The sequence below is a fragment of the Protofrankia sp. Cas4 genome (assembly GCF_963555915.1).
Lineage (GTDB): Bacteria > Actinomycetota > Actinomycetes > Frankiales > Frankiaceae > Protofrankia.
In genome coordinates this window covers 1196-58866 of sequence record NZ_CAUVXL010000270.1, presented here as the reverse complement: position 1 = coordinate 58866, position 57671 = coordinate 1196, and the positions used below count along the sequence as shown (strand labels likewise).

45 protein-coding genes and 1 pseudogene (1 of these 46 cut by a window edge) are annotated in these 57671 nt (G+C 68.8%); 19 read left to right on the top strand and 27 right to left on the bottom strand.

Features of this window, described 5'->3' with window-relative positions:
- Positions 1 to 1596 carry the 5' portion of a hypothetical protein gene (locus U9979_RS24605; protein WP_322781157.1) on the bottom strand. The gene continues 420 nt to the left of window position 1, outside the view, so the window shows 1596 of its 2016 coding nt (coding positions 1-1596); the start codon lies at positions 1594 to 1596; its stop codon lies off the left edge, out of view.
- 200 nt (positions 1597 to 1796) lie between these two features.
- Here U9979_RS24605 and U9979_RS24600 point away from each other — a divergent pair, with 200 nt between their 5' ends.
- From U9979_RS24600 to U9979_RS24590, 3 genes are read left to right on the top strand one after another with little or no spacing between them, the layout of a single operon-like run.
- Positions 1797 to 2015, top strand: a complete 219-nt coding sequence (locus tag U9979_RS24600; RefSeq protein WP_322749537.1) for a helix-turn-helix domain-containing protein — start codon at positions 1797 to 1799, stop codon at positions 2013 to 2015.
- Between the two features lie 50 nt (positions 2016 to 2065).
- Entirely contained in the window at positions 2066 to 2692 is a 627-nt protein-coding gene (locus U9979_RS24595) for a hypothetical protein (RefSeq protein WP_322781156.1), read from the top strand.
- A gap of 3 nt (positions 2693 to 2695) precedes the next feature.
- The gene (locus U9979_RS24590; protein WP_322749539.1) at positions 2696 to 3691 is read left to right on the top strand and encodes a bifunctional lytic transglycosylase/C40 family peptidase; all 996 of its coding nucleotides are present in this window, start codon (positions 2696 to 2698) and stop codon (positions 3689 to 3691) included.
- Between the two features lie 14 nt (positions 3692 to 3705).
- Here U9979_RS24590 and U9979_RS24585 read toward each other — a convergent pair whose 3' ends face one another.
- From U9979_RS24585 to U9979_RS24575, 3 genes are all read right to left on the bottom strand, one after another.
- Positions 3706 to 3858, bottom strand: a complete 153-nt coding sequence (locus U9979_RS24585) for a hypothetical protein (protein WP_322749540.1) — start codon at positions 3856 to 3858, stop codon at positions 3706 to 3708.
- A gap of 206 nt (positions 3859 to 4064) precedes the next feature.
- A complete protein-coding gene (locus tag U9979_RS24580) occupies positions 4065 to 6374 on the bottom strand; it encodes a serine/threonine-protein kinase (protein ID WP_322781155.1) in 2310 nt (769 codons plus the stop codon).
- Between the two features lie 36 nt (positions 6375 to 6410).
- Positions 6411 to 8846: a protein kinase domain-containing protein gene (locus U9979_RS24575; RefSeq protein WP_322781154.1), complete on the bottom strand. Its 2436-nt coding sequence runs from the start codon at positions 8844 to 8846 to the stop codon at positions 6411 to 6413.
- A 608-nt stretch (positions 8847 to 9454) separates the two neighbouring features.
- Between U9979_RS24575 and pgi the strand changes: the two genes are divergently transcribed.
- Both pgi and U9979_RS24565 read left to right on the top strand, forming a co-directional pair.
- Complete coding sequence (gene pgi, locus U9979_RS24570) at positions 9455 to 11128, top strand: glucose-6-phosphate isomerase (RefSeq protein WP_322781153.1); 1674 nt, start codon at positions 9455 to 9457, stop codon at positions 11126 to 11128.
- A gap of 313 nt (positions 11129 to 11441) precedes the next feature.
- Positions 11442 to 11822: an STAS domain-containing protein gene (locus U9979_RS24565; protein WP_322781152.1), complete on the top strand. Its 381-nt coding sequence runs from the start codon at positions 11442 to 11444 to the stop codon at positions 11820 to 11822.
- Between the two features lie 20 nt (positions 11823 to 11842).
- Here the strand turns inward: U9979_RS24565 and U9979_RS24560 are convergent, their stop codons facing one another.
- Complete coding sequence (locus U9979_RS24560; protein WP_322781151.1) at positions 11843 to 12070, bottom strand: hypothetical protein; 228 nt, start codon at positions 12068 to 12070, stop codon at positions 11843 to 11845.
- A gap of 347 nt (positions 12071 to 12417) precedes the next feature.
- Between U9979_RS24560 and U9979_RS24555 the strand changes: the two genes are divergently transcribed.
- Positions 12418 to 12834 carry a hypothetical protein gene (locus U9979_RS24555; protein ID WP_322751636.1) on the top strand — a complete coding sequence of 139 codons (417 nt, stop codon included), beginning with the start codon at positions 12418 to 12420 and terminating at the stop codon, positions 12832 to 12834.
- Between the two features lie 18 nt (positions 12835 to 12852).
- On the opposite strand, the gene U9979_RS24550 is transcribed toward U9979_RS24555, so the two are convergent.
- Together U9979_RS24550 and U9979_RS24545 are read right to left on the bottom strand one after the other, a co-directional pair.
- The gene (locus U9979_RS24550) at positions 12853 to 16077 is read right to left on the bottom strand and encodes an AAA family ATPase (RefSeq protein WP_322751637.1); all 3225 of its coding nucleotides are present in this window, start codon (positions 16075 to 16077) and stop codon (positions 12853 to 12855) included.
- Between the two features lie 99 nt (positions 16078 to 16176).
- A complete protein-coding gene (locus U9979_RS24545) occupies positions 16177 to 16704 on the bottom strand; it encodes a MarR family winged helix-turn-helix transcriptional regulator (protein ID WP_322781150.1) in 528 nt (175 codons plus the stop codon).
- Positions 16705 to 16821: 117 nt separating this feature from the next.
- On the opposite strand from U9979_RS24545, the gene U9979_RS24540 reads away from it, so the two are divergent.
- From U9979_RS24540 to U9979_RS24530, 3 genes are all read left to right on the top strand, one after another.
- Entirely contained in the window at positions 16822 to 18333 is a 1512-nt protein-coding gene (locus U9979_RS24540; protein ID WP_322781149.1) for a DHA2 family efflux MFS transporter permease subunit, read from the top strand.
- 255 nt (positions 18334 to 18588) lie between these two features.
- Positions 18589 to 19161 carry a hypothetical protein gene (locus tag U9979_RS24535; RefSeq protein WP_322781148.1) on the top strand — a complete coding sequence of 191 codons (573 nt, stop codon included), beginning with the start codon at positions 18589 to 18591 and terminating at the stop codon, positions 19159 to 19161.
- 258 nt (positions 19162 to 19419) lie between these two features.
- Positions 19420 to 21258, top strand: coding sequence for an acyl-CoA dehydrogenase (locus U9979_RS24530; protein WP_322781147.1), 1839 nt, complete (start codon positions 19420 to 19422; stop codon positions 21256 to 21258).
- A gap of 163 nt (positions 21259 to 21421) precedes the next feature.
- Here U9979_RS24530 and U9979_RS24525 read toward each other — a convergent pair whose 3' ends face one another.
- The 4 genes from U9979_RS24525 to U9979_RS24510 all read right to left on the bottom strand — a co-directional run bounded on the left by U9979_RS24525 (position 21422) and on the right by U9979_RS24510 (position 25616).
- On the bottom strand, positions 21422 to 21658 hold the full coding sequence (locus U9979_RS24525; RefSeq protein WP_322750716.1) for a hypothetical protein: 237 nt from the start codon (positions 21656 to 21658) through the stop codon (positions 21422 to 21424).
- A gap of 250 nt (positions 21659 to 21908) precedes the next feature.
- Positions 21909 to 23255: a dihydrolipoamide acetyltransferase family protein gene (locus U9979_RS24520; RefSeq protein ID WP_322781146.1), complete on the bottom strand. Its 1347-nt coding sequence runs from the start codon at positions 23253 to 23255 to the stop codon at positions 21909 to 21911.
- A 40-nt stretch (positions 23256 to 23295) separates the two neighbouring features.
- Positions 23296 to 24282 carry an alpha-ketoacid dehydrogenase subunit beta gene (locus U9979_RS24515; RefSeq protein ID WP_416210698.1) on the bottom strand — a complete coding sequence of 329 codons (987 nt, stop codon included), beginning with the start codon at positions 24280 to 24282 and terminating at the stop codon, positions 23296 to 23298.
- Positions 24283 to 24284: 2 nt separating this feature from the next.
- Positions 24285 to 25616 (bottom strand): thiamine pyrophosphate-dependent enzyme, encoded by a 1332-nt coding sequence (locus tag U9979_RS24510; RefSeq protein WP_322781145.1) that lies wholly within the window; start codon positions 25614 to 25616, stop codon positions 24285 to 24287.
- Between the two features lie 305 nt (positions 25617 to 25921).
- On the opposite strand from U9979_RS24510, the gene U9979_RS24505 reads away from it, so the two are divergent.
- Together U9979_RS24505 and U9979_RS24500 are read left to right on the top strand one after the other, a co-directional pair.
- Positions 25922 to 26830 carry an LLM class F420-dependent oxidoreductase gene (locus tag U9979_RS24505; RefSeq protein ID WP_322750720.1) on the top strand — a complete coding sequence of 303 codons (909 nt, stop codon included), beginning with the start codon at positions 25922 to 25924 and terminating at the stop codon, positions 26828 to 26830.
- Between the two features lie 31 nt (positions 26831 to 26861).
- Positions 26862 to 28073, top strand: coding sequence for a CapA family protein (locus tag U9979_RS24500; RefSeq protein WP_416220306.1), 1212 nt, complete (start codon positions 26862 to 26864; stop codon positions 28071 to 28073).
- Positions 28074 to 28130: 57 nt separating this feature from the next.
- Here U9979_RS24500 and U9979_RS24495 read toward each other — a convergent pair whose 3' ends face one another.
- The 6 genes from U9979_RS24495 to U9979_RS24470 form a co-directional block, all read right to left on the bottom strand.
- Complete coding sequence (locus U9979_RS24495; protein ID WP_416220305.1) at positions 28131 to 28640, bottom strand: Fur family transcriptional regulator; 510 nt, start codon at positions 28638 to 28640, stop codon at positions 28131 to 28133.
- A gap of 69 nt (positions 28641 to 28709) precedes the next feature.
- Complete coding sequence (locus U9979_RS24490; protein ID WP_322750711.1) at positions 28710 to 29924, bottom strand: pyridoxal phosphate-dependent aminotransferase; 1215 nt, start codon at positions 29922 to 29924, stop codon at positions 28710 to 28712.
- A 95-nt stretch (positions 29925 to 30019) separates the two neighbouring features.
- Positions 30020 to 31072: a DUF2637 domain-containing protein gene (locus U9979_RS24485; RefSeq protein ID WP_322781142.1), complete on the bottom strand. Its 1053-nt coding sequence runs from the start codon at positions 31070 to 31072 to the stop codon at positions 30020 to 30022.
- Between the two features lie 243 nt (positions 31073 to 31315).
- Positions 31316 to 32257 (bottom strand): metal ABC transporter ATP-binding protein, encoded by a 942-nt coding sequence (locus U9979_RS24480; protein ID WP_322781141.1) that lies wholly within the window; start codon positions 32255 to 32257, stop codon positions 31316 to 31318.
- A 277-nt stretch (positions 32258 to 32534) separates the two neighbouring features.
- On the bottom strand, positions 32535 to 33266 hold the full coding sequence (locus U9979_RS24475; protein ID WP_322781140.1) for an OmpA family protein: 732 nt from the start codon (positions 33264 to 33266) through the stop codon (positions 32535 to 32537).
- Positions 33263 to 33859: a hypothetical protein gene (locus tag U9979_RS24470; RefSeq protein WP_322781139.1), complete on the bottom strand. Its 597-nt coding sequence runs from the start codon at positions 33857 to 33859 to the stop codon at positions 33263 to 33265. Before U9979_RS24470 ends, U9979_RS24475 begins: the two co-directional genes overlap by 4 nt.
- A gap of 56 nt (positions 33860 to 33915) precedes the next feature.
- Here U9979_RS24470 and U9979_RS24465 point away from each other — a divergent pair, with 56 nt between their 5' ends.
- The gene (locus tag U9979_RS24465) at positions 33916 to 34089 is read left to right on the top strand and encodes a hypothetical protein (protein ID WP_322781138.1); all 174 of its coding nucleotides are present in this window, start codon (positions 33916 to 33918) and stop codon (positions 34087 to 34089) included.
- Positions 34090 to 34642: 553 nt separating this feature from the next.
- Positions 34643 to 34987, top strand: a pseudogene (locus U9979_RS24460) (type II toxin-antitoxin system VapB family antitoxin); the annotation flags it as partial.
- A 64-nt stretch (positions 34988 to 35051) separates the two neighbouring features.
- Here the strand turns inward: U9979_RS24460 and U9979_RS24455 are convergent.
- From U9979_RS24455 to U9979_RS24435, 5 genes are all read right to left on the bottom strand, one after another.
- A complete protein-coding gene (locus tag U9979_RS24455; RefSeq protein ID WP_322750542.1) occupies positions 35052 to 35408 on the bottom strand; it encodes a hypothetical protein in 357 nt (118 codons plus the stop codon).
- A 225-nt stretch (positions 35409 to 35633) separates the two neighbouring features.
- Positions 35634 to 36956, bottom strand: a complete 1323-nt coding sequence (locus U9979_RS24450) for a YibE/F family protein (protein WP_322781137.1) — start codon at positions 36954 to 36956, stop codon at positions 35634 to 35636.
- Between the two features lie 191 nt (positions 36957 to 37147).
- Positions 37148 to 37930, bottom strand: a complete 783-nt coding sequence (locus U9979_RS24445; RefSeq protein WP_322781136.1) for a YcnI family protein — start codon at positions 37928 to 37930, stop codon at positions 37148 to 37150.
- A gap of 223 nt (positions 37931 to 38153) precedes the next feature.
- Entirely contained in the window at positions 38154 to 38837 is a 684-nt protein-coding gene (locus U9979_RS24440; RefSeq protein WP_322781135.1) for a hypothetical protein, read from the bottom strand.
- A gap of 5 nt (positions 38838 to 38842) precedes the next feature.
- Entirely contained in the window at positions 38843 to 39985 is a 1143-nt protein-coding gene (locus tag U9979_RS24435; RefSeq protein WP_322781134.1) for a hypothetical protein, read from the bottom strand.
- A gap of 93 nt (positions 39986 to 40078) precedes the next feature.
- On the opposite strand from U9979_RS24435, the gene U9979_RS24430 reads away from it, so the two are divergent.
- Positions 40079 to 41935: a copper resistance protein CopC gene (locus U9979_RS24430; protein ID WP_322781133.1), complete on the top strand. Its 1857-nt coding sequence runs from the start codon at positions 40079 to 40081 to the stop codon at positions 41933 to 41935.
- A gap of 14 nt (positions 41936 to 41949) precedes the next feature.
- Here the strand turns inward: U9979_RS24430 and U9979_RS24425 are convergent, their stop codons facing one another.
- Together U9979_RS24425 and U9979_RS24420 are read right to left on the bottom strand one after the other, a co-directional pair.
- Entirely contained in the window at positions 41950 to 43290 is a 1341-nt protein-coding gene (locus U9979_RS24425; protein ID WP_322781132.1) for an RNA polymerase subunit sigma-24, read from the bottom strand.
- Positions 43291 to 43502: 212 nt separating this feature from the next.
- Entirely contained in the window at positions 43503 to 45188 is a 1686-nt protein-coding gene (locus U9979_RS24420; RefSeq protein ID WP_322781131.1) for a S1C family serine protease, read from the bottom strand.
- Positions 45189 to 45820: 632 nt separating this feature from the next.
- Between U9979_RS24420 and U9979_RS24415 the strand changes: the two genes are divergently transcribed.
- From U9979_RS24415 to U9979_RS24395, 5 genes are all read left to right on the top strand, one after another.
- Entirely contained in the window at positions 45821 to 47260 is a 1440-nt protein-coding gene (locus tag U9979_RS24415; RefSeq protein ID WP_322781130.1) for a bifunctional glycosyltransferase family 2/GtrA family protein, read from the top strand.
- A gap of 1261 nt (positions 47261 to 48521) precedes the next feature.
- Positions 48522 to 48689 (top strand): hypothetical protein, encoded by a 168-nt coding sequence (locus U9979_RS24410; protein ID WP_322781129.1) that lies wholly within the window; start codon positions 48522 to 48524, stop codon positions 48687 to 48689.
- A gap of 262 nt (positions 48690 to 48951) precedes the next feature.
- Complete coding sequence (locus U9979_RS24405; protein ID WP_322781128.1) at positions 48952 to 49479, top strand: hypothetical protein; 528 nt, start codon at positions 48952 to 48954, stop codon at positions 49477 to 49479.
- A gap of 47 nt (positions 49480 to 49526) precedes the next feature.
- The gene (locus tag U9979_RS24400; protein ID WP_322781127.1) at positions 49527 to 52133 is read left to right on the top strand and encodes a helicase-associated domain-containing protein; all 2607 of its coding nucleotides are present in this window, start codon (positions 49527 to 49529) and stop codon (positions 52131 to 52133) included.
- A 235-nt stretch (positions 52134 to 52368) separates the two neighbouring features.
- Entirely contained in the window at positions 52369 to 54015 is a 1647-nt protein-coding gene (locus U9979_RS24395; RefSeq protein ID WP_322751775.1) for a DNA repair helicase XPB, read from the top strand.
- Positions 54016 to 54070: 55 nt separating this feature from the next.
- On the opposite strand, the gene U9979_RS24390 is transcribed toward U9979_RS24395, so the two are convergent.
- The 3 genes from U9979_RS24390 to groL all read right to left on the bottom strand — a co-directional run bounded on the left by U9979_RS24390 (position 54071) and on the right by groL (position 57311).
- The gene (locus U9979_RS24390; RefSeq protein WP_322781126.1) at positions 54071 to 54709 is read right to left on the bottom strand and encodes a Uma2 family endonuclease; all 639 of its coding nucleotides are present in this window, start codon (positions 54707 to 54709) and stop codon (positions 54071 to 54073) included.
- Between the two features lie 36 nt (positions 54710 to 54745).
- Positions 54746 to 55558 (bottom strand): phospholipid scramblase-related protein, encoded by an 813-nt coding sequence (locus U9979_RS24385; protein WP_322781125.1) that lies wholly within the window; start codon positions 55556 to 55558, stop codon positions 54746 to 54748.
- A gap of 130 nt (positions 55559 to 55688) precedes the next feature.
- Positions 55689 to 57311, bottom strand: a complete 1623-nt coding sequence (groL, locus tag U9979_RS24380) for a chaperonin GroEL (protein WP_322781124.1) — start codon at positions 57309 to 57311, stop codon at positions 55689 to 55691.
- Positions 57312 to 57671 lie beyond the last annotated feature (360 nt).

The window sequence follows — 57671 nt, the reverse complement described above, 5'->3', positions numbered from 1 at the left end:
TATTGCGGCGACGATCACGGTTGGCGGCGGGCCGCCAGGGTGCGTCCGAGGACCGCCTGAGCCGCGCAACGCGGCTGCCGCCTCGGCGAGATCGCCGGGGAGCGCCGGCACGACCAGCACGACGACGCCGGCTCCGCCGAGCGTGACCGACGCCAGCGGCGAGGTCGGGTCGAGCGGGGCGTCGACGAGCACGAGCGGGTAGACCGACTCCAGCGTGCTGAAGGCTGAGGCGAGTACCTGGGGGGTGAGCGGGCCGGGTACCCCGGCCGGCACCAGCGCGGGCGGGCCCGTTGCGGTGTGACCGGCCGGACCCGGTGCGCCAGCGCGTGGCCGGCCCGACGGGGGAGTTGCCGGCACGACGGGTTCGCTCGGCCGGCAGCCAGGCAGGACGTCCAGGCCTGCGCAGTCTTCACTCGGGTATGCGCCGTCGGTGCCACCGTTGATCAGCCAGCGGAGTTCACCGACCGGTCGTGCCGCTCCACCCCGGCGGGCCCGATAGGAGATCGCGTCCGCGACGAGGTCGCTGACGGTCGCCGACGGGCATGCGCCGGCGCGCTCCGCAAGCGGGATACCGAACGCGGTGTCCATGGCGTGGTCCGTCGCGTCCGCGGTGCGCTCCAGATCACCGGAGAGGTCGACGGCGACCACGGGTTCAGCGCGGACACCTGCGAGCGTCATGCCGATCATTGCGGTGACGGTGGTGCGTCCCGAACCGCCGGCCAGCCCGGTGACCGCCACTCGCCAGGAGCCTTGCAGCGGTGCGGCGGCCCGGTCCGCGAGCGACTCCCGGATGGGGATCTCCTCCCACGGCTCCAGCGCGGCGACGTCATCCCACGGTTCCTGCCAGGGCCACAGCTCCTGGCTGCTCCGGTGTTGGGACACCACCGCGGGTAGACGTGCGGACTCCGCCGGCTCCGCGGGCTCAACCGGCTCCGCGGGCTCAACCGGCTCCGCGGGCTCCGCTGACGGTGCCGGCTCAACCGCCTGTGCCCGCGTTGGCGGCGCAGCCGCGGAAGCGGCATGAGTGCGTCGCCTTCTGCCGTCCAGGCGCACGACTGTGGGCCGGCCTTCGGTGGCATCCGGCGGGCCACTGACGGCCGGCCCTGGGTTGACGGCCGGTCCCGGGTCGACGGCCGGGCGTGCGTTGACGGCCGGTGGGGGCGGCGGGGCCGGTGCCGGCGCTGCGGTCTGTTCGGGGATTTCGGTCTGTTCGGGGGTCACGGTCTGTTCGGCGATCACGGCCATGGGGCTGTCGGCGGCCAGCAGGCCTGCCGTGTCATGGAGGAGGAAGGTCTCGGCCTGGCGGGGGTCGTCGACCGCGGCGCGGTCCTCGTCGTTCGGGCCACCGCGCAACCGGCGGCGCAGGCGACCGCCCGCCCGTCCTGCGCCCGCTGGGTCCTCACCGCCGGCGCCGGCGCTGGCACTGCCGGTCCCTGAGCCGGTAGCGGACCTGGGTGTCGGGATCGGGTCGGTGGGGGCCGCGCCACGGGTCGTCGAGGCCGGACGTGGGGTCGGCGCGGGTATGCGGGCACCGATCAGCGAGACGGGACGTGCGTCACCGTCCTCACCGTACGGTTCCTGCGATACATCGGTCACGCGCTGTCGACCTCCGTGGTAGTCTCCGGCTGGTTGATGCCTATTGCCGTTACTTGTGGTTAGTTGGTTCGAGCTTTGGACGGATCGATGTAACACGAGTAGTTCAAGTATGACAAGGCCCCTTCGGGGCTCGTCACGGTGCCTTGTATGGGTGTAACTTCCGGCGCCAGCGACGATGTGCTCGGGAAGGGGGTCGTCGCGTGGCACAGGAAGGCGTCCCGGTGGCGGCGTTGGCGACAGGCAGAGATCCTGCGGACGATGACGTGCTGACGGTCGACGAGCTTGTCGCGTGGTTGCGGCTCTCGGAGAGCACGGTGCTCAAGCTCCTGTCCGAACGGGAGATCCCGGCCCGAAAGGTGGGGCACCAGTGGCGCGTCCGCCGTGGCCGGGTCCGGGACTGGCTGGACGGCAGGGAGTGATCTGTCCTGGCTCGTCCGTTGAGTCGACGCCATCCCGGCGGGCGTCCAGGATGATCGTGCTCGTGATCGCGTTGCTGCTGCTGGCGGGTGGCGGGTCCGCCTGCTCGGCGATTCGTGACGTCGCGGCTCGGGCGAGCGCCGTCCCGTCCACGACCGGACCGCCGCCGGCCGCGAACGTGCCGTCCGGCCCTCCCCTCGCCACCGCCTCACCGCCCGCCTCCACTCCGCTGGACACCCATGATCCTGCAAGTGTCGCCGCGGACTGCTTCGTGCGCTGGCAATCCTTTGACGCGCGGGCCGACAGCGGGCCGAACGCCGGCCTGCCGCGTGCCCGCGACTGCATGACCCCGGACTTCTTTGCCCAGCTCAGTGGGCAGGGCCTCGGTGACGACTCCGCGCAGGGACCGACCAGGGCATGGCTCGAACTGCAGGCGGCCGGCACCCGGTCCACCGTCGTCGTCCTGGCGACATCCCCGCTGGGCGGTATAGACACCAGGGCGACCGGTCGGGTGGTGCTGCTGCTCAACGTGCGGCGCACGACAGTGAGCGACCACACCGGCGGCCGGGTGGAGACGGTGTCCAACCCGCTCCTGACATTGCTGCGCCAGACCGACGGCACCTGGCTCGTGGCCGCGGCGGATCTCGCGAACTCCTACGGCGACGCGCCGGGCCGGTAAGCCATGGCGTCGGGAGCCGGCCGGGTGCATCGGCGGCAGTGGTTGCTCTGGACCGGTGTGGGCCTCATGGGCTCCATCATCGCGTTCGTCTTCGTGGTCATGGCAGTAGTTGTGATCATTGCCGGCCCCTTCATCGGCAGCAACGGCTCCGGCCGGAGCAGGGTCATCACCAATGGGGACGGGATCCCGCCCGAGTACCTGCCAATGATCGTCGATGCGGCGGCCAACGCCGGCTGCGGCGAGGTCACCCCGGCTGTGCTGGCCGCCCAGCTGCATCAGGAGTCCGGCTTCAACCCGACCGCCCAGTCCGGTGTCGGTGCGATGGGTATCGCCCAGTTCATGCCAGGGACGTGGGCGCTGCACGGCCATGGGGATGTGTGGAATCCGGCCGATGCCATCCCGGCCGCGGCCCGTTACGACTGCGCGGTGGCCGCGTCCGTGGCGTCGGTTCCCGGTGATGCGCAGGAGAACATGCTCGCGGCCTACAACGCGGGGCCCGGGGCCGTACTGGCCTACGCGGGTCTCCCGCCGTATCCGGAGACCCGCAATTACGTGCGGACCATCCTCGCGCGGGCGCAGGTCTACGGCGATTCCGTTGCGACCGGTGCCCCGGTGTCGGCCGCCGCGGTCGCTCCGGTGGTGGCATTCATGCGCTCCCAGCTCGGCAAGGCCTATGTGTGGGGCGCGACCGGGCCGGACACCTGGGACTGCTCGTCGCTGGTCCAGGCGGCCTACGCCCAGATCGGGGTGTCGCTCCCGCGGGTCACCGTCGATCAGATGCGGGCTGGCCCGGTCGTCTCCGGCGTCGATCCGCAGCCCGGTGACCTGCTGTTCATTCCGGGTGCGGACGGCACGCCCGCGGCCCCCGGCCATGTCGGGATGTACGTCGGTGACGGGCGGGTGATCGCCGCGAAGGGCGCCCGCTGGGGCGTCGTCGAATCGGACCTGTCGGACTGGACGTCGATCGTCGCGGTGACGCGTCCGCTCGCCGGTCCGTGAGTGTGCGGGCGTCGTCATGCGACAGCGGTGACAAAGTGGGAGATTCCGTCCGCAATGCTTGCGAGCAGACTGACCGCCGACTGGACCAGACCGGCCGCGTCGGCGGGTGTGTTCGCAACGTAGAAGATCACAAACGCGATTGCGCACACCGGTGCGAGCTTCTTCATGTCAGACCTCGCGGGGAAGACGGGGTGGACAGGCGCCGTCCACGATGACCGGAGCCTGTCGCTACTCACGCTGATCCGACACGCCGACAACTCATTTGAGTAACCAGATGGCTACGGGTGGTGCCTTCTGTCCCGGCCGCCGGGTGACCTCAGTGACTGATTCACCGAGTTCGCCGAGTTCACCGGGTTCATCGTTTTCATCGTTTTCATTGGTTGTGCTTCAGCACGGTCGAAATGGACCCGTCGCCGGCGATTCGTCTGACCAGGCCGTCGTACTGCGCGACGTAGACCGCGCCGGTAGCGTCCACGGCCACACCGGTCGGGCCGTAGACGCGGGCTTCGCGGGCGTCACCTCCGTCGCCGAGCACTGTCGCCGCATGTGCCCCGGCGACGGTGCTGATGCGGCCGGTGGCTGCGCTCACCAGGCGGATGGCGTTGGTCCCGTACTCGGCGATGTAGAGGTCACCGTTGGGCGCCAGCGTGATCCCGTCAGGCTCGTCGAGCGCGACATCAGTCGCCGGGGAACCGTCTCCGATGCTGCCGATCGCCGGCGGCGAAGGTGTGGCTGACGGCGTGGACGGCGTGGACGGCGTGGAGGCTCCCGTCGGTGGTGCCTTACCCGCGACGCGGGTGATGATCCCTTTCGGGTCGATCTTTCTGACTGTCCTGGTGCCGGTGTCGAGGATGTAGATGCTGCCGTCCCCGGCGACGGCGATGTCCGTCGGTCGGGTCAGCAGAGCCTGGGTGGCCGGGCCGCCGTCGCCGGAGCTTCCGCCTCTGCCGGTCGGGCCGCCGGTCCCGGCGATTGTGTCAATCTTGCCGTCGGCGCTGACCCGACGCACGCGGGTGCCCTCGGTAATGAGAATGTTGCCGTCCCTGTCGACCGCAACACCCTGCGGGTAGGACAGTTCCGCGCTGGTCGCGTTACCCCGGTTGTTTCCCGTGAATCCCTGTTTTTTCGGACCAGTGCCCGCGACCACGGTGATGGCGCCACTGCGTTCGATTGCGAAAACCTGGCCGTCAGAGGCACCGGAGACGACGTAGACCGATCCGTCCGGGCCGACCGCCACGGCGACCGGCTGATCGATCACCTCCTTTTGAGCCGCTGTCGGGCTGACCGGCTCCGTGCCGTTGGGCGGCCTGGTTGTCGACGGCGCGGTGCTTGTCGGCGTCGTCGTCGTGGACTGTGGCGGTGACCCCGCCAGCCAGGTGGCGTGCCCGGCCGGGTCGATGGTGATGACCCGGCCGAGGATCGCGTTCGCGATGATGATGTTCCCGTTCCGGTCGATCGCGAGACCCGCTGCCAGCGGCAGTTCGTAGACCAGGGTGTCGCCCGCGTATGCGCCTGTGCCCGGCCTGGGGCCGGAATCGGCGAAGGTGAGCGCGAGCGCGAGCGCGGCACCGGTGGCGACCAGCGCCGCGGCGAGTGCGGCAGCCATGATCCGGTTGCGCCGTACACCGAGCAGGCGGCGTGGGCCGGGCTGTCGCCGCGTCGGATTCGGCCCTGCGTCGAGCCTCGCCGCCAGCACTGCATTCGGCCCTGCATTCGGCACCGGCACCGGCACCGGATCGGCCGCCGCCCTGACGGTGAACGGGCCGGAGTTGGTGGTGTTCGCGGACACGCCGTCGCGGGCCGCAGCGGTGATGACGTCGGGCAGGGTTGTCGGCACCTCGCCAGCGGTGAGCCACCCCGGGCCGAAGGCCCCCGCCGCGGCCACGGCGAGGTCGACGGCGAACTCCTGGGCGGATGCCTGCCGCGCCAGGGGGTTCTTCGCCAGGGCACGCCCGATCACGGCGGCGATCGCCGCCGGTGCCTCGATGAGCGGCGCCGGCGCTACGTTGAGGTGGTGGTGCAGGATCGCCGCGACCGTCAGGTTCTTCTCGAACGGCGGCCGCCCCGCGAGTAGCTCGTAGACGACCAGACCGAGCGCGTACAGGTCCGTTGCGGGGCTGAGGCGGTCGCCTGCGATCTGCTCGGGTGCCATGTAACGGGGCGTACCGACAAGCCCGGTGGTCGTTGTCGCCGTGGCTTCGAGAATCTTGGCGATGCCGAAGTCGGCCACCTTGAGCAGGCCGGTGTCGGTGAACAACAGGTTGTCCGGCTTGACGTCCCGGTGCAGCACGCCTTTCGCGTGCGCCGCGGCAAGCGCGGTGGCGGCGGCCAGCCCGATGGCGCAGGCCCCTGGTTGGCTGAGCCCGGATGCGAACCGTTGGCGCAGGCTGCCGCCGGTCAGCTTCTCCATCACCAGCAGGCACAGGCCGTCGCGTTCCACGTAGTCGTAGACGCGGACGACGTGGGGATGGTCGAGTCCGGCCAGAACCCGCGCCTCCGCCACGAAGCGTTCCCGGATGTCCTCGGCCCCGCTTGTGTGCTCGTGCAGGACTTTGATCGCGACATCCCGGCGGATCAGCCGGTGGCGGCCGGCGAGCACGGCGCCGAAGCCCCCGCGGCCGAGTTCGTCGCCGACGTCGTAGTCCGGCAACGCGGCCGCCACTCGCTCCCGATCGACTGGCATGTCGTACTTCCGCCTGTTCTGCTTGACCCTCTGGGACTATCCGGTCCTGGCGATGGTCGTGATGACACCTGTGGAGTCGACCCTGCGGACCCGGTCGTTCTTGTCGTCGGCGATGTAGAGGTTGCCCGCGCCGTCGACAGCGGTGCCGGTCGGGCTTGACAGCTGCGCCCGGGTGGCCGGGCCGCCGTCGCCTGCGTAGCCTTCGGTCCCATTGCCGGCCACGGTCGCGATCCGTCCGTCGGCACCTACTCGCCGGATGCGCTGGTTGCCGTAATCGGCTATGTAGAGGACGCCGTCGGGGCTGACCGCGACGCTCGGGATGCGCAGTTCCGCGGCGGTCGCCAGGCCGCCGTCCCCGCCGTAGCCGTAGGACCCGTTGCCGGCCACGGTGCTGATCATTCCGTTCGGGTCGATCTTGCGGACGCGTTCGTTGCCGAGATCCGCCACGTACAGCGTGCCGTCGGCGGCGATCGCCAGCCCGTTCAGGTTGTTGAACTCGGCCGCTGTGGCTGGGCCGCCGTCGCCGGCGAAGCCCTTGGTTCCGTTACCGGCCACTGTTGTGATCACACCGTCCGGGCTGATCCGTCGGATGCGCTGGTTGTTGTAGTCGGCGACGTACAGGGTGCCGTCGGCGGCCAGCGCCAGCCCGTTCGGTTCGTTTAGCTGGGCCGACGTGGCCAGGCCGCCGTCCCCGGTGAAGCCGGCCGTCCCGGTACCCGCGATCGTCCTGATGATCCCATTTGTATCAATCTTCTGGATGTGGTTGTTACCGGAGTCGCTGAGGTAGATGTTCCCCGCCGCGTCCAGGAGCGTCGCGGCCGGGCTGTGTAACTGTGCCTGGTTCGCGGGTCCGCCGTCCGGGGTGGAGCCACTGGTCCCGGTGCCGGCGACGGTGACCACGGTCCCGTTTTTACTGATCTTGTGGATCTGGTGGCTCGTCCAGTCGGTGATGTAGAGCGCGCCCGCCTTGTCGATGGTGACGTCATAGGCGTCCAGCCCCGCCACGGTCAGCGTCGGGCCGGCATAGGCCACGCCGGGGGAGTACGTCGCGGACAGCGCGGCTGACCTGGTGCGGTGGTTTCTGGCTGTGACCAGTGCGACACCGGTGATCAACGCGAGTACCACGGCGCAGGAGACACCCACGACGAGCCAGGTCCGGCGCGACGGCCGGGCTGATTGCGTAGGGTAGTTTTTCCATTCCGGCGGATAGCCGGATGTCGGTTGCGGTCCGGACGGTCCGGACGGCCCGGACGGCCCGGGACCCCGACCGGCCGGTGGGACGAACGGGTTCGCCTGCCACCAGCCGGAGCCGGCCTGCGCCGGCTGCGGCCGAGGTTGGCGGGCCGCCGCGGGATCGGGATGGGCCGGCGGGAACTGCCCCGGGGCGAGCCGGGTCGGCGGCGTGACCGCTGCCGGCGGTACCCACGGGTCGGCATTCAGACGCTGTCCGCGTGGATCGCCGGGCGCAGCGGTCGCCGGCGGCCGGAGACCGGACCGGCCCGGCCACGGGTCCTGGCCGCCAGGTACCTGGCCGCCCGGTATCCGGCTGCCCGGCGGGTGTGGGTTCGACCGGGCCGGCGGCCGCTGCGCCGCGTGTCGGATCTCGTCGTCGAGGCGGACCTTGATGCCGGACTCGGCGAGCCAGTCCGGGCTGAACGTGTGCGCGGCAGCCCCGGCCAGTTCGAGCGCGAACTGGGTCGCGCTCGGGAACCGGGCGGCCGGGTCCTTGGCGAGCGTGCGCATGATCATCGCGCTGATGGCGTCGGGCACGCCGTCCAGCGGCGGTGGCGTCACGTTGAGGTGATGGTTGACCAGCGCGCCCACGGACAGGGTCCGACCGAAAAGTGGCCGACGGGCCAGTAGCTCGTAGAGCACCCCGCCGAGTGCGTAGAGATCGGTGGAGGTGTACAGGCGACCTCCGGTGATCTGCTCGGGGGCCATGTATCGAGGCGTCCCGAGAACACCGCTCGCCGTCGTCTCGGTGCCTTCGAAAATCTTGGCCACGCCGAAGTCCGTGACTTTGAGAAGCCCGTCCGAGGCGAACATCATGTTGTCGGGCTTGATGTCGCGGTGCAGGACGTTGTGGGCGTGCGCGGCATCCAGTGCGGCCGCCGCGGCGAGGCCTAACGCGCAGACGGCCTCGGGCGACATCGGGCCGACCGCCACGCGCTGACGCAGTGTGCCGCCGGGAAGCAGCTCCATGACCAACAGGCAGGTGCCCTGATGTTCGACGTAGTCGTGGATACGCACGACATGCGGATGGTCGAGTTCGGCGAGTACCCGCGCCTCGGCAAGGAAGCGACCGCGCAGGTTCGCGTCGTCGGCGGTGTCGAGCAGGATTTTGATCGCGACATTCCGGCCGATCAACCGATGGCGGCCGCCGAGCACCAGCCCATAGCCGCCACGGCCCAGTTCACCGTCAACCTGGTAGCCGGGGAGCGCGGCCTGCACCAGCGAGCGATCGATCAACAAAGGTCAGGTTCCGTTCGCCACCGTACGGATGACATTGGCCGCATTCGTGCCCGTCGGTGGCCGTGCCGACAACCGACATCTCTTTCTGTGCTCCAGAGACCGCGGCCTCCGGGTGCGCGATCTGACGATCGTCGCGCGCCCTTTGGCCCTCCGGCCACAAATCAGTGGCCTCCGGGTGCGCGATCTGACGATCGTCGCGCGCCCTTTGGCCCTCCGGCCACAAATCAGTGGCCTCCGGGTGCGCGATCTGACGATCGTCGCGCGCCCTTTGGCCCTCCGGCCACAAATCAATCGTGAGTGTACGACTGTGGCCACCCGTCGCTCTCCCGGTGGTCCCGGGCGACTGTGACAAATTGGTGACAGACATCACAGTAGCTCCAGATTGATGACCTTATGGATCCATTTGTTTACTTTCTGTTATAGGGTGGCATGTCCGCGATGGCGGCGATCCGGTGCCCCGCGGCACCGCCCGCCCGGTGACTCACCCGGTGACGCGCGCGGTGACCTGGCCGGTGACGTGGTGACGTGGACCTGGCGTGGGGCATGCAGGATCGTGAGCGTGTCGCCGACGCGCCCGCGGCCATCGGACTGGGAGGTCCCGAAAGATCATGTCGCCTATCGAGCCGTCCATTGATGCTGTCCAGCACGCGTCCCCCATCATGGGAACGCCGGAATGGGCAGCGCTCGACAAGCACTTTGCCGAGATTGCCGACGTCCACCTGCGCAACCTGTTCGCCGACGACCCGAACCGGGGCGAGACATTCGCCGTGGAAGCCGACGGGCTCTATCTCGACTATTCCAAGAACAGGGTCACCGACCGGACGGTGGCTTTGTTGACGGCCCTTGCCGAGCGGGTGCGACTGCGCGCGCAGATCGAGGCGATGTTCACGGGACAGCGGATCAACACGACCGAGCGCAGAGCCGTGCTCCATGTCGCGTTGCGCGCTCCCGCGGACGCCGTCGTCGAAGTGGACGGCGTGAACGTCGTTCCCCAGATCCACGCCGTGCTCGAGCGGATGTCGGTCTTCGCGGACAAGGTCCGTTCCGGCGTCTGGACCGGAGTTACCGGCAAACACATCCGGACTGTCGTCAACATCGGGATCGGAGGTTCGGATCTCGGGCCGGCCATGGCATACGAGGCTCTGGTGGATTACTCCGACCGGTCGATACAGTTTCGTTTCGTATCGAATGTGGACGGCACCGACATCTGGGAGGCGACCGCCGACCTCGATCCGGCCGAGACGTTGTTCGTCGTGTCGTCCAAGACCTTCACGACCCTGGAGACGCTCGCGAACGCCCGCACCGCGCGGGCCTGGGTGGTCGACGGACTCGGTCCGGACGCGGTTCCATTTCATTTCGTGGCAGTCTCGACGAACACGGAAAAAGTGACGGAGTTCGGTATAGACAGCGCGAACATGTTCGAGTTCTGGGACTGGGTGGGCGGGCGCTATTCGCTGGACTCGGCGATCGGCCTGTCCCTGATGCTGGCGATCGGGCCAGACAACTTCCGGGACATGCTCGCTGGATTCCACGCGATGGACGTCCACTTCCGGACCGCTCCGTTCGAGCGGAACCTGCCGGTGCTGCTCGGTCTGCTCGGCCTGTGGTATCGGGACTTCTTCGGTGCGCAGACCCATGCCGTGCTGCCTTACAGTCATTATCTCGGCCGCTTTCCCGCCTATCTCCAGCAGCTGGACATGGAGAGCAACGGCAAGTCGGTGGACCGGGCCGGGCGAGCTGTTCCCGTCCCCACCGGCCCGATTGTCTGGGGAACTCCCGGTACCAACGGCCAGCATGCCTACTTCCAGCTCATCCACCAGGGAACCGCGTTGGTTCCCGCCGACTTCATCGGTTTTGTCACGGCGAATCATGACGTGCGCCAAGGCGGTGCGGACCACCATGTCCTGCTGATGGCGAACTTCTTCGCCCAGACCGAGGCGTTGGCCTTCGGCCGGACCGCCGAGCAGCTCGCCGCCGACCGGGTGGACCCCGAAATCATTCCACACCGGACATTTCCGGGTAACCGTCCCACCAACACGATTCTCACCGACCGGTTGACTCCCTTCCGGCTCGGCCAGCTGGTGGCCCTGTACGAGCACAAGGTCTTCACCCAGGGTGCGATCTGGAACATCAACAGCTTCGACCAGTGGGGGGTGGAGCTCGGCAAGGTACTCGCGGAGAGGATCATCCCCGAACTGTCGGCGGACGGGCCGCTGGAGTTGGCCCACGACAGCTCCACCAACAGCCTCATCCGCCGTTTCCGCGCCGCCGGCACGGGCTGAGAGTCCCGGACCTGTCTGGCCGATATATCCAAACCATCCGGTTCAGGACTGATTCCCGAATCTGCTGTGACTCTGCGTCGGCGGAATTCGGAATCTTGGTTACCGTCGGTAGTATCGCTGCATCGGGTGTACGTATCTCGTGACTCGGGGAGAGACCACGCTGTTGGCGATTCCGGTCCGGGAGACCTGCCGGGTCGCCAGGACAACGCAAGCCAGGAGGTGTCGCCCCGGTGTCAACCGGCCGGGGGGCGGGGCCAGGGGTCGGGCGGCGCGGTACGACGAGCGTCGGCAGGAGTAGCGGGGGGGCGGAAACATGCAGGTCGAGGCTGGTCATCTGCGGATGTCGGTGACCCATTCCGGGTGCGATGTGGTCATCGTGCTTGACGGCGAGCTCGATACCCGCGGCCGGCTGCGGTTTCGCCAGGAGATTCATGAACTGCTGGGGCGTGGCGGCACCGCCGTGACCGTGGACGTCGCCGGCCTACGGGCCATCGACATCGCCGGGATGGCAGCCCTGCTCCGGGCCGAGTTGCTGCTGCGAGGCGTTCACTCGAGCCTGCAGGTTCGCGGCGCGTCCCCGGCGTTCATGGCGTTGCTGCGTTCGACCGGCCTGACCGGTCGCCTGCAGGTCGACGCGGGGCCACGCTGGTCGGGCGCGACCGCATCCGCCACCACCGGTGGTTCCACCCGTTGAGGCCGGGCGGCCGCACACCTCTATGGCCGGGCGTTCTTGGACTGGCGCGACACGATCAGTCGCAGCAGCCGGGTCGGGGGCGGTCCGCCACCGTTGAGGTCACCGTGGGGCTCGTCGTCGGGATCCGGGACCAGTCGGAGTCGGGGCCGGCGTACTTTCTCGATCATTTGTTCCACCTGGTGCATAGCCAACATGCCGATCATGAGTACCAGTGGGAATCCCAGCACAATTGCTACGGATCCGGCCATCGCGTCCTCCGAGCCTCGCCCGAAAACACGGAAAGTCCCGTTGTGATCTTTCTGTGTCATCCGCAGTCCTGTTACCCGCGGTCGCGCGAAATTCACATCCAGGCGACGGTTTCGTGCGTCCGGGGTGAGTGCCGTCGCGTCCGTAGGGCGTGTCTGATGGATCTTCGATCGCGCGGATCAATGCCCAGAAGGCGTCCCGCCGCGTTGTCGTCGGTCCGGATAGAACACCACTATCCGGACCTCCTCCGCCTTGCGGGCCACTTTCTGGATCATCGCCCGCATCGACCAACATCCATCAGGCACGCCCTAGTGCCGGGCGCCCTTGGCCTCCTGTCACCATGTCTGGTATGTCGAGGCCTGCCGCCACACAACCGGCGGGCTCCGGCGGTGCCCAGCCAGGTGGCCCGGCAGGTGTTCCGTCCGCAGGCCCACCGCTGCGCGGTCCCTACCGCGGTCCGTGGCCCGTCCAGCGCGCCATCCCGACCGAGGCCCACCTGCGGGCGCGGATGCGGATGCTGGCCGAGCAGATCGAGATCTCGCAGGCCGAGATCGTCCTGTATCGGGCGGCCTATGAGCGGGCCAGCGAGGAGGAGACCGCGGACCGCCCATGGCTGCGCGGTTCCCTTGAGCGCCTCGCAGTCCCCCGCCTGGCCCGGGCGCTGGCCCGTGAGCTCGACGCCATGGAGCGGTTCCGGATGTGGGCGGAGGAACTCTACTACCTCCAGGAAGAGGCCCGCGCCAACGGTCTGCTCAGCTCGCCGTAGAACTCACACCGGTGCCGCTCACACCGGGACGGAGAGCTCGTCGAAAAGTCGGCGGGCCTGGGCGGCTCCGGTGATGTTGCCTTTCTTCTCGTAGCAGGAGATGGCTGCATCGATCTTCGGTCCGGCCGCGTCGACCTGGCCGGTTCGGTGGAGCACCTCGGCGTAGGCCAGCCACGCCTGCGCCTGTCCGTCCCAGTCGTCGGTTCGCCCGGCCAGGTCGCATGCGGCCTCGGCGAACCGGACGGCCTCGACCTCGCGTTCACGGCCACGCATCGCCAGTACCTTCGCGTGTACCCCGCACCAGCCGGCCTGGGCGGGGACCTGGTCACCGGCAGCGGCGTCGCGGGAGCGGGACACGTAGGTGGCCGCCTCGTCGAGGCGGCCGAGTTTGACCAGGACGTCGGCGAGGGCCGCGGCACGCGTGGCCAGGTGCGCACGCTCGCCCATCCGGGCCAGCCGACGGCAGCTGCGCCGCAACTCGTGCTCGGCCGTGTCGAGGTCATCGGTGAGCAGGGCGACGCGGGCAACGACGAAGCCCCCGTAGAGCGGGTCTCCGCGGGGGCTCCGGACGTCCCAGACGATCTCTTCAGCCCGGCTCAGGTGGTCCCTGGCGGCGTCGAGGTCCCCCGCCATGGTGAACAGCAGGGCCAGCTGGGCGAGCAGGGAACGGCGCAGGCCGCGGTCGTCCCCGACGCCGGCCAGCGCCCGGGTGGCCCGCTCGACCGATTCGCCGATCGGGCGCGGGGCGAAACTCAGCAGGTGGACGAGGTCACGGCGCATGGTCTGGGCGTCACGCAGCACGCCGGACTCCTCGGCATGGCGGACGGCGGCCTGCATGGCCCGCTCCGCCTGGGCGTAGCGGCCGGCCGCCATGTGGGCGGCGGCCTGACCGCGGCAGGCGAGCGCGGCACCGACCTCGTCCCCGTCCCGGATGAAGATCGGTAGTGCCCGGGTGGCCTCGCCGAGGGTCTCGGCGACCAGCCCCTCCGGGCTTGTCGTGAACATGAGCCGCAGGTGGGCGAGGCGCGCGTGCGCCCGCAGACCGGCGTCACCGATCCGGGCGGCCCGGTCGGTGGCCTGGCGCAGCATGCGTTCGGCGTCGCTGAACCGGCCGAACGAGTGCAGCGCCCAGCCAAGGTCGATCTCGGCGCGGATGCGCAGTGGATCGGTGACAGGCAGAAGCTTGATCGCTCGTTTGAGTAGGCCGGCCGCGCCTGTCTCGTCGCCCTGACGAACCCGGTCGGCGGCTTCGATCAGACAGGTCGCGGCGTGGCGTCCGAGCTGCGCGGTCTCGGCGTCGCGCAGCCCGAGCTCGACCCGGTACCGGTAGGCCTGTTCCAGGTGATAACCGACCAGCTCGTCGTGCTCGCCGGGACGCCCGATCATCCGGGCCTGCAGCCAGGCGGCGAACCCCTGGTGCAGCTGCGCACGCTGGCGTTTGGACGTGGCCTGGTAGGCGCAGTCGCGCAGCAGGACGTGCAGGAACCGGAAGGCGTCCACGCCGGGCAGGTCTGAGCGGTCGGCATGGACCAGTTCCTTGCGTACCAGCGACTGGCAGTGCGCGGCCACGCCGGCCCGGTCGGCCGGGGCGGACAGCTCGACCACGGCGTCGAGGTAGAACCGTTGACCGACCACGGCAGCGCGTTCCAGCACCCGCCGTTCGTGCATGTTGAGCCGGTCGAGACGGGCGGCGAGCAGCGCGGAGATCGTGGGTGGAACCTGGACCGAGCCGAGGTTGCCGGTCGCGATCCACCGGTCGCCCTCCCGGCGCAGCAGCCCGTCGTCGACCAGGGCCGCGAGCGTCTGCTCGACGAACAGCGGGTTTCCCGCGGCCGAGTCGGTGATTCTCGACACCAGCGCCGGGTCGAGGTCGTTGGAGCCCATCAACGTGCGGATCAGTCGCTGGCAACGTTCCTCGCTCAGCGGCTGCAACAACATCGACGTGGCGTTGAGCTTGCCTCCGCCCCAGGTCCGGCGCTCCTCCAGCAGCTCGGGCCTGGCCAGGCACAACAGCAGGATCGGCGCCTCCCGGGACCAGTCGGCGACATGCTCGATCAGGTCCAGCAGGGTCGGCTCGGCCCAGTGCACGTCATCGAACCAGATGATCAGCGGACGCTTCTCGGCGAGCGCGGCCAGAAACGTGCGGACCGCCCAGAAGCTCTCCTGCGCACCGACCTCGGCTCCGCCCAGGCCGATCAGCGGCGCCAGCCCGTCCACCACGGCGGCGGCGTCGCCGATGACGTTGTCGACCCCGTCCAGCAGCTCGCGCAGGCGGCGCCGGCCCTCGGGCGCGCTCTCGTCCGCGGACATGCCGGTCGCCTGGCGGACCATCTCCATCAGCGGCCAATAGGTGATGCCCTCGCCGTAGGACAGGCAGCGTCCGGTGAGCACCGTCGCCCGCGGCGCCATCGCCTCACAGAACTCCCCGACCATCCGGGATTTTCCGATGCCGGCGGGACCGAGCAGGGTGAACAGGTGGCAGGTGCGTTCCTCGATCACCTGTTCGAGGACGTCGCCCAGGCGACGGCGTTCCCGGTCCCGGCCGATCACCGGTGCGGCGAAGCCGTCCGGGGCGAACCGCGCGCCGGGGCCGATGCCGGGGTGCGCCAGGCCGATCAGGCGGTGGGCCCGCAGCGGGGCCTTCTTGCCCTGGACGACCAGGGGTCCGACCGGTTCGCTCCGCACATCCGAACGGATCATCCGCAGGGTCGTGTCGGCGATGAGGATCTCGTCGGGGTCGGCGGCCTCCTCCAGCCGGGACGCGATGTTGACCGCGTCCCCGGTCACGCCGCCGCCGGTGCCCGGCCCGCCGACGGTGACCTCGCCGGTGTTGATCCCGATGCGGATCCGGAACCGGAATCCCCAGTCCCGTTGCAGATCGGCGTTGAGCGCGGCCATGCTGGCGCGGATCTCGAAGGCCGCGCGGGCGGCGCGCAACGCGTCGTCCTCGTGCAGCACGGGGATGCCGAAGACGGCGAACACCGCGTCCCCGATGAACTTCTCGACGGTGCCCCCGTGGGCCGAGATCACTTCGCGGGCGGCGCTGAAGAACCGCCACATGACCTGCTGCAACGGTTCGGAGTCGAGCTGTTCGCCGATGGCGGTGTAGCCGGTGACGTCGCAGAACATGATCGTGACAGTCTTACGGGCGCCGATCCCGAACGTGGGCAGCGGCGTACCGCAGGAGAAGCAGAAGCGCGCTTCTTCCGGGTTGGCCTTTCCGCATGTCGGGCAGGCGACCATGTGCCGGATCGTAGGCCGCGGGGATGCCAGACGGGACGCTGATACACGTGTCAGTCGTTTCGGATGATCGTGATCTGTCCCACAGCCCTGGGCGGGGGATCAGCTACAACCGTTTCCGGCGACGGTTTCCGGCGGCCCGTCCGGCCCGTCCGGCCCGTCCGGCCCGTCCGGCCCGTCCGGCCCGATGTCGGCGGCGGTGCCCTCGATGGCGTCGAGCACCGATCGCAGTAGCTGGAGGAACTCCTCGCGCTGGGCCGCGGACAGATGTCTGGTCATGGCACCGACCTCCGCGGTCCGGTGTCGGTCCGCGGCGGTCAGCCGGGCGCGACCGGCGTCGGTGAGGGCCACGAGCAGGGCACGCCGGTCGGTCGGATGCGCGGTGCGGATGACCAGCCCCTCGCCTTCGAGCCAGTCCACCGTCTCGGTCATGGTCCGGGCGGTGACGTCGGTGGCGTCGGCGATGTCGCGCAAGCGGGAAGGTCCGCGCCGCTCGACGAGTTGCAGGACCTTGAAGCGGGAGAGCGTGAGCCCGGCCGTGACCTGAAGGGTGTCGTTCACGCGATGACGCAGTCGGTGACTGACTGCCAACAGCGTATCGATGATCTCATCACCAGTTTGCGGCTTCATTGTTCAGCCATCTTTATTTTGAGGGACATGGATAGTGAGGTAGCCTCATAAAGTACCACCCAGCCGACCGAGGTTGCGATCCGTTGCGGTTGGTCACTCATGGTTAGGGAGAGGTCTATGAGTCCCGTCCGGAGCCCTGCTCGGATCCGGCGTGCGGCGCCCGCGCTCGACCAGCGCGTCGCGGCCGCGGTCGTCTTCGCCGCGACGATGTTCATCAGCATCATGGACGTCACGATCGTCAATGTGGCCCTGCCCTCGATCGCCCGTGACTTCGGCGCCTCGACCGGTTCGATCGAGCTGGTGGTGATCGGCTACCTGGTCAGTCTCGCCGTCTTCATCCCCGCGTCCGGATGGTTGGGTGACCGGTTCGGGACCAAACGGGTCTTCCTGGTGGCGCTGGCGGCGTTCACGGCCGCGTCCGCGCTGTGTGGTGCTGCCACCAGCCTTGATGCCCTGGTGGGGTTCCGGATGCTACAGGGAGTCGGCGGCGGCATCCTGATGCCGGTCGGGACGGCCATGCTGTTCCGGGTTTTCCCGCCCGAGCAGCGGGTGCGGGCCGCACGTGTGGTCATCGTTCCCACTGTGATCGCGCCGGCGGCCGGTCCGGTGCTCGGTGGCATCCTCACCGACCACCTGTCGTGGCACTGGGTGTTTCTGGTGAACCTACCGGTCGGGTTGGCCGTGTTCGTGTTCGGCCTGGTCTTTCTGGCCGAACACCGCGAGCCTGCCGCTGCCGGCCGCTTCGACCTGGTCGGGTTCGTGCTCGCGGCGGCGGGATTCGCCCTGATCCTCTATGCGCTCAGTAGCGGGCCGGGCAGCGGCTGGGCATCGGCCAAGGTCGGTGTCGCCGGGTCCGTCGGGCTTGGCGCGACTGTCCTGATGGTCAGCTGGGAGCGTCGTCGCGACCGTCCGCTGCTCGCGCTGAGACTGCTCGGCGAGCGGCTGTTCCGGGCGACCAACCTCACGATGCTGTTCGCGACGATGGCCTTCCTCGGCACGCTCTACCTGATCCCGCTGTTCCTGCAGGACGCCCGTGGCGTGAACGCGACCACGGCCGGCCTGGCGCTGTTCCCTGAAGCGCTGGGGGTGCTGGCCGGGTCCCAGCTAGCCGGGCGCGGCTACTCGCGGATAGGGCCGCGGCGACTGATGGTGTTCGGACTGCTCCTGGTGGCAGCCATGCTGGCGTCGATCTCGCGGATGGACCTGGCCACGTCGATATGGCTGATCCGGGCCATGATGTTCCTCGTCGGCACCGGAATGGGATTTGTCTTTCTTTCCGCCCAGACGGCCGCGTTCGCACGTATTTCGCCGGTGGACACCGGTCAGGCGTCCACCTTGTTCAACATGCAGCGACAGCTCGCGTCGGCGCTCGGTGTCGGGTTGGTGACAACGGCGTTGACCCTGTTCGCGCCGGCCGGCGCAAAAACCACGGCCGCGGCTGCGGGAAATGCCGCGGCGTACCACGGCGCGTTCCTGGTGGCGGCTGCGCTCGCCGTCGTCGCCGCGGGGTTCGCGTTGACGGTGCGTGACTCGGATGCGGCCAACACCATGCGTCCACACACGCCTGACGGGCTTACCGCGCCACGGGACGACGACCTGGTCGACGGCGGGATCCCGGTGGCCGCCTGAGGCGGTGACCAATATCCACCGGGCGCCCCAAGAGCGCCCGGCAATAGGGGACGCGGCGTCGCTGGGCTGGGGCACGCACCTCGCCGCGTTGTCGTCGGTCGCCACCCAACACCAGGGTGACTTCCTCCTCCGCCTCGCGATCTACGCGCCCCAGCCCCGCTCCTTGATCCACGCCCCTATTGCCGGGCACTCTAAACCGGGTGTTCACGGACTATGTTGCTCCGCGTATCGGCAGTCCTACCTAAGCTGGTTGGTGTGGCGGCTGGACATCGAGGAGGCGACACCGCGGGTAGCGCGGCTCGCGCGGGCACCGGGGCGGTCAGCGGCGTGGGGCTTGCGGCTGCCGTCATCGCGGCGCTCGGCCTGTTGGCCGTGCTGCTGGTCGGGTGTGGCTCGACCGACGCCGGCACGCAGGCACGGACACCGTCCCAGCCCTTGGCACCGTCACCGCTAGCCGCAGCCCCGCCCGTGACCACCCCACCCGTGCCCACCCCGCCCGAGACAGGCCGGGACGATCCGTCGCAGCCCGGCGGTGGTCCGACGGAACGGATGCGTGCTGTGTTCGTTGGGGAACCGTGTGTTCCAGCCGTTGATTCTGCCCCGCGGCAGGCCGTCAACGGGCTGTTCCTTTATTGCGGGCTGAGCGCTGCGGGCCAGCCGCGCTGGGGCGTGACGAGTCCGCAGCCGAGGCAGCTGGTCGTCCCGGCGCCGGGTGCCGAGTGCAACGCTGCGACGGACGGTGACGAGCTCCTCCAGGACGCGAACGGGCGCCCCATCGCCTGCCTGCGTGATCATGATGGCAGCTTCCGTTGGAGCGATGTCTCGTAACTCCTGCACTCCTGCACTCCTGCACTCCTGGTGATCGGTTCGGACAGACGCTGTCCGCATGCTGTGGGCGGCGCGCATCATGCCGAAATATAACTGAGCGTAGTCATTGTGATGGCATATTGTCAGTTGTCTCGTTGTCCTGGTATTTGTTCCCAGGATGGTTACCGGCGGGTAGCATGGGTATTAGTTACTGGCCAGTAGGAGTACGCCGGTTCCCTCGGTGACAACCGATGCCGGCACTTCCCCGGGGAGACCGCCATGGGGCACTACAAGAGCAACCTCCGCGATATCGAGTTCAACCTGTTCGAGGTACTGGGTGTCGACCAGACGCTGGGTCATGGTCCGTTCGCGGAGATGGATCGCCAGACGGCCCATGACGTGCTCGCCGAGGTCGACAGGTTGGCCACCGGTTCGCTCGCCGAGTCCTTCTCGGAGGCTGACCGCAACCCGCCGGTGTTCGACCCGGAGACCGGCACGGTCACGTTGCCGGCGGCGTTCAAGAAGTCCTATGCCGACCTCGTGGACGGTGAGTGGTGGCGGCTGTTCCTGCCGTCACACCTGGGCGGTCTGGGTGCACCTCCGTCGGTCATCTGGGCTGCTTCGGAGCTGATCCTGGGGTCCAACCCGGCGGCGTTCTTGTACATGAGCGGTCCGACCTTCGCCGGGATTCTCGACCGGCTCGGCAATGCCGCACAGAAGAAGTTCGCCCGCCAGGCGATCGAGCGGCAGTGGGGCGCGACGATGGTGCTCACCGAACCCGACGCGGGTTCGGACGTGGGGGCGGGCCGCACCCGGGCGGTGGCGCAGGCCGACGGCACCTGGCATATCGAGGGCGTGAAGCGTTTCATCACCTCGGGTGACTGGGACGTTCCGGAGAACATCTTCCACCTCACCCTTGCCCGGCCGGAGGGAAACGGCCCCGGCACCAAGGGCCTGTCCATGTTCCTGGTTCCGAAGTTCCTGGTGGATCCGGCGACTGGCGAACCCGGCGAGCGAAACGGCGTCTACGTCACCGGCGTCGAGAAGAAGATGGGCCTGAAGGTCTCCGCCACCTGCGAACTGCGGTTCGGCGAGAAGAACCCGGCGGTCGGCTGGCTTGTCGGGGACGTCCACGACGGCATCGCCCAGATGTTCGAGATCATCGAATATGCCCGGATGATGGTGGGTACCAAGGCCATCGCGACGCTGTCCACCGGCTACCTCAACGCCCTGGCGTTCGCGCGGACCCGGGTCCAGGGCGCCGATCTGACCCGGTCGACGGACAAGGCCGCGCCCCGCGTCACGATCATCCATCACCCGGACGTCCGGCGGATGCTGATGGTGCAGAAGGCGTATACGGAAGGCATGCGGGCGCTCGTCCTCTACACCGCCACCGTTCAGGACCGGGTCGCCGCGGCCAACGTCGCGGGAACAGTAGACGATCTCGCCGAACGGCTCAACGACCTGCTGCTGCCGATAGTCAAGGGCGTCGGTTCCGAGCGATCCTATGAGCTGCTGGCGACGTCCCTGCAGGTTTTCGGTGGCTCGGGCTACCTGCAGGACTATCCGATCGAGCAGTACATCCGCGACGCCAAGATTGACACCTTGTACGAGGGCACCACGTCCATCCAGGGCCAGGACTTCTTCTTCCGGAAGATCGTGCGAGATCACAGTCAGGCGCTCACCGCGCTGTTCGCCGAGATCCAGACCTTCGCCAAGGACGGCGCGGGGGACGGTTCGCTACGCCGGGAACGGGAGATCCTGGGCGCCGCGCTGGAAAACGTGACATCCATGGTCGGTGTGCTGGTCGGCTTTTTCACCGACGCCGCGGCGGATACCCGGCAGGTGTACAAGGTCGGTCTGAACACCACGCGGCTTCTGATGAGTGTCGGCGATCTCGTCATCGGCTGGTTGCTGCTGCGCCAGGCCGAGGTCGCGACGGACGCGCTCACGCGGTCGGCGACGGTCATGGTAGCCAGGGACCGGGCCTTCTACGAGGGCAAGGTGGCCACGGCCCGTTGGTTTGTCGCGAACGTGCTGCCCGAGCTGTCAACCCGACTCAGTGTTCTGCAGGCAACCGACCTTGATCTGATGGACCTGCCCGAGGACGCGTTCTGAGCCTGGTCGGCACCTGACGCCCGTCAGATCCGGAGCGGGTGGCCGCCGGGCGCGCGAGCTGGAGTTACGATCGCGCGCCCGGCGGACTCCCTACGCCTGACGCGTCAGCAGGACGTGCCAGGTGTTGCGGTAAGGCGGGGCGATCCTCGAACCACCGGTCGTTTCATGATGTGCGCAGCGGCGGGAAAGCCTGGTCCAGCTCATTGCGCATATCCCGCTTGAGCAGGTCGTCGGCCTCGGACGTGCCCTGCCCCTCCAGGAGGAACCTCGCTACCCGCAGGGTCAGATCGACCCGTTCAGCGAGGTTGAGAGCGCCGTTGAATCGGCCGCTGGAGCCTGCGGAGGTCAGGACCTTGGCGACGAATTCGTCGGCGGCCTGTAGTGCCTCCACGCGCGTCATGCGTTTCACCCCTTTGTACGGAAGCTGTGCCGGAAGCCGTAAGCAAGGCGCAACCGTACCAGGCGAGCTCCTTCCTCCGTTGTCCGCCCCATCCCGTGCTCTTTGCCCTGGTTGAGGTTCCAGGTTGGTCCGTTGTGCCCGGTCTTGCCTGCTCCTGTGCGTTGCTCGCCGCGCCCTCGGTATCGTCACTCAGAGCAAGCATGGATGGGCCGGTTCGGCTATTCGGAACAGGGCCGATCAAGGAATTGGATCAGTTCCAGGCGAGGGCCACGGCCGGGTCGGCGAGCATTCTGGCGACATCCGCGAGTACCTTTGCGCCGAGCTCACCATCGACGATCCGGTGGTCGAAGGTCAGGGCGAGCTGCGCCACCGTCCGGACGGCAAGGTTCCCGTCATGCACCCACGGCATCGGGCGGATCGCGCCGAGGGCGAGGATTGCCGCCTCCGGCGGATTGAGGATGGGTGTTCCGGTGTCAATGCCGAACACGCCGATATTGGTAATGGTGATGGTCCCGCCGCGTAGTGCACCTGGTGTGACTGTCCCGGTCCGGGCTGCCGCGGTCAGCTCGTGCAGGGCGTGTCCGAGCGCGACCAGTCCCATCTCCTGCGCAGCCGGAATATTCGGCACGACGAGCCCGCGGGGTGAAGCCACCGCGATCCCGAGGTTGACGGTCTCATGGATGACGATCTGCGCGGGCTCGTCGCCGGACGCTTCCTCCCAGCAAGAATTGATCATCGGATGACGCTGGACGGCGGTCAGCAGCGCCTTCGCGACGAACAACAGCGCGGTCACCTTCACACCCGCGAACTCGGGCAGCGCGGCGATCCGGTCACGCGCGGCCATCGTCTCGGTGACGTCGACACTGACGAACTCGGTGACCTGCGGCGCGGTGAACGCGCTGGTCACCATGGCCGCCGCGGTCGCGCGCCGGACGCCGGTCACCGGCACCCGGCGGACCCGGGCGCCCCGCTCGTCGTGGACGGAGGTGCGGGCCGCCTCGACATCCGCCCGGCTGATCGTTCCATGCGGTCCGGTGCCGGTGACCCGCCAGATGTCGACACCGAGATCCCGAGCGAGTTTGCGGACCGGTGGCTTCGCGAGTACAGGCCCGTCCCGGTCTGGTCTGGCCTGGTCTGGCTCGACCGGTGTGGGCTGGACGGTCGGCGTGGTCCGGCGCCGGGTCCGGGTGCGTGCCGGTCCAGCGGATGTGCGCGGGCCATACCCGACCAGCACCGGTGTCCGTCCGTCCGGTGGGCGGTCCGGTGGGCGGTCCGTCCCCTGGTCCGGTCCCTGGTCCGGTCCATGAGCGCCGTTCGGTGCTGGTACGCCGTTCGAAGCTGGTACGCCGTTCGAAGCTGGGACGTCGACGGTGACCAACGGTCGTCCCACCTCGACGGTGTCGCCCGGTTCGGCGTGCCGCACGGCGAGCACGCCGGCCAGTGGTGAGGGCACCTCCACCAGGGCCTTGGCGGTCTCCACTTCGACGAGCGGCTGATTGACCGCTACCGGCTCGCCCACCTCCACCAGCCACCGGACGATTTCGGCGTCCGGTAGGCCTTCGCCCAGGTCGGGGAGGCGGAACTGTTCATGTGGCACGGGTGACCTCCAACTTGCTGCCCGGCATCGGACCCACCGGTCAGTACTGGAAGGAACGGTCGACGGCGTCCATGATCCGATCGACGTCCGGTAGGTAGTGGTCCTCCAGCCGGGCCGGCGGGTACGGGATGTCATAACCGGTGACGCGTAGTACCGGAGCCTCCAAGGAGTAGAACGCGGCCTCGGTCACCCGGGCCGCGATCTCCGCGGACAGGGACACGTTCGACGGCGCCTCGTGAACGACGACACACCGGCCGGTCCGGCGCACGGACGTGAGCACCGGAGCCAGGTCGAGGGGGGACAGGGTGCGCAGGTCGATGACCTCAAGCTCGCGACCCTCGTCGGCCATTGCCACGGCCGCGTCCAGGCAGGTCCGTACCATCGGGCCGTAGGCGACCAGTGTTGCGTCGTCGCCGGTCCGCACGACCCGGCTGGTGTGCAACGGGATCGCCCCGGTCAGCGGCTCGTCGGTTTCGACATCTCCCTTCTCCCAGTACCGGCGCTTGGGCTCGAAGAAGATCACCGGGTCGTCGGCCGCGACCGCCTGCCGGATCATCGTGTGGGCATCGGTCGGGCTGGAACAGGCGACGACCTTGAGGCCGGCGGTATGGCAGAAGTAGGCTTCCGGTGACTCGCTGTGGTGCTCGACAGCGCCGATGCCACCACCGAACGGGATGCGGACCGTCACCGGCAACCGGACCCGTCCCCGGGTCCGGTAGTGGATTTTCGCCAGCTGGGTGACGATCTGGTCGAAGGCCGGGTAGACGAAGCCGTCGAACTGGATTTCGCATACCGGCCGGAGCCCACGCATGGCCATCCCGATCGCGGTTCCGATGATCGCGGACTCGGCCAGCGGTGTGTCGATGACGCGCGCCTCGCCGAAGTCGGCGAGCAGCCCCTCGGTGATCCGGAAGACGCCGCCGAGCCTGCCGACGTCCTCACCCATCACCACGACCTTCTCATCGGCGGCCATGGCCGTGCGCAGTCCGGTATTGAGAGCCTTGGCCAGCGTCAGCGTCGAGCGCACCGTCAGTTCGCCTTTCGCGGTTCGAGCGTTGCCGGTGCCAGTTCGAGCTCTAGACAGGCGTCCCGCGCGGCGCTCAGGGTCTCGGGTTCGTCCACGTACACGTGATCGAAAAGGCTCTGCGGGGACGGGTCGGGCAGCCGCACGCACCGGCTGCGCACCGTCGCCGCGAGGGCGTCGGCCTCGGCGTCGAGAGCGGCGGCGCCAGCGTCGTCCAGAAGCCCGCAGCCGCGTAGGTAGGTGGTCATCCGTGCCACCGGGTCCCGCTGGCCCCAGTGCGCCAGCTCCGCTGCGTGGCGGTACCGGGATGGATCGTCAGCGGTGGTGTGCGCGCCCATCCGGTATGTCACCGCCTCAATCAGTGTCGGATGTCCCCGGCGGGCCGAGTCCAGCGCCCAGCGGGTCACCGCGAGCGTCGCCAGCACGTCGTTGCCGTCAACCTGGACGCCCCGGATACCGAACCCGGACGCTCGCCGGTAGATCGGCGCCAGGCTCTGCCGTCGGGCCGGTTCGGAGATCGCCCACTGGTTGTTCTGGCAGAAGAACACCACCGGAGCTGCAAAGACACCCGCCCAGTTGAGCGCCTCGTTGACGTCCCCCTGGCTGGACGCCCCGTCACCGAAGTAGACCAGCGTCGCTGACATGTCCTGGTCTTGGTCCTGGTTCCGGCTCTGGCCGTTGCTGCTGCTGGTGCCGGTGCTGCCGGTGCTGCCGGTGCTGCCAGTGCCAGCGGGGCCAGCGGCATGCTCGCGGGAGACGGCCATCGCATAGCCGGTGGCGTGCAGGGCCTGCGAGCCGACGACGATCGCATAGCACTGGAATCCGTGCTTGTCCGCGTCCCATCCGCCGTGGGTGACCCCGCGGAACAGGCCGAGGACGTCGAGCGGGTCGACCCCGCGGCACCAGGCCACCGCGTGTTCGCGGTAGGACGGGAAGACCATGTCGTCGTCGCGCAGTGCCCTGGCCGAGCCGACCTGGGCCGCCTCCTGACCACGCAGGCTGGCCCACAGGCCGAGTTCGCCCTGACGCTGGAGAGCCGTTGCCTCGTCGTCGAGGCGGCGCGCGATCACCATGTCGCGCAGGAGCCCGTACAGGTCGGCGTCGGTGAGGTCCGCGAGGTAGGGATCGTAGGTCGGGTCGGGGCGCCGCTCGCCCTCGGGCGTGAGCAGCCGTACCAGCCCCGGGTCGGCATCCCGCGCGTCATGTGGATCGCGCGGGACGGGCGGGACGACGCTGTTCGGCCGGTCTGTACCGGGAGCGGACTCCGGATCGGGCACGGATTCCGGATCGGGCACGGACTCCGGATCGGGCACAGGCTTCGTGTCAGGCACGGACATCGTGTCCTCCGGTCATACGTGGCCGTCCCGAGATCGTCGGTCGCAGCCGCCGGTTGGGGCAGCCGGCCGCCGCGGGTAAGCGGGACCGTTCGCCGCGGAGCTGACGATAGTCGTCCCATGGTGGCGAGCAACCCGGACACGGGCTGCGGGTACCCGCCGTGGTTGACGCACCCGGATAGCGTGGTGCAGTGACAGCTGCCCCCTCATCCGCGACCGTCGCGGACACCGCCACAGCCACCGATGCCACCGCCGGCGCGGGTGTCGATGCCGGCGCGAATGTCGATGCCGGCGCGGGTGCCGGCGCCGTGCGCCCGCCCGTCCGCCGCGACCTCGGCCGGGTCGGGATCTGGAGCGGCCAGTTCGACTTCTCCCCGGCCTCGGTTGTCCAGGCGGCCGTCGCCGAACTCGATGAGCTGGGCTATCCCGCGATCTGGACGGGTGAGGTCAAGGGCAGGGAGGTCCTGGTGACCGCGGCCCTGATGCTCGCGGCGACATCCCGGCTCACGGTCGCCACCGGGATCGCGCAGATTCTCGCCCGACATCCCCAGACGATGATGGCCGGCCACATGACGCTTGCCGAGGCGTTCGGGGACCGTTTCCTGCTCGGCATCGGCGTGTCACACGCGTCCCTGATGGAGATCCGCGGCGTTCCCTACACCAAGCCGTTGTCGCAGCTACGGGCCTACCTCGACGAGATGGACCGGGCCGCTGCGGAGCAGTACCGGGCGGTGCCACCGACATCGTCGACGCGGGTCCTGGCCGCGCTCGGCCCGAAGATGCTGGAGCTGGCGCGGGTTCGGGCGGACGGCGCGCACACCTACTTCGTGCCGCCGGCGCACACGGCCGGCGCGCGGGAGATCCTGGGGCCGGGCAAGCTGCTCGTCCCGGAGCAGGCGTTCGTCCTCGACACGAACCCCGAGACCGCGCGGGAGCTGGCCCGGCGGCACACCGGTTCGTACCTGCGGCTACCGAACTACACGAACAACCTGCGCCGCTTCGGCTTCACCGACGACGACCTCACCGGTGCCGGCTCAGACCGGCTTGTCGACACGATCGTGCCGTGGGGTGATCCCGACGTCCTGCTTGCCCGGATCACCGAGCATCTCGATGCCGGCGCCGACCACGTATGCGTTCAGGTCCTCGACCCGGACCGCCGTGGTCTGCCCCGCCGGCAGTGGCGTGAACTCGCCCCGGCCCTGCGCAGCCTCGGCTAGGGCCGCTGCGGTGGGACGTGCTGGCGTGCGGATGCCGCTGGTGTGGCTGCTGTCGCCGTGGATGTTGTTGGCGTGGATGCTGGCGGTCTGGACACTGCTGGCGTGCGGCGGGTCCGGTCCACCGTCGGCGGGCGGCGTCCCGGCGGCGACGGTACCGGCCCTCGACGGCACGGGGTTGATCGTGTCCTCCGCGGGGCCGGTAGCCGGCGCTCCAGCGGGCACGGCGCCTCCCAGCCCGCCGTCCGGTCCGCCGTCCGGTCCGGTGGGCGCGCCCGGACGGCGTCCGACGGGCAGCCCGATCACGATCGCCTTCGGTGGGGACGTGCACTTCGAGGGTAGGTCCGGGGCCCGCCTGGCCGCTGATCCCGCCACCGCGCTCGGGCCGATCGCGCAGGCGCTGCGTCGCGCCGACCTGGCGATGGTCAACCTGGAGACGGCGGTGACCACGGCTGGTACACCGGTTCACAAGGCCTTTGTCTTCCGCGCGCCACCGTCGGCGTTCGTCGGGCTGCGGGCCGCCGGCGTCGATGTCGCCACCTTGGCGAACAACCACGGCATGGACTACGGCGTGGACGGTCTGCGTGACACCATCGCCGGTGCCCGGTCCGCCGGATTCCCGATCGTCGGGATCGGCCTCGACGACGCGCAGGCCTACGCCCCTGTGCGTACGACCGTGAAGGGCCAGCGGATCGCCGTCATCGGCGCGACCCAGGTGATCGACGACGAGCTGGCTTCGGACTGGACGGCCGGACCCGGCAAGCCGGGCCTGGCCAGCGCGAAGAACATCCCACGGCTGCTGGCGGCCGTCCGGGCCGCCCGTAGCGGAAGCGACACTGTGGTCGTCTACCTGCACTGGGGTGTGGAACGCGCATCCTGCCCGACACCGGCACAGCGGGCGTTGGTGCCACAACTTGTCGAGGCCGGCGCGGATGTGATCGTCGGGTCGCACACGCATGTGCAGCTCGGCGGCGGCTGGGGGCCCGACGGTGTGTATGTCGATTACGGCCTGGGCAACTTGGTCTTCTATGCGTCCGGGGATGGCCCGAACACCATGTCTGGTGTGCTCACACTGACAGTCGCCGGACGAGCGGTCACCGCGGCGGAGTGGATGCCGGCCCAGATCGCCGGCGGCGTACCGGTGCCGCTGGCTGGTGCGCAGGCCTCGGCCGCCCGCAGCGCCTGGGATCAGCTCCGCACATGCGCGGATCTCGCGGCTGAGCCGCCGAGGCACGGCCCGGAGTAGGTCGGTCCGGCCGGTCGGTCCCGGTCGGTCCCGGTCAGTCCGGTCGGTCGGTCCCGGTCAGTCCGGGCTGGCCGCGCAGGTGGTGCAGGTGCCATAGATCTCCAGGGTGTGGGCCACGTCGGTGAAGCCCGCGGCCGTCGCGACGCGGTCCGTCCACGCCTCGATTTCGGGTCCTTCGACCTCGACGGTCCGTCCGCAGTGGCGGCACACCAGATGATGGTGATGGCTGTCGGTGGCACAGCGGCGGTAGAGGGTCTCACCGTCGTCGCGCCGCAGCACGTCGACCTCGCCACGGTCGGCGAGGACCTGCAGATGCCGGTAGACGGTGGTCAGGCCGACGGGCTGGCCGGAGTCCCGCAGGTGCGCGTGCAGGTCCTGGGCGCTGGTGAAGGCGTCGATCTCGGCGAGCGCGGCGGAGACGGCATCGCCCTGACGGGTGGCCCGGACGGTTGTTCCCCGGCCGAGCGCGGACCGTCTGTTACCGGCCGGGCCGCTTGGGCCGCTTGGGCCGCCTGGTGCCGGGGTCGGCGCGGGTTGGCTGGATTCGGCACTGGACACAGCGTCCACTCTCTCACTGCACGGCAGGTCCGGGAGCTGACAAAGGGGCCACAGTCGTGGTCGTAGATCACCCTGCCATCAGCGCTGTGCGTAGGTCGCGAGGAACCTGCCGATACGGCCGACCGCGTCGGTGAGATCGTCCACACCGGGCAGGGTGACTATCCGGATGTGGTCGGGTCTGGGCCAGTTGAAGCCGGTGCCCTGCACGACGAGAATCTTCTCGGCCAGAAGCAGGTCCAGGACGAGCCGTTCGTCATCGACGATCGGGTGAACGGCGGAATCGATACGTGGGAACGCATACAGCGCTCCACGTGGCTTTACGCACGATATGCCGGGAATATCGTTGAGCAGTTTCCACACCACGTCGCGTTGCTCGTGCAGCCGACCACCGGGCAGGACGAGATCGCCGGCGCCACCGTCATCCGCAAGCGCGGCCTGCATCGCGTACTGGCCCGGGACGTTGGCGCACAGCCGCATGTTCGCCAGGATGTTGAGGCCTTCGACATAACTGGAAGCATGCATACGTGGACCGGAAAGAACCATCCAGCCGGAGCGGAAGCCGGCGAGGCGGTACGCCTTCGACAGCCCGTTGAACGTCACACACATGACATCCGGGGCGAGCGCCGCGGTGGAGACGTGCTCGGCGTCGTCATACAGGATCCGGTCGTAGATCTCGTCAGAGAAGATCATAAGGTTGTGTCGGCGGGCGATCTCGATGATGCCGGCGAGGACCTCACGACTGTAGACGGCGCCGGTCGGGTTGTTCGGGTTGATCACCACGATTGCCCGCGTCCTGGCGGTGATTTTGCCGGCGATGTCGTCGACGTCGGGCGTCCAGTCGGCGGATTCGTCGCACATGTAGTGGACGGGCCGGCCGCCGCAGAGGCTGACCACCGCTGTCCACAGCGGGTAGTCCGGTGCCGGGAGCAGCACCTCGTCGCCGTCGTTGAGCAGCGCCTGCAACGACATCATAATCAATTCTGAGACGCCGTTACCGAGGTAGACGTCGTCGGTGTCGATACTGGCGATACCCTTACCGGTCGCGTACCGGACCACGGCCGCTCGTGCGGATGGCAGGCCCTTGGAGTCGCTGTAACCCTGCGCGTCGGCGAGGCTGTGTATCACTGCCTGGAGAACCGCCGGTGGGGCGGCGAACCCGAACGGCGCGGGGTTGCCGATGTTCAGCTTCAGGATGCGCTGACCCTCGGCTTCCAACCGCGTCGCCTGGTCGAGGACGGGACCCCGGACGTCATAGCAGACGTCGGCGAGTTTGTCGGACTGGGTGAACTCCATCTGCCAAGGGTAGGCGCGCCGTCCACCGGATTTTCTCACCCTGGCCAGGGGAGTCGGGCCAGGTGCTGCGGGGTCAGTGCGGGGTCAGTGCGCAGTCAGGTGTTGCGGGGCAGATCGGGGGTGAGACCGCGGCCCAGTCCGCGGCCCAGGCGGACAGGATGGCGCACCGGCACCGGCACCGGCACCGGCAGCGGGCCGGTGTCGTCGACATCGGCGAAATGGGTCTCCTTGCGGACCTGGTAAACCCAGCTTTTGCTGACGCTGATGCCGCGGGCGGCGAGCAAGGCCGAGGCCTGCGATGCCGATCCGCCGGTCTGTTCCAGTGCGTGGATGATGGCGTCGCGCTTTCCGGTGATGTCCAGTCCCGGGGACTCCGGACCGGACGACTGCGCGGCAGCCTCGTGCGGGTCGGCCTCATCCGCCGCCCCGGCATCAGCCTCCGCCCCGGGGTCATGCATGCCCGGACGGTGTCCACCGGGCAGATCGACCAGATCGACCAGATCGGCTGCATCGGTCGGCTCCACGGGGTCGGCCAGGCCGGCCAGATCGGCCAGGCCGGCCAGGTCTGCCAGATCGGCCAGGTCTGCCAGATCGATGGCGTCGGCGGGATCTGGCGTCGGCACCGGGGCGGGGGCGAGGAACAGCGGCGACCGCCCGACCGTGGACTGCTCCGCGCGCGGGCTGGGAATGCTTGCTGTGCCGCCGGCATCCGCGAGGCGCCGTGCGGCAACGCCCGTGACGCCCGTGACGCCCGTGACGCCCCTGGCTTGGCGGTGAGCGGCGGGGCTGGAGCCAGTGGGATGGATCTGGCGCATGAGCAGTTCATAGGAGCCGAGCAGCGCCAACGGTGGCCATGCCGCGATGACCCGGGCTGTCAGGGTGGGTTCCGCGTGCAGGACGTTTGCAGCCAGTGACGCGCATGCACCCAACGTGAGGAGCGCGTAGGACAGCCCGGAACGACGCCGTCCCCCGCGGCGATCCGCCAGCATGGTCATGGATGCGGCTACGATCATGCCGTCCACGCTGAACGGCAGCACCGCCGCCGTCATGGAGTCCTCGCCGTGTCCAACCGCGACGCCGCGCATGTGGCGGTAGGAGACGAAGGCCGCCACCGCCGCGACCAGGGTGACGGCCGCAACCGTCGTCACCCGAATGGCCCGCTCTGCAAACGCATCCGATTGACCACCAAGAGACACCGGACGACCCATAGTCACAACACATCCCTCCTTGTGCCCGCAGCACCATCAATAATGCCCGTCGTTGGATGCCCGCCATCCTGGCGCGGACCGGGCCGAGCTCACCGGCATCCGGACGGACTCCGGTGTGTCTACTACGGGTCGAAACCATCCTGTTGCATACTGAAGTCGAAGTGGTCGAAGTCGTAGTGGATGTCACTGGGCTGCAATCGTTGCCTCTTGCAGTGGTGCCATCTCGCTGCCACTGAATGCGGCCGTGAGCCTGTAGTGGGTCAGGGTGGATGCGGTGGGGCCGAAAGTCACCTGAGGGTCGTTGAGCAGGAACACGTCATCGCAGGTCAGATGTGCGAGCGCCAGATCACGGGTCGAGATCACGACGCTGGTGCCGCCTGCCCGCATGGTTGCGAGCGTGGACAACAGAGCGGCCTGGCAGAGCACGTCAACCTCGGTGAACGGCTCGTCAAGCAGCAGCAGGCGTGGCTGCTGCGCGATGGCACGGGCGAGCATCACCCGTTGGCGCTGGGCGCTCGACAGCGTCCCGAAACAGTCGCGGGCATGATCGGCGAGTCCGACTGTCGCCAGTGCCCGGGCGGCCGCCGCCCGGTCGGTGAAGGTGGGTCGCCGCACCCATCCGATCCACCGGTACCGTCCCATCAGGACGATCTGGGTGACGGTTACCCGAACCTTGGCGTCAAGGGTCTCGGTCTGCGGCACGTATGCGATCCGACGGCGGGCCCGGGCCGGTTGTTGACCGAACACGGTGACCGATCCGCCGGTCACCGGCGCCAGCCCGAGGACAGCTTTGATCAAGGTTGATTTTCCGGCACCGTTCGGGCCGATCACGGCGACGGCGTGGCCGGTCTCGACGGTTCCGTGGACGGTGGTCAGGACCGGAGTCCGGTCATAGGCGACAGTGGCCCGGTCGAAGACCACAGCCGGGCCTGCGGTCTCGGGAGTTTCCGGTCTTTCGGATGCACCGGATGCACCGGATGCACCGGATGCACCGGGTATTCCGGCCGGCCGGCTCCGGACGTCCACTTCGATCAGTCGCTCGGCGGCCTTGCTCGCTGGTCGTTCCCCGGCGGTTTTCACCGGTGCGTTCGGTGTGCTGTATGTGCCGCCCGACAGCCCCCGCATTGCCTCGGTCATGCTTCGAGACGGTACGGCCATTGCGTGTGCAACGCATAGCGGACTGTGATCGCGCTGGCGACATCACCTGTTCGGGTGGATACGACCCGCCGCTGCGGCGACCTGCCGAAGATCGGTGATCTTTCGAGGTTTGTGTGCCGAAAACAGCCCTGTTGATCTTACAAACCTAGAAAGATCGTTTCTGTCGAGTCCCGGCGGCGGATCGCGACCGTGCGCGGCGGCTGGCGGCTGGCGGCTGGCGGCTGGCGGCTGGCGGCATGATTGATCATGATGTGCGGTAGGTGATGGTCACGCGGCGGTTCTGGGCGCGGCCGGGGCTGTTGTCCGAGCCGTCCGGGTTGGTGTTCGGGGCCACCGGGTTGGCCGAGCCCTGTCCGGTAGCGGTGACCAGCACATCGCCGGGGGCTTTCGGGCGCAGCAGGTCCGCGACCGCGTTCGCCCGTCGTTGGGACAGGATGACGTTGTACGCGGGCGTGCCGGTGCTGTCGGTATAGCCGTTGACTGCGACCGTCCCCTTGGCGTTACCGATCTGCGGGGCGATGTCGGTGAGCTGGCTGCGGGCCGCATCGGTCAGCTCGGCGGAGTCGAAGGCGAACAACACATCCGAGCTGATGGTCACGGCCACCCCGGAGCCGTCATGGCGCTCGGTCCGCAGCGCGAGGACAGCCTTGTCGAGATTGATCGGACGGACCGCATCCACCAGGTCGATCTGCAGGACCGATTCGGCGATGGCCTGATCGCTCACTGTCTCCACGGGTGCGGGAGGCGCCGGCGCGGCCCAGGCGCCCGGTGTGCCGACCGAGAAAGTGGCTCCAGTGGCCAAGACGACAACCACGGCGGTGGTACCCACGGCGGTGGTACCCACGGCGACCAGCGCTGTGACCTGGATGGTAAGCCGTGTGACAACCCGTGTGACAACCCGTGCGGCGACCGTAGCGGTCGGATCCCGCCGATTCGGTGTGCCGCCGTCGCGCGTCGGCCCGGTGGCGGGCGTCACCGGCCGACCGGGGCGTCGTCGAACAGCAGGCGATCATCGGCGTAGACGTCGACGGTCCGTACGTCCACCGGTGGTGCCGCGAAGGTGTACGAGGCGCTTACCGGGGTGTTGTTGACCGTCTTCGTCCTCGGACCGTTGGCGCCGAGTTCGAGATTGTGGCTGTCCTGCACGACGAAGTAGCGCTTCAGGTTGACGCTGTCGACGAGGGTCATCGCCGGACTGTGCGCCGCGAACATGTCGAACACCGAAATCTCCTTGTTCTGCGGGGGACTGGCGTACCTCGGTGTCCACACAACAGTGAGTGTTGCCAGGCGTCCGTCCACCTTCAGGCCGACGAAGCCGACGTCGATGGTTCCCGCGCCGCCGCCCGGAGCGCGGAAACTGGTCGTCCTGCTGGCGACGGCGCTGTCCACAGTGCCCTGGTTGCCGGCGGGCGAAGCCGCCCCGGTGGCCGGCGCGGCTCCCGCGATAGCCCCCGTGCCGCCGGTGGGTGCAGCTTTCTGCGAGTCGCCGGAACATCCGGTGGCCACCAGTACGATCACGCCGAGTGTGGCGGTGAGCAGAGTGGTGACCAGGGCCAGGCGGGTTCTCATCCTGTGGAGCATCCGGACCTCCCGCATGGGTACGACAACGGTGCGCGATCCCGATTATGCGGACAGCGGATCTCCTCGGCTCCGTCCGGGCCGACCCGCCACATGTTCAGTCCGTGGCGATCGAGGCAGGTGATCTGCGCACCCGCCAGTTCGACTACCTGGCATGCTGGTGTGACGGCGGCCAGCGTGGGACCAGTCGCGGGCGTGGCATCGCCGTCCGGGCGCGATGATCGTCGGGTGCGGATCACTGTGACCCGGTCCGGTAAGCCGCGCAATGACATCCATCGCCGGGCCGGGAACATGGCGCAGGGAACCGGCACGCACGAGCCGCTCACCGTGCGGGCCCGGTTGTGCGGGGGTTCCTCGTTCTGTTGCGTCATCGCCACAACACCCTCCGCCCGTATGAGTCACTTTCGCTGCATTTAAGTAAGGTTAACCTAACTTTGTCCACAAGTGGTGAACGGTTTTAGCGGGCGGCAGCATCGAAAAGATCACATTGACAGATCGTCTGGCATTGTGCATGGGAGGCGAACCGTGATCGCCTGGGGGGCATCGTGCCGGGCTGCGTTGCGGAAGAACTTTGCGATCAATACTGCTTGGTTCACATGATAGGTATTGTTGGATTGGGTTTGTTGCGAAAAATGTTGATTCTTGGTTCCGCTGTCGATCCACAGCGATGTAGAGACAACTGATGTGGAGGGTGGTCGCGATCCGCTGGGTCGGCGGAGGATTCTAGGCTGTCAGGTGTTCCGCGAAGGTGTGCCTTCGTCGAGGAGGTGTTAGTTGATCTTTAGATCTGTGGGTGATGGCCGCCCGTATCCTGACCATGGCCTGAGTCAGCGGGAATGGGCTGCTATCCCACCGCGCCAGGTCCGGCTGGACCAACTGATCACAACGAAGCGGGTGCTCGCGCTTGACGTCCTCCTCGACGAGGACTCGACCTTCTATGGGGACCTGTTCCCGCATGTCGTGGAGTGGGACGACCGGCTCTACCTTGAGGATGGCCTTCATCGGGCCGTGCGTGCCGCACTGCAGCAACGCAACTCCATCCATGCGCGGGTGCACGTGCTCCAGCAGGGCCGGGCAGTGGACGCGGCCGGGTCCGCCGGCGCAGACACCGCGTTCGGTGACACCGCACTCGGAGGGGCGACGTTCAGTGGGGCGGCAGCCAGGGTTGCTCCGTGGTTGGGTGTCAGCCCCCGCTGATCAGATAGGTCGTGTAACGGTCTTGGTCAACCTTGCCGAAGATGTGCTCCGGGCAGTCGCGCGAGGGTCGGTAGGCAACGATCGGCCGCCAGACCGGCAGGCGGCCTACCTGGGTGAGGGCGCCGCCGGCGAGTTTGCGAGCGTCTGCCTGGGTGCGGTCCGGTTCGTTGCTCAGCTCGTACCATGACCCGCACCAGTGGATCTCCTTCGGGCGGCTCGTCCAGGCAGCGGTGTGGAAGAACCACAGCAGAAACATCTCACGGAACACCAGAGCGATGATCGTTATGATCAATAGCGCACGGACGAAGTTTCCAGCTCGGCCTGAAGCGAGAACGGGGCTCACGGGACGCGAACCCAGCAGCGCGATCGGTTGATCCTCAACGGTGCTCCACCGTGCTCCCGCCACCCGCCTCTGCGTACCTGTGCGGCCCAGCCGTGATCGCGTCTGTCTGCCGGTCTCGCCGGGGCCCGTCCACCCCGAACACACCATAGGGGTATTTAGCCCTCTTCCGCGGTAACCGGCGTTTCGACGCGCCATACTGTCCAGGCGGGCGCCCGGAATGGATGCCTAGAGCGCGCGGCGGGCGGCCACGAGCGCGGCGATGCCGGTGGTGATCGGTACCGACAGGACCAGGCCGATGGCACCGACCGCTGTCCGCACGACCTCCGCGGCGACCAGGTCGCCGGTGACGACGTCAAGGGCGGAGCGGTCCGCGAGGGTGAACAGCAGCAGCGAGGGCAGCGCCGCGCCTGCGTACGCCATCATGATCGTATAGATGGAGGATGCGATGTGGTCCCGTCCGATCCGCATGGCTGACCGGTAGAGCTCCGGCGGCGGCGCGTGCGGCGAGGCGTCGGCAAGTTCCCACACCGCCGACGCCTGGGTGACGGTCACGTCGTTGAGCAGGCCGAGGGAACCGATCACCAGGCCGGCGAGGATCAGTCCGGTCAGGCTCAGCCGGCCGTCGAACGCCTTCAAGGAGGCTGACTCGTCCGAGCCGAGCCCGGTCAGTGTGGTCAGCCGGATCGCCAGGTATCCGAGCACGCCGGTGAGGCCGAGGCCCGCCAGCGTGCCGAGCAGCGCGCACGAGGTGCGGGCGGACGGGCCGTGCGCGAGGTACAGCAGGACGAACAGCACCGCCGCCGCGCTGACCAGCGACACCGCCACCGGTGACCGGCCGTCGAGCAGCGCCGGCAGCAGGAAGAACACGAGCATCAGGTAGGTCAGGGCCATGCCGACCAGCGCGGCGAGCCCGCGCCAACGGGCGACCGCCACGACCACCAGGGCGAACACCAGCGCGAGGATGCCCAGCGGTCGGCCGCGCTGGAAGTCGCTGAGATAGTAGTCGACGCCGCCGCCGGGCGATGTGCTCCGGCCGAGCCGGACCTTGTCCCCGGCGCTGAAGGTCGGACCGGCCGGGTCGACGGACTGTTCCAGCGGTCGGGTCCGGCCGGCGTCCGGGCCACTGGTGATCAGGACCGTCAGCTCCAGACATGCGGTCGCCGATGCCGTCGTCTGCTGTCCGGCCGATGCCGATGCCGATGCCGGTGGTGATGCCGGTGGTGATGCCGCCTCGCTGACGGTTCCGCCGCCGCACGGACCGCGCTCCGCCCGTTTGATCGTCGCGTTCACCAGCGTGATGGGCGTGCCGTCGGGAGCACGGAACACGTCCGGGATGGGCCGATGGCCGGTACCAGGCCACAGCGCGCCCACGCCGACGGCTGTTGCGGCGAACAACGGTACGAGCAGGACGGCGAGGACGATCCGGCTACGGCGGCTGGCGGCCGCGGGGCGTCCGCCGCCGCCACCGTGGCCGTGGCCGTGGCCGTGATCGGCTTCGGCTTCGGCTGAACCGAGTCCGCGTCTGTTGGCGCTGTGAGCCCCCGGCACCGTCCGAGTGTGGTCCGCGATAGAGCATCACAACAAGGGGGAATCCGGATGTGTCGGAGCGGATCATCCTTGTCCGGTGAAATCCCGACACATCCGAATCATGGAACGACCGAATCATGGAACGACCGGAGCCTCCGGGCGGGCGAACAGAACCATGATCGCGCGCCCGTTGGCCCCCCTGGGACGCAGCGCTAGGGCGTGGTGCTTCGGCGGCGACCGGAGCGCAGGGCGAAAGCGCCGAATCCGATCCCGGCGATCCCGACGACCAGGCCTGCGATACCCAGAGCGCGAGCTGTTCCGTCCGAGCTGTCGGTGCTCTGGGAGGCGGCCTGCATCGCCGTTGCGCTACTCGGCCCGGTGCCGCTCGTCCCGGTGCCGCTCGACGCGGTAGTAGTCGCCGCTGAGCCACCGTGCGCGTCCGTACTGTCGGTACTTGCGGCGGTGAGGGTCAGCGTGGGCGCCGGGTGCTCGGGCTCGGCTTGTCCAGGCTGGGCGATGTCGATCCATCGCACGACCTGGCCGTCGCTGTAGGTCTGCAGGGTCTTGAACGCGAGCGCGCCGGGCTTGTCCGGCAACGGCCCGGCCGAGATGACGAACTGTGCGAACTCGCCCGACTTGATGGCCGTGTCGCCGGACGAGGCAGTCCAGATGATCTCACTGACACCCTCGGAGATGGTGCCGTCATCCGTAGTGATCGGCTTGTCCAGTTTGACCTTCTTGACCTCGTAGGTCCAGCCGGGGAAGTTTTTGATCAACACCGACGCGATCGGGGCGTCGCTCGGGAACTGGACGTCGACCTTGGTCGTGGACGCGTCGTCGCGTTCGGTTGGAACCTGGAACATCAGCGTCGTGTACGCACCGGCGACGGCCGTCGGCGGTGCGACGGTGACGTGGGCCGATGCCGGCAGCGCGAAAGCGATCACGCCGCTGAGGGCGGCGCCGAGCACGGCGGCGCCACGGATTGTGCGAGACATGCTGATCATCTCGAATCGTCTCGAAGGAGATTGCTCGCAAAAGACGTGCTCTGGGCACGCGAAATCGGTGGCAGGAGTATTCGGCAGGTTGCCGATGGTCACCATGGCGGCCACAGTGACGGTCACCGTGACCGCAGCCGGCCCGAACCTCGGTCATCCAGACCTGTGTCCGCGGAACCCGTGTCTTGCTCAAGGCCGGGTTGGTTCAGGCAGCGCAGGCGGTTCAGGCGGCTTTGGCCGAGCGGACGAGCGGTGGTCCACGTCGTCTGCCGGCGCGGACGAACAGGGCTCCGGCCACGGCTACCGGCGGCATGAAGCCCGCGGACCGGTCGCTACCGTGCCGTCGCGCAGAGGGCCTGGCGTCAAGCATCGGGCCGGACACCGGGATGACGAGCGTGGCTGCGAACCAGCGGACGGCGCGTAGTAGTACGGCGGCGGCCCGTGTGCGCGCACGAGCGCCGGCGACCGCGGCGCGCAGGCTGGCCGCGTTCCACAGCCCCCGCTCAGCCATGGCGAGCATGGCGGCGACAAGGGCGGCCGTGCTGACATGGGCAACAGCCATCGTCATGCCGTCGGCGAGGACCGCTTCACCCGCCATCCCGGCGCCGTGCGAGGTGAGCGCGAACGTGACATGCAGCGCAAGCTGGGTGAGCCCGATGCCGGCCAGCACGGCGATGGACCGCCGTTCCCGCCCGGCGAGTCCGTACGCGATGCGGGTCAGCAACCCGAATGCGCAGACAACCAGCATCGAGGATGGGCGGTGGCCGTCGGCCGCGGTGTGGGCCGCGACGGCGAGGCAGACCGACGACCCGGCAAAGGTGGACGCGCGCGCGAGGCGTCCCGCGGTCGTCATGGCGACGGCGGGCCTTCCAGCGACGCCGGCAACGGCTGCCGCGCGTACGTTCACGGTGGTCAGCCTGCCATATCGGGGCGAGGCCGCATCGTCGGCGGCTCCGTTCCGACGTCCGGCCCTGGTTGCGGCCCGCCCTCGCCCGACGTGGTCCGTTCCCGCCAGCCATGGCGTCGGGTCACCACGGTCACCGCACCGAGTAGGCCGACGCCGATGCCGATGGTGACCGTGGTGAGGGTCCGGGCGAGGACAAGGGACCCCGCGACCGGGGCACCCGACCGGTACAGCAGGCCGATGTCAGCGAAGCCGCCGACCATGGCGATGACGAAGCCGGCCGTCGCGGCAAGGTAGACCCCGGTGGTCGACCCGCGGACCAGCAGGACGGCCGCGACCAGCCCAAGGGTCCAGGCGACCATCTCCACGGTGTTGCCGAGCAGGAAGCCCGACAGTCGGCTGTCGGCCCGCGAGAACGCGATCAGTACCGAGTGGGTGACGTCCGCCGCGACGATGGTCGTCACTGCCGCGGCCAGTGCCCTACCCGCGCGTCGCAGCAGCCCGAGAGCCACCACCCCGGCGGCCAGCGCGATCGCGAGAACGACCCATGGGGCTGGGGACGGTCCCGGAACCCAGTCGAGGGCGCCGGTTACGCTGACCGCCCGGCCGTCCACGGTCAGCGGGATCATCCAGGTGTAGATCTCGTGGAAGCGGTTGGGCGCAGCCAGGACGACCGGCGGGTCCTGCGTCCCCATCCAGTGGGTTCGGTGGTCGTGCCAGACGGTGGCACCGCTGTCGCCGATCTTCTCCCAGCGGGGTGGCGCGGTGTCGTCACTGCCGGCCGGCAGGCTCGACGACCCGTACCGGCTGGCGTTGAGGTAGGTGGCGGATGACAGCGCGTTGCGCCAGACGCCGGTTGGGTCGATCCGTAGGTACGATTCGCCGGAATATCCCCGGACGATCACCGTGTGGTTGCCGCCGACGGTCAGCCTGACCCTGCTGCCGTTCTCCACGGGAGCGAGGGTGACGCCGTCCACGGCGGGGTTCATCCCCGTCAGGGTCGTGTGCAGGTTGGTGGATCCGCCGCCGCTGACAGAGTGCGCCGATGCGGGCGAGGCCCCGATGATCAGCCAGCAGGCCAGCGCACCGAGAACGAGGAGCGCGCGGGGTGGCCCGTGCCATAACCGGGCGCTCTGATCGGTCACGTTCATCGACGCGAAGCCTACGGTGCCGCTCCGGCGGATCGGGACGGGAGCGAAGGGGGAGCGAGCGGGATCCGGGACCGCGCGAGGGACACTGGGGCGGTGGTAGAGGTTCGCATCATCCGCCGGGTCGGGTTCCTGCTTGTCGCCATGGTCGCGGTACTCGTCGCGACGGCCGGTCCGGCGTCGGCGCACGCCGTGCTCGACCGCAGCGACCCGGTCGGTGGGTCCACCCTGGCGGCCCCGCCGTCGGCGGTCACGCTCAGCTTCAGCGAGTCGGTGACGACGGACCCGCGTTCGATCACGGTCATCTCCGCGGCCGGCAAACGGGTGGATTCCGGTGACGTTCGGCATGGGCAGGCCGGCAGTCAGGTCGTGGTCGGGCTACCCGCCGGGCTCGAGCGCGGCACCTATGTCGTCAGTTGGCATGTCATCTCCGCGGACAGCCATCCGGTCTCCGGTGGATTCATCTTCGGTGTCGGGGTGGCCCCGGACGCCGCCGCCGCGGCGGCCGTGTCCACCAACAGCGGTTCGGCCGGCGTCAGCGTGCTGGCCGGCGTCATCCGTTTCGTGGCGTTCGCCGGGCTGTCCGTCCTGCTCGGTGCGGGCTTCTTCCTGTTGGCACTCTGGCCGGCCGGGCTGCAACGGACTGGTCCGAGCCGGCTGCTGTGGACGGGATGGGGAGTGACGCTCGCCGGCGCTGTCGGCCTGTTGCTGGTGCAGGGTCCCTACGGTGCGGGTCAGGGGCTGTCCGCGCTCACGCAATGGGCTCCATTGTCAACGACGTTGCACACCAGATTCGGACATCTGGTGCTGCTGCGCATCCTCGCGCTGCTGCTCGCGGTACCGCTGCTGCTCGCGGTACCGCTGCTGCGCGCGATCGTGCTCAGTGGCCGCCGGGCCGTCGCGGAGCTGGGTGGTCTGGGGCTCGTCGTCGCCGTGACCCAGGCGGCGTCCGGGCACGCGGGTGTCGGTGACGACGCGTGGCTGGCGACCACGAACCTGACCCTGCACGTGTTGGGAGTGGCCGCCTGGACGGGCGGCCTGGCAGCGCTGGTGGTCTTCCTGCGCACAACGTCCAGGCGCGGTCCAGACGATGATCGAAATGCTCGACCGGACGCCGGCGTGCCCGACGCCCGGGTGCCCGCTGCCCGCGCCGCGGAACTCGCCAGGGTGCTGCCGCGCTGGTCACGCACGGCGATGGCGGCAGTTGGCGTCATCATCCTCACGGGGGTCTATCAGACCTGGCGGGAGGTGGGTGGGTTGGCGGCGCTGACCGCCACCGCCTACGGCCGTCTGCTGCTGCTGAAGCTGTGGTTCGTCGTGCTGATGCTCGGAATCGGCTGGCTCGCGCACAGATGGGTCGTGCGCCACTACCGGCCGGTCGTCGCGGCCCTGGCTGCGAGCCGCTCGGACACGGGTGCCGGCGCGGCCGCACGTCCGCCGGGGTCGTCATCGACCGGTGCCCAGGGGCGGCTCCAAGCCACTAAGTCTGCGGTCACCGAGCCTGCGGTCACCGAGCGTGCGGTCACCGGGTTGCGTCGTGGGGTGATGTTCGAGGCCGGATTGGCCGCGGTGGTGCTCGCGGTGACGGCCGTACTGGTCAACTCCATTCCGGCGCGGACGTCATATGTGCCGCCGTTCGCCGACACGGTGTTCGCCGGGCCGCTCACCGTCCAGGTCGACATCAGCCCGACCAGGCACGGGCCGCAGACCCTGCACATCTACACCTTCGACCCCGTGGGGAAGGTCGCGCCGCTCGCGGACGCGTCGGCGCAGCTGTCACTGCCTGACGCCGGGGTCGGGCCGCTCCCGGTGTCGCTCACCCAGGTGGCGCCGGGCCACGCGATCGCCCAGGCGATGCAGGTGCCGCTGCCCGGGACGTGGCAGCTGCGGCTGACGCTGCGCGTGAACGATTTCGATCAGTATGTGACCACCCTGTTCTACCAGGTGCGGTAGCCGACAGGCTCTGGTCAGACCGGCTGAAGGCCGACGACGGAGTCTGGTTGCGTGAGCTGCTCCGCGCCGGCGGCGGTGGTCCCCGACGTCGGCACGGTCGTCGCCGACGTGGCCGCGTCGGGAGTGGCCGAGGGGATCGTCGGTTGTGTTGGCGTCGCCGGTGGCGTTGACGGCGGTTCGGCGCCGGAAGGCGGTGCGTTTGTCGCGGAGCGCTCTGCCGGTGTGGTGGGTGCCGCTGCCACCGGTGCCGCGGTCGCTCGTGACAGCGAGCCGATCATATTGGGTGGACCTGGCTCGGGTGCGGCCTGCGGCCTGATCGCCTCGGCGGTGGATCGCTGGGCCACCAGAACCATCTGGTTCGCGCCGTCGACCTCAGGCACGGTCGGTTCGGTCCGCTGGCCGGACAGCCGCCTGGCGAACTCACCGGCGACCGTCGGAATGATCATTACAGTCTGGTTCCGGTCGGTGGCGGGAGGTCTTGGTCCCGGCGTCGCCGGGCCGAGCGCGACATCGGCGTAGGGGACGCCGACCTCAGCCGCGGTGGGCCAGTTGATCGCGGCGGCGATGCCCACGACGGCAAGGAGTAGCGACGCGGCGACCGTTACCGTGGGCCGGACACGCCGGTCGTTCGGCTTGGGGGAGCTTCCACCGGGACGGGTGGCGGGGAACACAATGGCTGTCGGCGTGTCGTCGGGGTCACCCGCTCCACTGCTCGCGGTGCCCGCGGATACGTCCGGCACCGATGGCTGAGCTGGCACCGATGGCTGAGCTTGCACCGGTGCCTGTGCTTGCACCGGTGCCTGTGCTCGGGACGACGAGGTGGTGCCGTCGGCAGCCGTCGCGGCGCGGTCGAAGGTGCGGACGAGTCCTTCCCGCAGCCGTGCGGGCGCCGGAGTGATCCGAACCTTCGCGAGCATCTCCTCGGGCGCCACCGCGTGCTGTATCGGGCCACGGCGGGCCTGGGGCGAGCCGGACCACGCCAAAGCGCTGCCGCGGGCCAGCTCCAGTAACCATGAGCGCAGCCGGGTGGCATCGCCGAGGGTGGCCAGCCGCGTTCGGGCCACCAGGGCGAACGCCGTGCCCGCAGCTGCCTGGGCGACCTCGGCCTCCCCCAGGATGAGCAGGCACATCGAGAAGACGTCGTCGGCATAGTGCTGGTAGACGGCGTCGAAAGCATCCCGCTCACCGCGCCGGATCCGCATGACGAGGTCGATGTCCGACTCGGGGGTTCGCGGCCGCGGTCCGTCAGGCCGCTCGCCCGAGCGCCGGTCGGCAGGGGCCGACACAGCGTGCCTGGGGCGTAAACCGGTCGCGGCTGCCCCCTCCGGGTTGGTACGGCGGATACCGCCAGTCATCAGTGCATTCTCCCGTATCCCCCATTGGCGGGATGAGTCATGACGGTGTCCTGGCGCGGACGGAGCGACACCGTCATCGCTCGCTACGTTAGAGGGTTCCGGCCATGCCATGAGGGGAACGTCGGGAAAACTTTGCTGTCACATGCTGGACCCGTCAGGCCGACGATTTTTTGATCATGGCTTGGTCGTGGCTGCCGCGGAGCCGTGGGCGATCAGGACGGTGGCTGCTGAGTCAGGATGACCTCCGCGGTATGTGGCTGGCCGCCGCGGGTGTAGGTGATGGTCACCTTGCTGCCGATCGGCTGGGACCGGACTGCCGCGATGAGCCCGTCAACGCTGGTGATCCGGCGGTCTCCCAGCTTGGTGATGACGTCGCCGTCCTGAAGTCCGGCCTGCTGGGCGGGTCCGTTGCTGACCAGATTCTGGATGGTGGCGCCGCTTCCGTCACCGTTCGGGTCGGTCTGGCTTGCTCCGGCGGTTGAGGCGTTCACACCGAGATACGGGTGTACCGCGGTCCCCTTGCTGATCAGTTCACCGGCGATGGTCTGGGCATAGTTGGATGGGATCGCGAACCCGACACCGATGTTGCCGGCCTGCTGTTCCTGTTGGCTGCCGAACCCGCCACTGCTCGAGCCCACCGTTGCAATGGCCGAGTTGATGCCGATCAGTTCGCCCTTGCTGTTGACGAGCGGGCCGCCGGAGTTGCCGGGGTTGATCGGAGCGTCGGTCTGGATGGCGTCCAGGACGGCGTTGCTGTCCTGGACGTTGGTGTCGCCGGTGCGCACCGGCCGGTGCATGGCGCTCACGATCCCTGACGTGACGGTGCCGCTGAGTCCGAGCGGGCTGCCGACCGCGACCACCAGTTCGCCGACCGAGAGCGCGTCGGAGTCGCCGAAGGTTGCCGCCTTCAACCCGGTTGCGTCAATTTTGACCACCGCGAGGTCGGAGGTCGGATCGGTTCCGACGATCTTTGCGGTGAAGTCCTTGCCGTCCTGCGTGGTCACCTTCAGGGAACCACCCTGTGCGGCGTCGGTTACCACGTGGTTGTTGGTCAGAATGTAGCCGTCCTGACGAATGATCACCCCGGAGCCGGTGCTCGCCTGGTTTCTCGATGTGGCGGCAATCGTGACCACGCTCGGCAGGATGGTCTGCGCGGCGGCTGACACCGTGCCGGATGCGGCTGGTGAGGTTCCCGCAGTGCTGGTGCCACGCTGCAGGCCGGCGGAGGACACCACGGTCGTCCCGTCGTTGCCGCCTGCGACCAGAGCGCCGACGCCGCCGCCCACCCCGCCGCAGACCAGCGCGAGCGCGATCGCGGCGGCGGCGAGCCGCCTGCGTCGCGGCGGCGGGGCCGGTTGCCCGACGGTCTGCGGGGGGCCGTAATACGGACCGGACGGCGGTGGTGTCGGCCCGAACGGTGTCGGCCCGAACGGTGTCGACCCGAACGGTGGTGTCGGCCCTGAGCTCGACGCCAGCCCTGAGCTCGACGCCGCCCCGGAGCCGGAGCCGCCTGGGTAGCCGGAGCCGCCTGGGTAGCCGGAGCCGCCTGGGTAGCCGGAGCCGGGGCCGCCCGAGGCGGCTGCGGTCGTCGTGTCGTCGGAACCGCTCGTACTGGGTGCGCTCCAGGGCGTTCCCCACCAGGTCCGGCCGGACCCGTCGGCTGAGCCCCACTCGGGGGGCGTCCGGGGGTCTGCCGCACCCGGGACGGCTGGGCCCGGGGCTGCTGGACCCGCCGGTGCCTGCACCGCGGGCCGGTGGGTGGGTGGGTATGGCTCGGCATCCGGCGCCGCCCAGACCGGGGCATCCGGCCCGGACTGGCGGTCCTTGCCACCGGCGTCGGGTGCCCGCGAGTCCGAAGGACGTCCGTCCGGGGAGGTGAAGGGGGGCCGCGTGCTCATGGTAGAAACCTTCCCCTCACAAGCTGAGTGAAGACTGAAATGCGACCAACAGTCGGCTGAGGCACGGCGTCCGGGAGCGTAGGTCCCAGCGTGGCCATTCTGGTCACGGTCAACGGGCCCGGCCGTCGGCGAGTGGGTCGGCGATCGATGCGGCGAGCCGTGATGGCACTGCGACGGTGAATGCGGCGGCGGCGACAACGGCGACCGCGGGGTCCACCATGTTGGCACCCATGGGGAAGTGCGTGAAGCACGTCAACCCGCTCCCTGTCCAACCATCCAACTGCCCGAGTGCCCAACCCGCTGACCTGTCCCGTCACACGATGGCGAACGTCGTGACCGCTGTGGCAGTCGGGTCGCCTGATTTACAGACTGTGACGACACGCCAGTGATCGGGCCACCGTCCCCGGGTGGCTGTCACGCGGTATGGGAGGGCGCCCGCGAAGGTGCTCTCAGTAGCTTCTCAGGTCTACTTCAGGCTGTCCTCAATGCCTTCCCCAACCCTTGGAGAGGTGAAGCTGCCGAAGCGTCTGCGGGGCCGCCGCGACTGCGAACCATCATGGGCTGCACCGGGCACTGCGGCGCCGATGCCTGGCGGTGGGAGTGGGCAGACCGGGGTGCTCGTGAATCCCGTCGTGGCACTCCCGAGGGCCGTCGCGGCGCCGACCACCGTGACGCTACCAGCTCAATGGCGACCGCAACCTGTCGTCGAGGTGGTGGTCCCGGTCTACAACGAGCAGAAGGCCCTTGCCGACAGCATCCGGCGACTGCATGACTTCCTGACCCGCCGTTTTCCCTTTGACTGGCGTATCACGATCGCAGACAACGCGAGTACCGACGCCACGCCCGCGATCGCCCGGCAGTTGGCCGCCGACCTGAGTCGGGTCCGGGTGACACGGCTGGAGGCCAAGGGCCGCGGCCGGGCGTTGCGGGCCGTCTGGTCGGCGTCGGACGCCGATGTCGTCGCATATATGGACGTGGATCTCTCCAGCGGGCTTGAGGCACTGTTGCCGTTGGTCGCGCCACTGCTTTCGGGCCATTCGGACGTCGCGATCGGTTCTCGGCTGGTTCGCGGGTCCAGGGTCGTTCGTGGACCGAAACGGGAGATCATCTCCCGTTGTTACAACTGGATGCTGAGGGTCACCTTCCGGACGTCCTTCCGGGACGCCCAGTGCGGCTTCAAGGCGGTCCGGGCCGACGTGGCCCGTGCCCTCCTGCCCGCGATCGAGAACAACCACTGGTTCTTCGACACCGAGCTGCTGCTGCTCGCCGAACGTAACGGTCTCCGTATTCATGAGGTTGCGGTCGACTGGACGGACGACCCGGACTCCCGGGTCGATGTCGTGGCGACGGCGATGGAGGACATTCGCGGAATGATCCGGGTTGCCCGTCGGATCATCGCGGGGCGGGTCGGCGTGGATCTGCCACCGCAGGTGCGTGCGGCCCGGCTGCCCGGCGGAATGGGCCGTCAGCTCCGGACGTTCGCGGCGATCGGGCTGTGTTCGACCCTGGCATACGTCCTTGCCTACGCGATGCTCCGGGAGATCGGAACGTCGCCGCTGACGGCCAACTTCGTCGCGTTGCTCATGACCGCCGTTGCCAACACCTGGGCGAACCGGCGGCTGACCTTCGGGCAGGTCGGCGGCGACGGGGCGGTGCGCCAGTTCGCCGAGTCGGGCGTCGTGTTCGTTGTCGGACTGGCGGTGTCCTCCGGTGGGCTCGGGCTGCTGCACCGGTTCTGGTCGTCGTCCGGCGTCGTAGCCGAGATCATCACCGTGTTGCTCAGTGGTACGGTGACGACAATCGTACGCTTTGTGCTGATGCGCGCCTGGGTCTTTCATCCCGCCAGGTCGGCGCGGACAGTCCCGTCGAAAGCTTCCCGGATCTCCCCAGTCGACGTCCCCGGTCGGTATGGCCCTGATCGGTATGGCCCTGATCGGTACCGCCGGGCCGGTTCAGACCCGGTCGGCTCCGCCGATGCGGCGCAGACCCGGTCGGCTTCGCCGCTGCGGTGGGAACCCGGCGATCCCGCGGATTCTGAGGTCCCGGACGGGCCACTGCCCGGGACCCGCTGAGCCCAACTCCCTGCCCAACTCCCTGCCCAACTCCCTGGTCAACCCCCTGCTCACCCCAACCTCCTACTGAACCCAACCCGCTGTGGTGGGTTGGGTTCCTGCTTTGGGCGGCCAGGCCACGGCAGAGATCAATTCGTGTCGGATGTGGTGTTGGGCTGGGGTGTGTTGTGCCACTGAAACCTGTTATGGATACGCTGAATCTCGCTGTTCTAACGACATCGACACAACCGCTGCCGTGCGCGTGTGACCGGAGGATGCCCGCGTGGTCCGAGGAGACCCCGAGCCCCGGGGCGACCGACGAGATGATTATCGAGGCGACCCGTGGGTGAATCCGCGTGGCGTCCCGCCCGGGGACGATGACACGACGTGGCGACCCGGAGAGTCGGCGCACCCGCAGTATCAGGAGCCGAGCGGGCCGCGTCCCTTGATTCCCGGCTCGCAGCCTGCGGTTGGACAACTGCCCGCCACATCGGCACCGGGCTCGCCCGGCCAGCCACCTGGCCGGCAATCGGTCCGGTCGGGCGCTGGGGGTTCCGTGGGTGCTGGGGGTGACCGCAGCCGCCCCGGGCGACCGGTCAGTGCAGGCCGGCACCTGGTGGCTTTTGGCACGTTGCCCGGGCAGCCCGTGGCCGGGGGTGCGGGGGCCGGCGCCGCGGGCGCTGGCCCTGACCGGCAGGCTGGCCCTGACCGGCAGGCTGGCCCTGACCGGCAGGCTGGCCCTGACCGGCAGGCTGGCCTTGACCGGCAGGCTGACGCTGCATCCGGCTTGCGCACTGCCCCCCCACGGGGAAGTGATCGTGCGCTGGGCAGCGCGCCTGGGCGAGGTGCTGCGGCGGGGACCGCCACCGGGCCGAGGCCCTACACCGGCCCGCCGACGGAAGGCTTTAACCCGTTTCCGGATCAGGCAAAACAGGCTGATCGGGAAGAGATCGGCGCCACCGACCAGTTCGCCACGATCCCCGGGGATGACGACAGGTCAGTTGTCGCCGCGCGGCGTCAGCGGGCCACGGACGGTCGGGCCACGGAGGATCGGGCCACGGACGGTCGGGCCACGGAGGATCGGGCCCAGACGGGCAGTGGGACCAGCGGTACGGGTTCCCGGCCGGTCAGGCCGGCCCAGGCGGTCAGGCCTGCGGCAGTCAGGCCTGCGGCCGCCAAGGTTCGGGACGGCAGGGCTCAGGCCAGTGCGCGGGCACCGTCGGACAAGGGGCGGTCCGCGGGTACGGGAACGCGCGGGCGCACCTCGGGCAGACGCCCGGCCGTGATCGTGCTGACCGTGCTCGCCGCCGTGGTTTTCATGATCATCGGCTTCTCCATCGGGCAGGCGCTCGCGTCGCCGGGGTCTGCAACTGCACAGTCGCGGGTCGGGACCTGGGCACGCGATCATCATCTGGCGTTTCTGGTTGACGGTGTGGAGAAGTTACGTTGATCCGCGGCCTCGCAATGGCGTGCGGCGGTATACGGCCGATATCAGGTTGAAACAGAAGAACAGCTGAAAAGGTGCGTAGCGCCAGGTTTTTGGTTTATGTTCTACTGTTGCGACAAGCATTTGGCGTCAGACTCTTGCGTTCGGAGGCTCGCCCGTGTGGAATCTGCATCGACGGGTCTGTCGCACTCTGTCACAGGACGTGCGGCTTCACGTGATGTCGGCTGGGTATCGTCGCAGCCTGTCACTCGCGGCAGGAGAGCCTGTGCGTCCGCATTCCGCACCTCGACACGGCGCTGGTCCACGTGTCATCCGTCCGGTCGTCCGGCGGACGGCGGACACATCCGCCATTGATGTCGGCGGAGCCGACGCCGGCAAGGTCGATGTTGACAGGGTTGATGTTGACAGGGTTGATGTTGGCGGTTCCGCTCGGGTCCCCGCCGCCGCCGTGTTCGACCGCAACGTATTTCCCGTTCCGTCCGGTCGGGCGCCGACAGCGGACGAGATCGACGCGATTGCCAGGGCGGTCTTCGCGAGCCCGCTGGTCGCGCTCGTCCCAGCGGGCCGGCTGCAGGTGACCTCGATCATAATTTCGACCGGCCCGCCGGACTGGGCCTTCGCAGCGCTCCTTCCACACGAACTTGATCTTGATCCGGCGGTGGCCGTGCTCCGGTTCGATGTCAGCGGTGGCTGGGTTCTCGATCAGGTGGGCACGGCCGAGGTCGGTGTCGGCTTGTTTTCCCCACGGGTTTCCCCACCGGTGGTCGACGAATCTGACCACGACAGGCGGTAGGGCGTGCCGGACCCTGCACCTGGCCGGCTACCGTTGTGAGGGTGCCCATGCCGGCGGATGGCCCTGACGTCTCCTCCACCCTGGCCGGGTGGTTGCGGGGCCTTTCGGACGACGCGCTCACCCGGCTGCTCGCTCTGCGTCCGGATCTGGCCACGCCGCCGCCGCCCGACTTCGACATCCTCGCCGCCCGCCTGGAAATCCGCGTGAGCGTGACCCGCGCGCTTGAGCGGCTTGACACGTTCACCCTTGAGGTCTGCGAGGCGTTGACGCTGCTTCCATCGCCGGTGAGTGCCGAGGACCTCGTCAGGTTCTGCGGGGCCTCGGATGTGGCAGTGCCCGTGGCGACATTGCGTGAACGTGCACTGATCTGGGGGGATGACAGTGCCATCCGGCTTGTCGCAATGGTCCGCGACCTTGTCGGTGAGCGTCCACTCGGTCTAGGTCGGCCGTTACGTGCCTGCCTGTCCGGGCACCGGCACACCCATCTCGCCCGGCTCGCGCTGGCGATCGGGGTCACTGCCCAACGTGATCGCGATGGAGCCGTGCGCGGCTCTTTCCTCGACGAGCTCAGCGCTGCACTGGCCGCACCGGAGCGGGTGGCGACCCTCGTCCAGGAGTGCGGTCCGCGGGCCCGTCAGCTCCTTGATCGGCTCGCCGCCGGGCCGGCGCTCGGGCACACGGGCGACGCGAGACGGCTGCTCCATGCGTCTGACGCCCGCACACCCGTGGAGCAACTGCTTGCTCGGGGTCTGCTGGTCGGCGTCGAGGAGACCATGGTTGAGCTTCCCCGGGAGGTCGGGCTTACCCTGCGTGGTGACCGTCCGGCCGGGACGTTGCATCGTGAACCGCCTGCGCTCACCGGCAAGACTATTGATCGTGGCCAGGTTGACGGCGCGGCCGCCCTCGCCGCTGACACAATGATTCGTCTGGTGACGGCGCTGTTGGAAGCCTGGGGTGCAACCCCGCCCATCCCGTTGCGCACGGGCGGTCTGAGTGTCCGGGACTTCCGCGCGGCAGCGAAGCTTCTCGACGTCGCCGAACCGGCCGCGGCGCTGGTGATCGAAATCGCCTATGCGGCGGGGCTGGTCGACAACGCTCCCGGCACGGATGTCATGATCATGCCAACGACCGCCTACGACCGGTGGTGCGTGGAGACCCCCGCGATGCGCTGGGCCACGTTGGTCCAGGCGTGGCTGGGCTCCCCCCAGGTGCCCGGTCTGGTGGGGGAGCGCGACGACAAGGGCCGTCAGGTTGCCGCGCTCTCCATGGAGCTGCGCCGCCAGAGCGCGCCGGAGCTGCGCCGCCTCGTGCTCGACGCCTTCGCGGCAGCTCCGGCGGGCCTTGCGCCGACATCCGAGTCGGTGCGCGCACTGCTTGCGTGGCGGCTACCCCGCCGGGGTGGGCCGTTGCTGGACCGGATGGTCGACTGGACGTTCGCCGAGGCGGATCTGCTGGGTGTCACCGGACGCGGCGCGCTGTCAGCGGCCGGGCGGGCGCTGGTCGGTGGCGAGGCGACTGACGCGGACGGCGCCCGCCGCTTCGACCTCGCTGCCGCGCTCAGTCCGATGTTGCCTGAGCCCGTCAGTGAACTGCTGGTACAGGCCGACCTCACCGCGGTGGCGCCAGGTCCCCTGGTGCCGGAGATCGCCGCGGAGCTCGCCCAGATGGCCGATGTCGAGTCGTCCGGCGCGGCAACGGTCTTCCGGTTCTCCGAAGCGTCCCTGCGGCGTGCTCTGGACGCCGGTCGGGTCGCCGAGGACATCCGCGACTTTCTTGCCCGCGTCGCCCGCGGGGACGTCCCGCAGGCGCTGGACTACCTCGTGGATGACGTCGCCCGTCGTCACGGCCGGTTGCGGGCGGGGCCGGCTGCGGCCTATCTGCGCTGCGACGACACCGCGGTGCTCTCCGAGGTGGTCGCGTCGCGGCGGACCCAGGCCCTCGGGCTGCGGCGGGTCGCGCCCACCGTGGTGATCTCATCGCTACCCATGCCCAAGTTGCTGGAGGGCCTGCGCGCGGCGGGGTTCGCCCCGGTCGGTGAAGGACCGGACGGACGCGTGGTACTGAGCCGACCGGAGGTGCACAGAACGCCCGGCCGTCCGCGCCCGAGCACCGCGGACGCCGCGGGTGCCCGCAACGAGCAGGTCCGGGGCGTGGTGCGGATGATCCGTCGGGGGGACGACAGCGCCCGGGCGGCCCGGGCAGCCAGCGCTGCGATCGGCTCCGTGTCCGACGGGATGCTGCGATCAGCTCCGCTGATGTTGCTGAGCCTGCAGGGAGCGGCACGCAGCGGCCGGCGCATACTGCTCGGGTATGTTGACCAGCAGGGAAAGTCTAGTGAACATATTGTTCGTCCGATGATTGTTGACGGGGGCTGGGTGACCGCGTGGGATGAGCGTGCTGCGGCGACCCGGCGCTTCGCGTTGCACCGTGTCACCGGCGTGCTGGATGTCGAAGATGTGCTCCCGGCCGGTGGGGCCGCCGGTTACGACTGGTCGTATGAGTTGGGTGTCGCGGGCGCCATACCGGGCACTACCGGTGGCGACCTGGCCGGTGCCCTTGCGAGCACAGGCACAGGCACTGTTGGGCCGATGTCCGTACCGGACCAGCAATACCCTGAATTCGTGGATCCGGAGGACGTTGCCGACCTGCCATGACGGTAACCGGTTCGATGGCCGGTACCTCGCGGGGCATCCGTCGCGGCCTGCGGCGAATATGCGAGAATCGGCAGACTGGTTCGATCCGGGTTGGTACGGCCGACGAATGTCGCCGCAGGTCGGTAGGTCGGTAGGTGGCAGATCGCTGCGCGACCCGATGGAATCTCAGGGTGTGCGATCATGGCCTTCATTGCGCGTCCAGAGGCCGCGAGGAATCGTGAGAGGACGGTGAGAAGTGGCCGATGGACCGTTGATCGTCCAGTCTGACAAGACCCTGTTGCTGGAAGTCGACCATCCGCTGGCTGGCGAGGCGCGGGCCGCGATCGCCCCGTTCGCGGAGCTGGAACGCTCCCCCGAGCACGTCCACACCTACCGGGTCACGCCGCTGGCGCTCTGGAATGCCCGGGCTGCCGGTCACGACGCCGAACAGGTCGTTGACGCACTCGTTCGCTTCTCCCGTTACGCGGTCCCGCACGCGTTGCTGGTCGACGTCGCCGACACCATGGACCGTTACGGTCGGCTACGGCTGGAGAACGACCCGGAGCGAGGCCTGGTCCTGCGGACCGTCGATCGCGCGGTGCTCACCGAGGTCGTCCGGTCCAAGAAGGTCGCGCCGCTGCTGGGTCAGCGTCTGGATGAGGACACCGTCGCGGTGCACCCGTCCGAGCGGGGACGGCTCAAGCAGGCGTTGCTCAAGATTGGCTGGCCGGCCGAGGACCTCGCCGGGTATGTCGACGGCGAGGCACACCCGATCGAACTGCGCCAGGACGGCTGGGAGCTGCGCGGGTACCAGAAGGGCGCGGTGGCGGGGTTCTGGGAGGGTGGTTCGGGCGTGGTGGTGCTGCCCAGCGGTGCCGGCAAGACCATCGTCGGTGCCGCGGCCATGGCCCATGCCGGTACTACCACCCTCATCCTGGTCACCAACACGGTGGCCGGCCGGCAGTGGCGTACGGAGCTGCTGAAGCGGACATCACTCACCGAGGACGAGATCGGCGAGTACTCGGGTGAACGCAAGGAGATCCGACCCGTCACGATCGCCACATACCAGGTGATGACCGCCCGTCGCAAGGGCGAGTATCTGCATCTGGACCTGTTCGGCGCCCGCGACTGGGGTCTGATCGTCTACGACGAGGTGCACCTGCTGCCGGCGCCGGTCTTTCGGATGACCGCCGACATCCAGTCCCGGCGGCGGCTCGGCCTGACCGCCACGCTGGTCCGTGAGGACGGTCGGGAGGGCGACGTCTTCTCCCTGATCGGCCCCAAGCGGTACGACGCGCCGTGGCGGGAGATCGAGGCCCAGGGCTGGATCGCCCCGGCCGAGTGCACCGAGGTGCGGGTGACCCTCACCGAGGACGAGCGGATGGCCTACGCCGTTGCGGAGGCCGAGGAGCGCTACCGGATGTGCGCCACCGCGTACAGCAAGCGTGCGGTCGTGCAACGGTTGGTCGAACGGCACGCAGGGGATCGGGTGCTCGTCATCGGTGCCTACCTTGATCAGCTTGATCAGCTTGGCGAGCTGCTCGGTGCCCCGGTCATCCAGGGGTCGACCCGTAACCGGGAACGTGAGCGTTTGTTCGAGGCGTTCCGCAGTGGGGAGATCCGGACCCTGGTTGTTTCAAAGGTCGCCAACGTGTCGATCGACCTGCCCGAAGCGGGGGTCGCCATCCAGGTCAGCGGTACCTTCGGGTCACGCCAGGAGGAGGCGCAGCGCCTCGGGCGGGTGTTGCGCCCCAAGGCGGACGGCCGCGGCGCGCATTTCTACACGGTGGTCTCCCGGGACACCATCGACCAGGAGTACGCCGCGCACCGCCAGCGCTTCCTGGCCGAGCAGGGCTACGCCTACACCATTGTCGACGCCGACGACATTCCCGACCCGACATAACCATCTAAAACCGATATAACCATCCCGACCCGACATAACCGTCCGGTGGGAGGCGTCACTCTGGATGCGGGGGGTCGATCAGGGTTGCCGGGATGATCGTGCAGGCGACCGGGCTGGTCACGCTGAGTTCCTGCTGCCCGGTCGCGGACCCGACCTGAACATAGGCTCCGTTGACGAGATCGTAGGCGTCGATAGCCGGGGTGTCGGGGTCGACCAGCCAGCAGCTGGGGACGCCGCGGTCGCGATAGACGTCGAACTTCAGGGTCCGGTCGTAGCGCCGGTTGCTGAGCTCGGCGACCTCCACGACCAGCAGGGGCAAGTCGGTGATGCGGCGGGGACGGTCGTCGTCGCCCGCCGCCGCGACGATGATGTCGGGAACGATCTCGCTTCGGGGCTCGATCCGAAGGCTCACCCCCCGGGTGTGGACGCGCATGTGCGCAGGGGTCACCTCGACGAGTAGCCGGACGAGACGCTTGGTCACCCTGGTCTCCAGCGGCGTCGGCCACGCACGGACCAGGCACATCCCGTCGATGAGGTCGAAGCGCGGATCCTCAAGGCCGAACTCGTCGAGGTCTGCGACGGTGAGCGGGGGGGTGGGCAGCACCATGGTGGGGCGGCGCGAGCGTGGCGTGGAACCAGGCTGGATCACGCCAGTAATGGTGCCGCTTCCAGCTGCGACTGTCGAAACCTTCACCCTCGGCGACCAGATTCTGTGGTCTGTGGCCCGCACTCAGCCGAGGCCGCGGGAGTCCTGTTTGAGAGCGGTATCGATGGTCAGCGCGGAGGCGACCACCAGGCTGCGCAGGGGGTCGGCAAGGGGTCGGTGGATCTGCACGACATAGTTGTCGGCCGTGGTGAACAGCGTCCGGGCCAGTCCCTCCCAGGTCTTGGTCACCCGGGCAATCTCGGTGTCGGTATGGTCGACGATCGAGAAGTTCCACGCCCGCCAGTTCTCCGCTTTGATCATCCCGATGGGGGTGCCGGCGCTCTGGAGGGCAAAGCGGATCTTTCCGAAGACGTTCTGCTGGACGATTGTGCCGATCTCGAATCCGTCCGGCCGAGATACGATCACCCGCGACTTGAAGACCTTCGCCGGTCGGGTCAGGGTGAGATGGGGAACACCGGCACTGTCGCGGACCTCAAGGCGGTGGGTGAAGAACTGATCGAGTGAGCTGACCAACCGCACCGCTTTCTTGACGGTGCTCTGACCGACTTCCACGACCGATCCGATCTGGTTCCCGGACTGGTCGAACACGGCGTACTCGTTCGTCAGCTCGATGAGTTTGGTTTTCTGGTTGACCACGAGGATCGGTTCGGTGAAGAGCGTCCCCTGCCCACCGTGGACGGGTTCGAGGCCCGCGTTTCCCTGTACCTGGCGCTGGATCCGGTCCGGCGTGTAGTTGGTCTGCACGGGTACGCCGCCGGGTGCCCCGGGTTGGGTATTACTTACCTGGTCGGTCCACCGGCTGCCGTCCCAGTAACGGAAGGGGTGCTTGCCAGAAGGGTCGGCATACCAGCCCGCCGGCGGCATGGTCTGAGTCATGCTGTGCACACTCCCACTCGTCCTGCCATGGCAAAGGGACGGCCCCGAAACGGGACCGCCCCTTGTGTTCTACCACCGGCCGGTTTGCCACCGGCTGGCTTACAACCAGTTCAGACTGCGAACCGCGGACTCAGAAGTCCATGTCCCCGCCGCCGCCGGGACCCGCCGGGGCCGGGTTCTTCTCCGGCTTGTCGGCGATGACGACTTCGGTGGTGAGGAACAGCCCGGCGATCGACGCGGCGTTCTGCAGCGCCGAGCGGGTGACCTTGGCCGGGTCGATGATGCCGGTGGCGATCAGGTCGACGTACTCGCCGGTGGCCGCGTTCAGGCCGTGGCCGGCGGGCAGGTGACGGACCTTGTCGACCACGACGCCGCCTTCGAGACCGCTGTTGTAGGCGATCTGCTTGATCGGCGCCTCGAGGGCCAGCCGGACGATGTTCGCCCCGGTGGCCTCGTCCCCGGCGAGGTCGAGCTTCTCGAACGCCGTGACCGACGCCTGGAGCAGCGCGACGCCACCGCCGGCGACGATGCCCTCCTCGACCGCAGCCTTCGCGTTCGAGACGGCGTCCTCGATGCGGTGCTTCTTCTCCTTGAGCTCGACCTCGGTCGCGGCACCGACCTTGATCACTGCGACGCCACCGGCGAGCTTGGCCAGCCGCTCCTGCAGCTTCTCGCGGTCGTAGTCGGAGTCCGACTTCTCGATCTCGGCGCGGATCTGGCTGACCCGACCGGCGATCTGGTCGGGGTCGCCCGCGCCTTCGACGATGGTGGTCTCGTCCTTGGTGACGACGAACTTGCGGGCCTTGCCGAGCAGGTCGATCGTGGTGCTCTCCAGCTTGAGGCCGACGTCCTCGGAGATGACCTGGCCACCGGTGAGGATGGCGATGTCGCCGAGCAGGGCCTTACGACGGTCACCGAAGCCGGGGGCCTTCACCGCGACGCTCTTGAAGGTACCGCGGATCTTGTTGACGACCAGGGTGGCCAGGGCTTCGCCCTCGACGTCCTCGGAGATGATCGCCAGCGGCTTGCCGGCCTGCATGACCTTCTCCAGCAGCGGGAGCAGGTCCTTGACAGCGGCGATCTTGCTGTTGACGATGAGCACGTACGGGTCGTCGAGGACGGCTTCCTGGCGGTCGGCGTCGGTGACGAAGTACGGCGAGATGTAGCCCTTGTCGAAGCGCATGCCCTCAGTGAGCTCGAGCTCGAGGCCGAAGGTGTTGCTCTCCTCGACGGTGACGACGCCTTCCTTGCCGACCTTGTCCAGCGCCTCGGCGATCAGCGCGCCGATCGCGGGGTCGCCCGCGGAGATGGACGCGGTGGACGCGATCTGCTCCTTGGTCTCGACCTCCTTGGCCTGCTTGGAGAGCTCCTCCGAGACGCGTTCGACCGCGATCTCGATGCCCTTCTTCAGACCCAGCGGGTTCGCGCCGGCCGCCACGTTGCGCAGACCCTCACGGACCAGCGCCTGGGCGAGAATCGTCGCGGTGGTGGTGCCGTCACCCGCGACGTCGTTCGTCTTCTTCGCGACTTCCTTGACGAGCTCCGCACCGATCTTCTCGTACGGATCCTCGAGCTCGATCTCCTTGGCGATGCTCACACCGTCGTTGGTGATCGTGGGGACGCCCCACTTCTTCTCCAGAACGACGTTGCGGCCCTTCGGACCGAGCGTGACCTTTACGGCGTCGGCCAGCTGGTTCATGCCGCGCTCCAGGCCGCGCCGTGCCTCCTCATCGAAGGCAATGATCTTCGGCATGGTGTCGGGGTCCTCCCAGGGGAATGGCTGTTCAATGGCCTGGCCAAGACGACGCCCGCGACGGACGGCCAGATGGCCTCGCCGCTCAGCCCTGGCACTCGAAGCTCGTGAGTGCCAGGTCCTGTTTAGCACTCGAGGTGGGTGAGTGCAAGCTCGCGCCCTGTCGTGGCGTGCCGTCGCGGGGCCGCGAGCGGGGTCTCGGCCGGCCGCCGGCGGCCGGCTGTCATCCGGTCTGTGAACCACGGGTGAACCCCCGGGGCTGCGATGCCTCCACCACCCGGTGTCAGGGCACGCCGCCGAAGAGATCTTCGCCGGGGCCGTCCCGTGTGCCGGGGCCGTCCCGTGTGTTGTGGAGGGTGC

What these genes read in the sequence shown, in the direction of transcription:
- U9979_RS24400 (WP_322781127.1), top strand. Translation starts at nt 49,527, where the DNA reads ATGCCGGCGGATGGCCCTGACGTCTCCTCCACCCTGGCCGGGTGGTTG.
- U9979_RS24445 (WP_322781136.1), bottom strand. Translation starts at nt 37,930, where the DNA reads ATGTCTCGCACAATCCGTGGCGCCGCCGTGCTCGGCGCCGCCCTCAGC.
- U9979_RS24590 (WP_322749539.1), top strand. Translation starts at nt 2,696, where the DNA reads ATGGCGTCGGGAGCCGGCCGGGTGCATCGGCGGCAGTGGTTGCTCTGG.
- U9979_RS24550 (WP_322751637.1), bottom strand. Translation starts at nt 16,077, where the DNA reads ATGGTCGCCTGCCCGACATGCGGAAAGGCCAACCCGGAAGAAGCGCGC.
- U9979_RS24435 (WP_322781134.1), bottom strand. Translation starts at nt 39,985, where the DNA reads ATGAACGTGACCGATCAGAGCGCCCGGTTATGGCACGGGCCACCCCGC.
- U9979_RS24530 (WP_322781147.1), top strand. Translation starts at nt 19,420, where the DNA reads ATGGGGCACTACAAGAGCAACCTCCGCGATATCGAGTTCAACCTGTTC.
- U9979_RS24595 (WP_322781156.1), top strand. Translation starts at nt 2,066, where the DNA reads ATGATCGTGCTCGTGATCGCGTTGCTGCTGCTGGCGGGTGGCGGGTCC.
- U9979_RS24510 (WP_322781145.1), bottom strand. Translation starts at nt 25,616, where the DNA reads ATGTCCGTGCCTGACACGAAGCCTGTGCCCGATCCGGAGTCCGTGCCC.
- U9979_RS24470 (WP_322781139.1), bottom strand. Translation starts at nt 33,859, where the DNA reads ATGAGAACCCGCCTGGCCCTGGTCACCACTCTGCTCACCGCCACACTC.
- U9979_RS24565 (WP_322781152.1), top strand. Translation starts at nt 11,442, where the DNA reads ATGCAGGTCGAGGCTGGTCATCTGCGGATGTCGGTGACCCATTCCGGG.
- U9979_RS24585 (WP_322749540.1), bottom strand. Translation starts at nt 3,858, where the DNA reads ATGAAGAAGCTCGCACCGGTGTGCGCAATCGCGTTTGTGATCTTCTAC.
- groL (WP_322781124.1), bottom strand. Translation starts at nt 57,311, where the DNA reads ATGCCGAAGATCATTGCCTTCGATGAGGAGGCACGGCGCGGCCTGGAG.
- U9979_RS24545 (WP_322781150.1), bottom strand. Translation starts at nt 16,704, where the DNA reads ATGAAGCCGCAAACTGGTGATGAGATCATCGATACGCTGTTGGCAGTC.
- U9979_RS24480 (WP_322781141.1), bottom strand. Translation starts at nt 32,257, where the DNA reads ATGCGGGGGCTGTCGGGCGGCACATACAGCACACCGAACGCACCGGTG.
- U9979_RS24580 (WP_322781155.1), bottom strand. Translation starts at nt 6,374, where the DNA reads ATGCCAGTCGATCGGGAGCGAGTGGCGGCCGCGTTGCCGGACTACGAC.
- U9979_RS24420 (WP_322781131.1), bottom strand. Translation starts at nt 45,188, where the DNA reads ATGAGCACGCGGCCCCCCTTCACCTCCCCGGACGGACGTCCTTCGGAC.
- U9979_RS24385 (WP_322781125.1), bottom strand. Translation starts at nt 55,558, where the DNA reads ATGACTCAGACCATGCCGCCGGCGGGCTGGTATGCCGACCCTTCTGGC.
- pgi (WP_322781153.1), top strand. Translation starts at nt 9,455, where the DNA reads ATGTCGCCTATCGAGCCGTCCATTGATGCTGTCCAGCACGCGTCCCCC.
- U9979_RS24540 (WP_322781149.1), top strand. Translation starts at nt 16,822, where the DNA reads ATGAGTCCCGTCCGGAGCCCTGCTCGGATCCGGCGTGCGGCGCCCGCG.
- U9979_RS24490 (WP_322750711.1), bottom strand. Translation starts at nt 29,924, where the DNA reads ATGGAGTTCACCCAGTCCGACAAACTCGCCGACGTCTGCTATGACGTC.
- U9979_RS24465 (WP_322781138.1), top strand. Translation starts at nt 33,916, where the DNA reads ATGCGGACAGCGGATCTCCTCGGCTCCGTCCGGGCCGACCCGCCACAT.
- U9979_RS24555 (WP_322751636.1), top strand. Translation starts at nt 12,418, where the DNA reads ATGTCGAGGCCTGCCGCCACACAACCGGCGGGCTCCGGCGGTGCCCAG.
- U9979_RS24500 (WP_416220306.1), top strand. Translation starts at nt 26,862, where the DNA reads ATGCCGCTGGTGTGGCTGCTGTCGCCGTGGATGTTGTTGGCGTGGATG.
- U9979_RS24560 (WP_322781151.1), bottom strand. Translation starts at nt 12,070, where the DNA reads ATGGCCGGATCCGTAGCAATTGTGCTGGGATTCCCACTGGTACTCATG.
- U9979_RS24525 (WP_322750716.1), bottom strand. Translation starts at nt 21,658, where the DNA reads ATGACGCGCGTGGAGGCACTACAGGCCGCCGACGAATTCGTCGCCAAG.
- U9979_RS24425 (WP_322781132.1), bottom strand. Translation starts at nt 43,290, where the DNA reads ATGACTGGCGGTATCCGCCGTACCAACCCGGAGGGGGCAGCCGCGACC.